Raw genomic sequence first — 49,110 nt, 5'->3', positions numbered from 1 at the left:
ATCAGGTTGATAGGTCTGAGGTGGAAGCGTGGTGACACGTGGAGCTGACAGATACTAATAGATCGAGGACTTAACCTATATTCTAATGTGAAGCATGAACATTGTTATCTAGTTTTGAGAGAACATTCTCTCCATCAGGTTTGGTGGCGATAGCGAAGAGGTCACACCCGTTCCCATACCGAACACGGAAGTTAAGCTCTTCAGCGCCGATGGTAGTTGGGGGTCTCCCCCTGTGAGAGTAGGACGCCGCCAAGCTTTTTGTTTATATCCTTCCAATGGAAGAAGTTACTTTATCATTCCGCAGTAGCTCAGTGGTAGAGCTATCGGCTGTTAACCGATCGGTCGTAGGTTCGAGTCCTACCTGCGGAGCCATGCTTCCATAGCTCAGTAGGTAGAGCACTTCCATGGTAAGGAAGAGGTCAGCGGTTCGAGCCCGCTTGGAAGCTTTCCTCTAAATTATAATGATTAATGTGTAAGGTTTCTCGATGATGAGAAGGCTTTTTTTGTTTGTTTTCATATATATTAAATTCGTTCATGTTTAACTACAAACAAGATTGCTATACGAATGGAGCAATTTGCTTGGAAGCTTTGCATTAGGTTTCTACATATGCCTTTTTTCGTTCTTGATACTTCAGTGCCTTTTTATGCTTACTAAAGTGATGATATCCTCTCTAACAAAAGACTCTGTACGTTCCTCTTTCCCCCGAAAGTGAAGCATTGTTTATTTTTCCTTTCTTCATCTCCAGGTTTGGTTGATCTTCTTTTCTTGTTCGGTATGTATATAAAAAGGAGTAGATGGTTTGAAAGATTTATTTGTAAAGCAAGAATGGTTTGGGCATGTGCGTCAGGATGTGCTTGCGGGTATTTTAGTGGCTCTGGCCTTAATTCCAGAGGCGATTGCGTTTTCGATTATTGCGGGCGTTGATCCGAAGATCGGGTTGTATGCTTCGTTTTGTATTGCAATTGTGATTTCGTTTGTTGGTGGACGGCCAGGTATGATTTCGGCCGCTACAGGAGCTATGGCTCTGGTCATGGTTAATTTGGTTGCCGATCATGGATTGCAATATTTGTTTGCAGCTACGATTTTAACAGGTCTGATTCAAATAGTGTTTGGACTCTGCCGAGTGTCTCGTCTAATGAAATTTATTCCGAGGTCCGTGATGGTTGGTTTTGTGAATGCGTTGGCTATTATGATCTTCATGGCTCAGCTTCCACATTTCGTCGGAGAATCAATGGCCATGTATATCATGACAGGTGGCGCCTTGTTGATTATTTATTTATTGCCGATGGTGATAAAGGTGATACCTTCCCCACTCATTGCGATTATTGTCATGACGATCATTGCTGTATTTGGACATATTGATGTTAGAACGGTTGGAGATATGGGAGAGCTTCCTAGTTCTTTGCCTGCTTTTCTGATTCCTCAAGTACCGTTTAGCTGGGAGACACTTACTATCATTTTTCCTTATTCTTTAGCACTTGCGATGGTTGGTTTACTTGAGTCTCTTTTAACTGCACAGATTGTCGATGATATGACGGAGACGTCTAGTCGTAAGAACAAGGAAGCGAGAGGTCAAGGGATTGCTAATGTGGTTGCAGGATTCTTTGGTGGTATGGCTGGCTGTGCGATGATTGGTCAATCAGTGATTAATACGAAGGCAGGCGGGCGTGGCCGTCTTTCTACCTTTGTAGCGGGCGCATTTCTAATGGTGCTGATTTTTGTACTCGGAGATGTGGTGGTTCAAATTCCGATGGCTGCTCTTGTGGCTGTGATGATTATGGTCTCCGTTGGGACATTTGATTGGAGTTCCTTTCAGCAGCTAAAAAAGAATCCGAAAACAGATTCTATTGTCATGATTGTCACGGTCGTGACTGTGGTGTTGACTCATGATTTATCAAAAGGTGTGTTTGCAGGTGTGCTGCTTAGTGCGATATTCTTTGTAGCAAAAATATCAAAGCTTCATATTACCTCTACAGAAAGCCAAGCGGGTATTTGGGTGTATCGAATTAAAGGGCAAATTTTCTTTGCTTCTGTCACTGATTTCATCCAAGCGTTCCATCATGAGAAAGATCTCCAAGCCGTTGTGATTGATTTGTCTGAAGCGCGTATATGGGATGAATCAGGCGTGGCAGCGATAGAACGTGTAAAGGAAAAGTATCAAGCAGCTGGTGTACAGGTAGACGTAGTTGGAATGGATACCTCGAGTCGAAAGCTTGTGAAACAGGTGAATGGTTCTTAAAAAGATCTTTCTGTTTGTTACAATAGAAAAGGTAAGAAAGTGAAGGATGGAGGTGGCCGGCATGCTTGTGCGTTTGAACCAAGTGCTCGGCCGGATGATGCCGCTTATTACGCCCATTAGTGTGTTACTCGGTGTATTATTGTCGGCCTATTTAAAGGATTTTACGTTTATGGTGCCCTGGGTATTTGCCATGATGACATTTTCAGGGAGCTTGTCATCTACTTTTTCAGCTTTAAAGCATACGGTGATGCACCCATTGCCTTTGATTTTATCGTTTATGATTTTACATGTGCTGATGCCCCTTTATGCCTGGTCAGCGGGGCATTTGATATTTGCGGGTGATTCCATGACGATCACCGGTTTGACGCTTGCGATGGTGATTCCAACAGGTGTTTCTAGTTTAATATGGGCGGCGATGTATAAAGGGAATGTCGGGTTAACGTTATCTATCATTTTAATTGATACATTGCTTTCGCCATTGATTGTGCCAGTAAGCTTGTCACTCTTCGTCGGTACACAGGTCCATATGGACATGGTTGCGATCATGAAAGGGCTGTTTGGTATGGTGGTACTGCCCTCTATTTTAGGGATGCTCGTTCGCCAGTATGCAAAGCCATCGGTGACGAAAACAATTAGTCAGACCCTGTCTCCTTTTTCAAAATTAGGCTTGTTTGTTGTCGTATCGATTAACAGTTCTGTTGTCGCCCCATATTTGCGTGAACTGGATGTTGCATTTTTTAGCAAAGCAGCGACTGTCTTTTTCATTGCGATGAGTGGATATGCTTTTGCATGGTTGATTGGAAAGGTGATGAAATGTACTCAAGGGGAGATTGTGGCCATTGTGTATACGGGCGGCATGAGAAATATTAGTGCCGGAGCTGTGCTTGCTATTAGCTTTTTCCCGCCTGCTGTTGCTGTCCCTGTTGTGATTGGCATGCTATTTCAGCAAGTGCTTGCTGCCTTGTTTGGTTTCTTACTCAATCGTTTTGAGCTGAAGGCGCCTGCTGTGACTAAATCTTTATCATGAAAAGACCTCCATCTTATGAGATGGAGGTCTTTTTGCGAATTAATAGATGAGATATTTCTTCCGTTTCTTTTCGAACGATTTGAGGTCATGATGATAGCGCTTCATGATGTGTTTGACGGAAGTACCTTGATTGATTTCTTCTTTGATCCAACCATTTCCGATGAGTTTATCAAAGCTGCCTGTTTGAAGGAACTGAAAGTCTTTTGGATATAAATCATGTATTGCTTTGATGATGGATAACCCTGTTTTTACCGCTTCGAATGAAGAGCTGTCTGTGACGTATAGCTGCACACCGTGTGATAGCTTACCTGCATGTTTAGAAAAAGTGGGGGTGAATGATACTGGTCTAAATTGTACACCCTTTAGTTTTAACTGATTTAAATGATCTGCTAGTTCGCTGCTATTGATATATGGAGCGCCAATGAGCTCGAACGGTTTTGTTGTTCCTCTGCCTTCAGAGACATTTGTTCCTTCAATTAATCCTGTGGCGGGATATACAAAGGTACTATCCACTGTCGGCATGTTAGGTGAAGGAAGGACGAACGGCAGCTTCGTGTCATCAAACGTCATGGAACGCTTCCAATTTTTCATTTTGATGACTGTGACATCAGCATTGATATGAAACTCTTTGTTAAAGAATTTTGCTAGTTCACCAGTGGTCATTCCATGTCTTAATGGTATTGGATAGAGCCCTACAAATGAAGCGTGCTCAGGTTCTAAGACAGGGCCTTCTACTTTTAGTCCGCCAATGGGGTTTGGACGGTCTAGGACAACAAAGGGAATGTTGTTTTCTTTAGCGGCCTCCATCGCATAAGCCATCGTGTAAATATAGGTGTAATAACGAGCACCAACATCTTGGATATCAAACAGCAAGACATCTACATTTTTGAGCATGTCAGGCGTGGGTTTTCTTGTTTTTCCATAGAGAGAGTAAACAGGGAGACCTGTTTTTTCATCAGTATAGGATTCGACGCCTTCTCCTGCTTGTGCATCGCCGCGCACACCATGTTCTGGTCCATATAGAGCAGTAAGCTTGATACTTGGATGCTCAAATAGGAGATCGACACTGCTTTTCATATTTGCATCAATACCAGTTGGGTTCGTAATGAGGCCGACCCTTTTCCCTTTTAACCATGCAAGGTTGCCTGAGAGTAGTGTTTCGATCCCTGTTTTGACCGCTGCTTTTTTTCCTTTTGTATCTGTTCGTTCTTGGTTTGCGGGGGAGGCGGCGGTCAATGTGCTCATAATGAGAATGCTTGCGAGTATCAAGCTTGCTGTTTTTTTCAAGAGAATCCCTCCTATTTGATCTGTTTCCCTTTCAAGTTGAGTCCATAGCCGAATGGATACAGGGTTTGATTTGGATGAGTGACAGATGGGATATCCACAGGCAATTTGCCCTTAGGTGATGCAGCGCCAAATATCACTTCTAATCCAGCAGGAATATTTGGCTGATTGAATTGCCCGTTTGAGTAGCCTTTAAAACCGTAAACGGCTAGTAAGGCATCAGCCTCCTCAAAATTTGCCGCATCGTAAGGATTTCTTAGACTCATGATGACCATTTTTTTGTTTTGTGCTGCTGCTTCTTTCATAACAGCACGAGGGAAGGCAGTAGCCCATTTTTTCGGGTCCTGTACATTGTCATCAATCACACCATCATTCACAGCTGGGTCATTTTGGACAACGTAAGAGCCGGTAATCACATAGTCAGCATCTTGTATTAGTTTGGCTGTTTCTTTAGTGAAGGTCTTATCCGCAAACGCATATGATTGGATACGTACAGGCTTGATCTTTTTTTGTTTGATCAGAGAGTCAATTGTGACAGACATGGCTTTTGTCTGATCTTCGTAAGGTGCCATGACCAAGATCTTGTTATTCTTTTTAGGCTTGAATGGTAAGGTCTTTTCGTTGTTTTTAAGCAGGGTGATCCCTTCACGTGCCATTTTTTGTTCTGCTTTCCGGTGCGACTTTTTCCCAACGACTTGAGTGGCTTTTTTGATTTTTTTCTCAAGGGTGATGGGTTTCTTGGAAGAAATGATGCCGCGTTTGATTTTCAATTGAAGAATTTTTTCGACAGATTGGTTGATTTGAGACATCGGAACTTCTTTCTTTACAACCGCCTGTTTTACAGCATTGAACACATTCTCTAGGTTTTTTTCTGTTTTTAGAGAGGTGACTGGTGCTGGCATAAGGGCGATGTCGACACCTGCCTTAATAGCCATCACCACGGCTTCTTCCTGCCCAAAGTTATCTGCAATCGCTTTCATATTTAGGGCGTCTGTTACCACAACACCTTGAAAGCCCATCTCTTCTTTTAATAAGTGTGTGATGACTTTTTTCGATAAGGTTGCTGGAACCATAATGTCCTCGCCATCTTTTTTGCTTTTGTACGTTGTGTGGTCAATGGCAGGGAATTGAACATGAGCGGTCATGACCATATCCGCACCAGCGTTGATGGCTTGTTGAAACGGATACAGCTCCACTTTTTTAAGACGATCTAGGTCATGTTCTACGAGCGGCAAGCCATAGTGACTATCGACGGCTGTATCACCATGTCCCGGGAAATGCTTTAGTGTGGAAATGGTCTTTTCCTTTTGAAGTCCTTTCATGGTTTGAAGGCCAAGCCTAGTGACAAGAGCAGGATCAGAGCTAAAGGAACGGACACCAATGACGGGGTTGTTTGGATTATTATTCACATCAAGCACAGGAGAGAAGTTTGTATTGATCCCTAGTGCGTTTAGTTCTTTGCCGATGATTTTACCTGTGTCGTATGCATTTTTCTTACTTCTAGAGGCACCAATCGACATATTTCCTGGGAAATGTGTTCCCTTTTGTAATCTTGTGACGATTCCACCTTCTTGATCAATTGAAATGAGTAATGGAATCTTTGGTGATGCTTTTTGAAATTCATGGGTGAGTTTGACGGTTTGTTTCGTATCAACGACATTCTCCACAAATAAGATGACACCGCCTAGATGATATTTTTCAACAAGATGGGACACTTCTTTATTCATCTTTGTTAAGCCTGTAGGTGCAGATTCATCTTTTGTTTGCCAATTGCGAAAGTCTGGCATGAGCATTTGACCTATCTTTTCATCCAGGGACATGTCTTGCACCATTTGTTTTGCGGTTGGAAGAGGGGCAGAGCTAACCTTTTCCGTTGGAATGGAAGAGGTTAGCAGGGCCAAAACCAGAGTAGCGGGGAAAAGAGCTTTTAACATCGAATTCCTCCTTTTACTTAAAAGATTCGTAGATTGCGGTCATGATGCTTCCATAAGTACCAGTTGGGAAAAGGTCACCTTCAAATTGATTTGGGTTGGTTTCAGGTGAAACGACAGGCAAATGTTTCTTATTTGTCAGCAAGACGATACCTAGATTATGTTTTGGATCAATCAATGTCATGGTTCCGGTCCAGCCAGTATGTCCATAGGCTTCGTTACTTGCATATTTTCCAAACATCCATTCCATGTCAGTATGACCGTTTTTACGCCAGCCTAGCCCGTAAGTTGGGTTTGTATCAGAAGAGGCTGTAAAGAGATCGATAGAAGCTTGATCAAAGATGGTTTTTTTTCCATAGCCTCCTTTGTTCAGCATGAGCTGGAGCAGCACGCCCATATCTGACATGTTAGAGAAAAGTCCGGCATGACCAGAGATACCTGCCATTGAGTAATATGCTTTCTCATCGTGGACTTCGCCTAGCAGGGTGTACCTGCGAATGTTTTCAAAATCAATGACACCATCTCGCGAATTACCTAAACGTTCGGTTGCTGCAAAATGCTTCGGTTTAAATCCTTTTTGCAGTGGATTGAACATTGTATGTTTGAGACCTAGCGGCCGATAGATCGTCGACTCTACATATTGATCAAGAGGCATACCTGTTTTTTTCTCAATGATCATGCCTAACAGCATGTAATCAATGTCACTATAAATGTGCTGGGTGCCTGGTTTGTATTGCAGCGGCACCTTCGGCAGCCATTTCATCGTTGTCTTTCTATCTTGAGAGAAAAAGGTGCCGGCTGCTTCTTTGCTATAAAATAAGACACTGGAAGGGAGTCCGGCAGAATGGGTCAGAAGATCATTTACACGGAGCTGTTCTTTGCCGGTTACCTTTGCATCTGGTTCATCTTTAAAATCTGGCAGGATGGATTGTATTTTTTCGTTCACATCCAGTTTTTTCTCGTAGACGAGCTTTTGCAGGGCATAGTTGGTCGCATACATTTTGGTGTTGGATGCTAAGTCGAACAGTGTATTCTTTTTCATTTTCTTATATGATTTGAGTTCGGTTGTGCCTTCGTATTTTTGCCTGTAGCCATAGGCTTTTTGATGGACGATTTTTCCGTCTTTGATAATGATGAGTGCGGCTCCTGGAAATCCTGCTTTGATGTCGTTTTGAATCATGTGATCAACCTTCCTAAGCTGCCTGGAAGAAAAACCTGCTTGTTCCGGTCGTTTTGCCTTTTTTAAGACGGGATATTCTTCAGGTGCTGTTTTAGACAAAGACGATACAGGATGGGAGCTAGTTGCAAATGTTTGTACGGGTAATCCAAGGAGCATGAGCAGACTTGTTATTAAGAGAAAGTATTTCTTCAAGAGTTAGACCTCCTATTGCTTATTTTTCCTCAAATTCAACAGCCATATCATCATGAAAACCAAATAAGTATGTGAAAATAAATCCAGCGACATATGCAATAAAGAGTCCGATTAAGTAAAGAAGCATTTGATGTGTGTGAACAATAAAGGTTAATGGGAGACCTGATACACCAATCGCCTTCGTTGCAATTTGGAAGTAGGCTTGAAATGCGCCGCCGATTCCAGCGCCAAGACAAGCAGTGAGAAATGGCCGTCCCAGAGGGAGTGTGACACCGAAAATGAGTGGTTCACCAATGCCGAGCATCCCTGAAGGAAGTCCACCTGCGATGGCTCTTTTGAGTTTTTTCTTTTTTGTTTTCATATAAATGGCGAATGCCGCACCGACCTGTCCTGCACCGCCCATAGCGAGGATTGGCAAAAGCGGGTCATCTCCAATGGAATTAATGAGTTCCATATGAATTGGTGTCAGTCCTTGGTGAAGTCCTGTCACAACAAGTGGAAGGAAGGTCGCACCAAGAACAAATCCAGCGAAGATTCCGCCCATATTTAATAGATAAGTTAATCCTGAGGTGATGGCATCCGATATAAATCCGCCGACTGGCATGAAGACAACGTACGTAAAAATGCCTGTAATGAGTAGTGTGATGGTTGGTGTGACGATGATATCAAGTGATTGCGGGACGAAGCGTCTAATTCGGGTTTCCACAAGTGCCATAAAGATGGCGGCTAGAAGAACACCGATGAGCCCGCCTCTGCCTGGTAGAATATTTGTGCCAAATAACATAATGTCTGCGGAGGCTGGGTTAATAATGAGGATACCAGCTAATGCGCCTAATGCAGGAGAGCCTCCAAACTCCTTTGCGGCATTTGATCCGACTAAAATACCGAGATATGCGAACAAGCCTGAACCAATAACGGTTAAAATGATCGCTGCTTGAGACTTTTCATCGAGCCAGCCTGCTTGCACGATTGCTTTCGTAATCCCTGTAATAAGACCTGATGCAACGAGTGCCGGAATGATAGGAATAAAGATGCTGGCAATCCGTCGTAAGAACAGCTTGAACGGTGTGCGGTTCTTTTGTGAAATGGCTTGCTTGTTTTTTTGTGCTTCATTGTTTAAATCATAAGAGCCAGAGGCATTTAGCAGCTGTTCAAACGCACTTGATACTTGGTTGACAACACCTGTACCTAAAATGATTTGAAGCGTTTCTGCCTCAACGACACCAATGACGCCATCGAGTTCTTTAATTGCTGTGATGTGAACTTGTTCATTGTCAATCGGTGTAATTCGGAGACGCGTCATACAATGTGTATGGGAAGAGATGTTTTCAGAACCACCACAGAGAGAAAGAATGTCTTTCGCCAACTGCTGATATTTCGTTTGATGACTCATGTTGAATCCCCCTTTGATTTTCGTTTCATGGAGCGGATGGCATGTCTTGTCTTGTCAATATATTGCGCTGTCTCTTCATATTGACGGGAAGCTAAGCTGAGGAACAAGACATCAATTAAGTAGAGCTGTGCCATTCTAGAGGAAGTGGCTGCACTGCGAAAAGGTGCTTCATTGGAACCGGACGTCGATAGGTGAACATCACTTAAGGCAGAAACGCTTGTTTGACCAGGATGCGTTAAGGCAATGGTTTTCACTTGATTGTCTTTTGCGAGCTGAAGGGCTTGAATGATGTCTAACGTTTCTCCTGAAAAGGATATACCGAACACGATGTCATTCTTTCCTGCATTTGCGATGACCGTTGATGCGATGTGCATGTCAGTGAAGGCAGTCGCTGCATAATTGATTCTGAGAAATTTCTGCTGGGCATCCGCTGCGACGATGCCAGATGCACCGACGCCGATAAAATGGATTTGGTTTGCATGCAGCAGTAATTGAACAGCTTTTTCTAATGCTTCTGCATTTAAAATAGAAGCGGTGTCCTTAATCGATTGAATCGAGTTTCCTGCTGTTTTTTGAATAATGGATTGAAGCGGTTCATCTTGTTCGATATCACGATAGCCTTGTTTATCGTCGTGCATCAAGTCTCCAGCGATTCGCATTTTTAAATCGTGATAGCCATCTAGCCCGAGAGATTTACAAAGGCGGATGACAGCAGAGCTGCTTGCTCCGGCTGCCTGACTGATCTCGTGTACTGTGCTTTTAATGACTTTGTCAGGATGGGCAAGGATATAGTCTGCAATGATTTTTTCAGATTGGGGGAGCTTTGCTTTCATTGTGTGTAGTAGGGTGAGTCCACCTGCTGACATGAGCTCTGCCTCCTTTAGGATTGATGATGAGAGATGGCTTTGTCGATATGGCCATTCGCTTTGTTGAGTAAATCCTTGGCTGTTTTTTTGTCTGTGTTTGTTTGGAGCATGACGATGGCGGTTTTGACTTCTAAGTCTGCTGCTTCAAGAGTCTTCACGGCTTGTTCATAGGAAGCGTTTGTCACATGTTGAATGATGGTGATGGCGCGTTCTTTTAATTTATGATTGCTGACTTTTACATCAACCATCAGGTTTTCATATACTTTACCTTGTCTGATCATGACAGAGGTGGAAAGCATATTTAAAATCATTTTATGAGCGGATGCGGCTTTCATTCGTGTTGACCCAGTGATGGCTTCTGGTCCTACAATGACTTCAATGGCGCAGTCTGCCAGCTCGCTAATTTCTGCTTGTTCATTGCAGCTGAGGGCTACTGTTTTTGCGCCGATGGATTTAGCGTAGTTTAAAGCGCCGATGATGTAGGGTGTCCTGCCGCTGGCGGCGATACCGACGACCGTATCTTTTGATGTCAGGTGAATGTGTACTAAATCCTGTTTGCCGGCTTCTTCACTGTCTTCCACATCTTCGGCAGCATGTGAAAAAGCAGAGTCGCCGCCTGCCATGATACCGACAATCACATCAGGTGAGACGCTATAGGTAGGGGGACATTCAACAGCATCCATCACGCCAAGTCTGCCGCTTGTCCCGGCTCCTAAATAAACGAGTCTACCCCCATTTGAAATGGATTCATAGGCGAAGTCACTTGCTGTTTTGACATGTGGTAGGACACGGTTCACTGCTTGAGCGACCTTCATATCTTCTTCATTGATCAGCTGGAGTATTTCGAGCGGATCTGCTTGTGATATTCCCATTGTGTTAGGGTTTCTTGATTCTGTTGTCAAAGAACGCAATTGAGATGGCTGCATGCGACATTCCTCCTTATTTCTTCATTTTCAGTATATTCAGTGTGATATGAAATTTCAACATTATATTTAAATATTGAAATTATATTTCACTCGAAACGTTGTGCTAACTGGAGGTAAATAATTAGAAAATAAAAAAAATAAAAATCCCCTTTACAAAAGGGGGACAACCTGTATATAATAACTTTTGTCAGCTTCACGGAAACAGCAAACTTGACAAACTGGCCCGTTGGTCAAGCGGTTAAGACACCGCCCTTTCACGGCGGTAACACGGGTTCGAATCCCGTACGGGTCACCATGATGTGGAGGATTAGCTCAGCTGGGAGAGCATCTGCCTTACAAGCAGAGGGTCGGCGGTTCGAGCCCGTCATCCTCCACCATATGCCGGTGTAGCTCAACTGGTAGAGCAACTGACTTGTAATCAGTAGGTTGGGGGTTCAAGTCCTCTTGCCGGCACTGTTTTTTCTTTATCAATTCCATATGTGGAGGGGTAGCGAAGTGGCTAAACGCGGCGGACTGTAAATCCGCTCCCTCCGGGTTCGGCGGTTCGAATCCGCCCCCCTCCACCATTTTTGGGCTATAGCCAAGCGGTAAGGCAACGGACTTTGACTCCGTCATGCGTTGGTTCGAATCCAGCTAGCCCAGTTAAGACACCTTTTTCAAAAAGGTGTCTTTTTTTATGTTGGCAGACGGAATGTATAACTATTCAAAATATTGTTGAGTTGAGTCAGAAGGCATCGAGAAAGTAAAATATAAGCATGAACGGAAAGGGGATGTACATATGGGAGATCAAAAGAAGGTCACGATTGTCGGAGTTCCGATGGATTTGGGTCAAATGAGAAGGGGCGTCGATATGGGACCGAGTGCGATTCGGTGTGCAGGCGTAAAAGAAAAATTGGAATCGCTTTCATTTGATGTGGAGGATCTCGGCGATATTTTGGTTGAACAAAGAGATGATGAGAAAGGTTTATATACAAGTGAAAAGCTAAAAAATTTAACGGAGAATGCTAGTGCGAATCAGCTGCTAGCTGAGAAGGTTGACAGTATTGTGCAATCAGGCTCATTCCCGCTCATTTTAGGCGGTGATCACAGCATTGCGATAGGAACACTTGCGGGGGTAGCCAAGCATTATGAAAACTTAGGTGCCATTTGGTATGATGCACACGGTGATTTAAATACAGAGGAAACCTCTCCTTCTGGAAATATACATGGTATGCCGCTTGCAGTCAGTCTCGGCCTTGGGCATGCTGATTTAACGAACATTGGTGGTTATTCCCCTAAATTGAAGCCTGAGAATGTTGTTATAATTGGTGCTCGATCCTTAGATGAGGGAGAGCGGGCATTGATTAGAGAGAAAGGCATTAAAGTGTATACGATGCATGAAATAGATCGTTTAGGGATGACAAGGGTGATGGAGGAAGCCATTTCATATTTAAAGGAAAGAACAGATGGTGTCCACCTGTCGCTTGATTTAGACGGACTAGATCCAGCGGAGTGCCCTGGTGTAGGAACTCCTGTGGCGGGTGGCATTAGTTACCGGGAGAGTCATCTTGCCATGGAGCTTTTAGAGGAAGCGGGTATTTTGACTTCAGCTGAATTTGTTGAGGTGAATCCGGTATTAGATGAAAAAAATAAAACAGCCGAGGCAGCTGTTGCGTTGATTGGTTCGTTAATGGGCGAAAAGCTATTGTAGAGCGGGACTTGTTCCCGTTCTTTTTTGTTTTGGAGAAATTTAAGGATATATTAAGGTTTTTACCGGTGGATATGCGTAACACGCTGTCAAAAATTTGTTACACTATTTTTTAGAGGAGAATGAAACCTTTTGGAAAGAGATTCGTATACATAAAGACCGGTGAAGGCAGAGGTTGAATATACTATGGACACAATGATTAAAAAGAGAATTAAGCAATTGAAAAAAGGCGACCAGAACGCATTTGCAGACATCGTAGACCTGTATAAAGACAAAATTTATCAGCTGTGCTACCGTATGCTTGGGAATGCACACGAAGCAGAGGATATTGCACAGGAGGCGTTTATTCGTGCCTATGTGAATATTGAAAGCTTTGATGTGAATCGTAAGTTTTCTACGTGGCTGTACCGCATTGCAACCAACCTGACCATCGACCGTATTCGCAAAAAAAAGCCGGATTATTATTTAGATGCAGAGGTGGCAGGAACAGAAGGACTGAATATGTATTCTCAAATTGCTGCTGATGGCATTTTGCCAGAGGAAGAGGTGGTGTCTCTTGAATTATCGAGTACCATTCAGCAAAAAATTCTAAGATTACCCGATAAATATCGTTCGGTCATCGTATTAAAGTATATTGATGAACTCTCGTTAAAAGAAATTAGTGAGATCCTAAATATACCCGTTGGTACGGTGAAAACGAGAATACACAGGGGTAGAGAGGCTCTCCGGAAACAGTTGAGAGACCTTTGAGTGAGGTGATTTTGATGAGCTGTCAGGAAAAAATCGTCCTGCTTATGCATCAGTATTTAGACGGGGACATTGAGCCCCAAGACGAAAAAGAATTAAAAAGCCATCTGCAATCGTGTGAGGAGTGCCGTACTCATTTTCAACAAATTGAGAAATCCATCGCGCTTGTGCAGAGTACATCTCATATAGAAGCACCAACTGATTTCACTGCAAAGGTGATGGCAGGTCTTCCAAAGGAAAAAAAGCGTGTGTCGATTCAAAGATGGATCAAAGCTCATCCGCTGATGGTGGCCGCTGCCCTCTTTCTCATTTTGATGGGAGGCAGTCTGTTTACAAGCTGGAATACCGATCATAATTTCAGTGTGTCAAAACAGTCGAATCTCGTCGTTGTAAATGATACAGTGACCGTACCTAAAGGGGAAACCGTAAAAGGTGATGTCACTGTCAAAAATGGCAAGCTGATTGTAGAAGGCAAGGTTGATGGAAATGTCACCGTCGTCAATGGGGAACAGCTGACTGCTTCTGCCGGACAAGTCACTGGTCAAATTAATGAAATTAATGAAGTGTTTGATTGGATTTGGTACAAAATGAAATCCACAGCACAAAATGTGATGCGGGTCATTGGACCAGAGGAGCAAAAGTAATCATACGGGTCGAGAGCAGTCTCTTTATGGGGCTGCTCTTTTTCTATATTATAGGTCAGAATGTATGCGAACTAGCACGCCAGCCATATATGGCAACTGTTTTCCTTGCTGAAACAAAATGTGGTATAATAGCCACGCTATGTATTTACACATAGTCTCTTTTTTTATTAAAAATGCATCAAACGAAGAATAACTGAAAATTCTGGAGGACGAGGAAATGGCTTTAGGGGATATTCCTTTTTTGCAGTACCTCGGTAATGCTGTTGATGTTCTCGTTGTTTGGTATGTGATATATAAATTAATGATGGTCATCCGCGGAACAAAAGCGGTTCAGCTTTTAAAGGGAATTGTGGTCATTGTTCTTGTCAGGATGGGAAGTGCGTATCTCGGTCTTAACACACTTCAATGGCTGATGGATCAAGCGATTACGTGGGGATTCCTTGCGATCATTATTATTTTTCAGCCAGAGCTAAGGAGAGCGCTTGAGCAGCTTGGGCGCGGCCGTTTCTTCTCAAGAAGCGGGACACCTGTAGAGGAACAGCAGCAGAAAACGATCGAGGCAATTACAAAAGCAATTAAATATATGGCAAAACGCAGAATCGGCGCGCTGCTGACAATTGAGCGTGATACTGGGATGAATGATTACATAGAGACTGGAATTCCTTTGAATGCAAAGGTGAGTTCAGAGCTGCTCATTAATATTTTCATTCCAAATACACCGCTTCATGATGGTGCTGTCATTATGAAGCGTGATGAGATTGCAGCTGCGGCTTGTTATTTACCGCTGTCAGAAAGTCCTTTTATCTCTAAGGAATTAGGGACGCGACACAGGGCGGCAGTCGGAATTAGCGAAGTGACAGACAGCTTGACCGTCATCGTTTCTGAGGAGACAGGCGGCATTTCTGTCGCAAGAAATGGTGATCTCCACCGAGAATTGACAGAAGAAGCGCTTGAAGAAATGCTGATTGCTGAATTTAGTAAGAACAGCAAAGATGCTTCCTCGACCAAATGGTATTGGAGGGGCAAGAAAAATGGATAAGATTTTGAATAATCGCTGGGCCGTAAAGCTTCTTGCATTGGTCTTCGCTTTATTGCTGTATGGTGCAGTCAATTCAGCGCAAGCGCCCACGCCGAAAAAAATCGGTGAATCCTTTTTCCCAACATCGACGACAGATGAAGCAACTTTAACCGACATTCCTGTTAAAGCGTATTATGACGACGAGAAGTACGTCGTCACTGGTGTGCCGCAGACAGTCAATGTGACGATTAAAGGGTCAACAAGTGCTGTGAAAACAGCAAGACAAACAAAGAATTTTGAAATATACGCAGATATGCAGAATTTATCGACAGGTACACATAAAGTGGAGCTGAAGGCAAGAGATGTATCAAAAGGGCTCACACTATCGATCAACCCATCTGTGACGACGGTGACGATACAAGAAAAAACAACAGCAGAATTTCCTGTTGAAACTGAATTTTATAATCAAAATAAAATCAAAGATGGCTATTCACCTGAACAGCCTATTGTGAATCCGAAAAAAGTCACAGTCACTGGTTCAAAGGACGTAATCGACAAAATTTCTGTCATTAAAGCATTTGTGAACCTAGAGGATGTCGATCAGCAAATTGAAAAGGAAGCGAAGCTCACTGTGTATGATAGCAGCGGGAATGAGCTGCCAGTCGAATTGAGTCCGTCTGTGGTGAATATTACAGTTCCCATCTCAAGTCCAAGCAAAAAGGTTCCGTTTAAAATAGAGCGGACTGGCAGTTTGCCGGATGGGATCAGTATCTCAAGTATTGAGACAAGCCCGAGTGAGGTCACAGTGTACGGCTCTCAAAAAGTGCTGGATTCGCTTGATTTTATTGATGGCGTTAAGCTGGACCTAAGCAAGATCAAAGATGATACCGAGATTGATGCCGACATTCCCCTGCCAGATGGTGTGAAAAAGGTATCGCCCGAAACGGTTAAAATCAAGGTGAAGGTTGCAACAGCGCAAGAAAAAAAGATCGATAATGTACCGATTTCTGTCGTGGGTCTGAGCAAGGATCTCACCTCTGATTTTGTGAGCCCATCTTCTGGACGTCTCACGTTAACAGCAAAGGGATCAAAGAGTGCGATTGATAAACTAAAGGCTTCAGATGTTGAAGCCTATATCAATGTTGGGGACTTGAACGAAGGAACACATGAGGTCACAATTCAAGTGAACGGTCCTCAAAATGTGACGTGGACATTATCGAGATCAAAGGTCAAAGTGAAACTGACTTCTACTGAGACAGAAGATCAGCCAGCGTCTACGAATGATCGCAAGGATCCATCTTCTGATGACGATGATCAGGATGAGAAGAGTAAAGAAGAATCCACGCAAGATAAAGCAAAGAAAGAATCAAGTCAAAGACAGCGGATCAAAGAAGATAAAAAAGAGGACGAAGCGTCCTCTTGAATGGTAAAAAAGGAGCGATTGAAACATGGGCAAGTACTTTGGAACTGATGGTGTAAGGGGTGTGGCGAATAGCGAATTAACGCCAGAGCTCGCATTTAAAATTGGGAGATTTGGCGGCTATGTGCTCACGAAGGATAAAGAACGTCCAAAGGTACTCGTTGGACGAGACACACGTGTATCCGGTCATATGCTAGAAGGAGCGCTCGTTGCAGGCTTACTTTCAATTGGCGCTGAAGTGGTGCGTCTAGGTGTGATCTCAACACCTGGTGTGTCTTATTTAACGAAGGCAATGGACGCAGAAGCGGGTGTCATGATTTCTGCTTCTCACAACCCAGTTCAAGACAACGGAATTAAATTCTTCGGCGGTGACGGCTTTAAGCTGTCTGATGAACAGGAGAATGAAATTGAGCAGCTGATGGATCAGCCGGTCGATCAATTGCCACGCCCAGTTGGAGCGGATCTTGGAACGATGAATGACTACTTTGAAGGTGGTCAGAAATACTTGCAATTCTTGAAGCAGACAGCGGACGAGGATTTCACAGGTATTCACGTGGCGCTTGACTGTGCTCACGGTGCAACCTCTTCTCTAGCGACACATTTATTTGCGGATTTAGATGCTGATGTGTCCACAATGGGAACATCACCAAACGGATTGAATATCAATGATGGTGTCGGCTCAACTCATCCAGAGGCACTTTCTGCTTTTGTGAAGGAGAAGGGTGCAGATATTGGTCTTGCGTTTGATGGTGACGGAGACCGTTTAATTGCTGTCGATGAAAAAGGTGATATTGTAGACGGCGATCAAATTATGTACATATGTGCACGTTATTTGAAGGGTGAAGGCCGATTAAAGGATGACACTGTCGTATCCACGGTCATGAGTAACCTAGGTTTTTATAAAGCACTGGAGAAACAAGGCATTAAGAGCATCCAAACCGCTGTTGGTGACCGCTATGTGGTTGAAGCGATGAAAAAGGATGGGTATAATGTCGGCGGTGAGCAATCAGGCCATTTGATTTTCCTTGATTACAATACGACAGGTGATGGCATGCTTTCTGCGATCATGCTTGTCAATACACTCAAAGCAACAGGAAAAACATTGTCAGAGCTTGCAGCTGAAATGGAAAAATTCCCGCAGCTTCTAGTGAATGTGAAAGTGTCCGATAAATATAAAGTGGAAGAAAATGAAAAAGTAAAAGCAGTGATTCAAGAGGTCGAAAAAGAGATGAACGGTGATGGCCGTATTCTTGTTCGTCCATCTGGAACAGAGCCGCTTGTACGCGTGATGGCAGAGGCGAAAACAAAAGAGCTGTGTGATGAATATGTGACTAGAATTACCGCTGTTGTGAAAGAGGAAATGGGTATCGAGTAATAGATGAAAGCAAATCGCCAGCGGCGGTTTGCTTTTTTTTCGAATAAACGTCATAAATGGATGGATTTGTACGAATCTTATAAGCGAGGGCAATTTGCTGCCTTCATACATAGGAGAGCACATCAAAGGTAGAACATGACAAGCCTCATCGCATATAGTGTATGGAGGTCTCACTTTCTTGAGCGGGATCACCCGCTAAATTGTGATTGACGGAGGTCAGACCTTATAGTACAATCATCCTTGTGTTATTGGATTTTTATTCTATCAGGAAAGGCAGGGTAGATGTTCAGCAACTCTCTTATAATTATAGCGCCCGAACTAAGCGATCGGACGAAAGATGCTTAGTTGACGAGGATGGAGGTTATCGAATTTTCGGCGGATGCCTCCCGGCTGATCAAAAAAGAGATCACAGCCGTAAGTGTTTCTTTAAAGCAAAGAGGTGACTCTTTGTACAAAGGGAATACACATGATCTCCCAAATTAAACATGTAGAGAGGGACGAAGAAATGTCCCTTCTATTTTAGTAGGCTTTCTTTGTCCCTTTCACATGATCGGGAGGAAGAATATTTATGTGTGGAATCGTAGGTTATATTGGTCAGAATGATGCGAAGGAAATCTTATTAAAGGGTTTAGAGAAGCTAGAGTACCGCGGGTATGACTCAGCAGGTATCGCTGTGGCAAACGAAGAAGGCGTGCATGTGTTCAAAGAAAAAGGACGTATCGCTGAGCTTCGTGAAGTTGTTGATGCAAATGTAGCATCTTCAGCTGGAATCGGACATACACGCTGGGCAACACACGGTGTACCAAGCCATCTAAATGCGCATCCGCATCAAAGTGCTTCTGGCCGTTTTACGCTTGTTCATAACGGTGTCATCGAGAACTATGTACAATTGACACGTGAATATTTACAAGACGTCACACTAAAAAGCGACACAGATACAGAGGTTGTTGTTCAAGTTATCGAACAATTTGTGGACAGAGGTCTTGATACAGAGGAAGCTTTCCGTCAAACGCTTCTTCAACTAAAAGGCTCTTACGCAATTGCCCTTTTCGATAACGAAAACAAAGAAACAATCTATGTGGCGAAAAACAAAAGCCCATTATTGGTTGGTTTCGGAGAAGATTTCAACGTTGTAGCTTCTGACGCAATGGCGATGCTTCAAGTAACAAACGAATATGCGGAATTAATGGATAAAGAAATGGTCATTGTCACTAAAGACGAGGTGATCATCAAAAACCTTGACGGTGATATCATGACACGTCCTTCTTATATCGCTGAGCTAGATGCAAGCGACATCGAGAAAGGCACATATCCTCACTACATGTTAAAAGAAACGGATGAGCAGCCGCTTGTCATGCGCAAAATCATCCAAGAATATCAAGACGAAAACGGCAAGCTGTCAGTCGCTGGCGATATCGCAAGCGCAGTAGCAGAAGCAGACCGCATTTACATCGTGGCTTGTGGAACGAGCTACCATGCAGGGCTTGTTGGTAAACAATATATTGAAGACTGGGCGAAAGTACCTGTAGAAGTCCATGTAGCAAGTGAATTCTCTTACAACATGCCGCTTCTATCGAAAAAACCGTTGTTCATCTTCCTTTCTCAATCTGGGGAGACTGCGGACAGCCGTGCTGTACTTGTTCAAGTCAAAGAGCTTGGTCATAAAGCATTAACGATCACAAACGTACCAGGGTCTACGCTTTCTCGTGAAGCAGACTTCACATTGCTTCTTCATGCAGGACCAGAAATTGCAGTGGCTTCAACAAAAGCTTACACAGCACAAATCGCTGTTCTTGCGATCCTTGCATCCGTTGCAGCCGAATTAAATGGTCAATCTCTTGACTTTGATCTTGTGAAAGAGCTTGGGATTGTAGCAAACGCAATGGAAGCCCTTGTCGATCAAAAGGATGAAATGGAACAAATCGCTCGTGACTTCTTCACAGTGACACGTAACGCATTCTTTATCGGAAGAGGACTTGACTACTATGTGTGCCTTGAAGGTTCACTGAAACTAAAAGAGATCTCTTACATCCAAGCAGAAGGATTTGCCGGTGGAGAACTCAAACACGGCACGATTGCTTTAATTGAAGAAGGCACACCGGTCATTGCCCTTGCAACGCAAGAGCACGTGAACCTCAGCATTCGCGGTAACGTCAAAGAAGTCGTTGCACGCGGTGCAAACCCATGTGTCATCTCACTAAAAGGCCTAGAAGACGAAGGCGACCGTTTCGTCCTTCCAGCTGTACACCCAGCACTTGCACCACTTGCATCTGTTGTACCATTACAGCTCATCGCTTACTACGCAGCACTTCACCGCGGGTGTGATGTGGATAAACCACGTAACCTTGCGAAGAGTGTGACGGTGGAGTAGGGTTTAAATTAATTCAGACTTTTGATACCCCTTTAGATATAATTATCTAAAGGGGTATTTTGTGTCTAAAGAGCTAAATAAAATGAAAGATAGATTCGATAAGATCGTACATGTTCAAGGGAGCGGAATCATTATGAGTGAATATTTAAAAAAGGAAAAATGGGGAATTACTTTTTTCTTAATCATTTATATCGCATTATTTATTAGCTCTTATTTGTTGATTGGTGGTCCTGCTACCGTCGAAGGACCGATTTGTGTATTTCTAGGATTCTGTTTCGTTCAATTTCTTAAATATAGATCTTTCAAAAAAGATGCAGGTAATAAAAAGGAAATAGGCATACTAAGAGAGCGGCATCTAGAGAAGGCCATACAGCTTGAATATTTAAAAAAGAAAGAGAGAAAATCACATGACCAAACCTAAAATCTATACAATGAGCTTCGCAAAAGTCTATCCTCTCTATATCGCAAAAGCAGAGAGAAAAGGACGAACAAAGGCTGAAGTCGATACGATTATTTGTTGGTTAACAGGGTACAGTCCGGAAGAGTTACAGGAACAGTTGAACAAACAGATAGACGTTGAAACCTTTTTTTCTGAGGCTCCTGAGCTTCATCCTTCCCGCAGCTTAATCAAAGGGGTCATCTGTGGTGTTCGAGTGGAGGATATTGAGGAAGAAACCATGAAAAACATTCGTTATCTGGATAAGCTAATTGATGAATTAGCGAAAGGAAAGAAGATGGAAAAGATTTTGCGAGGTTCATCATAAACATCTATAACACGTAAGCCCAGTAAAGGTGCCTTCACTGGGCTTTTTTATATCTTATAGACCACTCGATCGATAAAAATAAAATCCATTTGAACGAATTCACTCTTCATGTCGTCAAAAGAAGTGATATCAAAACAAATTGGTTATGAAAAAGGAGTGGCGTGGATGGATATGAAGATGATTTTACCTCTCGTTTTGCTGCAAGCCATTTTAATGGTGATTGGTTTGTTTGATTTGCTGAAAAGAGATCCATCGAGGGTCAGAGGAGAAGTGAAGTGGGTTTGGGCTTTGGTGATTGTGTTTGTGGCGAGTGCCGGCCCTATTGCGTATTTCATTTTTGGTCGTAAACAATCTTAGTAGGGGGGATTTGCTTGAATATGCTGGAGTGTCAAGGGCTGACGAAATCGTATGGTCGGCATGAAATTTTAAAAAACGTTTCGTTTTCTGTTGGGGAAGTTGGTTGTGTCGGTTTTTTAGGAGCCAATGGAGCGGGGAAGACAACGACGATTCGGATTTTGACGGGGCTTGCTCGTCCTACGTCTGGCGTCGTGAAGGTGGCGGGTATGGATGTGACAAAGGACATGGATGACATCAGTCATGTGATTGGATATTGTCCGCAGCAGCCTGCATTTTATCAGGACATGACGGGGCAGGAGTGGATGCATTGGGTTGGCGGGTTATTTCAATTAGAGAAAAACATCATTCGCTCCAAAACTGAGGAGCTGTTGAAGCTTTGCCGTGTGTATGAGGCGAAGGATCGTGCCATTGGCAGCTATAGTGGAGGAATGAAGCAGAGGCTCGCCATTGCACAGGCGCTCATCAACAGCCCGAAGGTTCTTATTCTAGATGAACCTGTGTCCGCACTTGATCCGATGGGGAGAAAAGACGTCCTGACTTTGATTGAGCGTTTAAAGCATGAGATGTTGATCTTTATGTCGACCCATATTTTAGATGACATTGAAAGGGTGGCGGATCATATTATCATGATCAACAGCGGAAAAATTGAAATGTCCTCTTCCATGAAACAGATCAAAGAAGACTATATTCAGCCAGTGATTGAATTTCAATTAGAACAAAAGAATACGAAATTAGTGGCTTTGTTAAAAGAGCAGGATTGGATGGAGGAATGCATTGAGGCAGGGGACGGTTATCAGGTGCGAGTGAACGATCAACAAATGGCGTTGAAGGAGCTGCCTGGTCTCATCACTGAAACTGGCGGTGTTCTCCTCCATTATCGACTATCTAAGCTGACGCTTGAAGATATTTTCATGAAGGTTGTGAATGCATGATGATGCTGAAAAAGGAATTTAGGGAGTTATTCACTAGTTATAAAATTTTATTTGTGCCGATCATTTTTACGATTTTAATGATCACACAGCCTATTACGCTCAAAATGCTGCCGGATCTTTTATCGAAATCAGCTAATTTACCTGAAGGGTCCACATTTTATATACCAGAGCCTAGCGCTGGTGAGGCTTTAGCGAGTGCATTGAGTAAGTTCGATTCGCTTGGTGTTTTTATTCTCATTATGATTGTGATGGGGACGATCGCTGGAGAGCGTGCCTCTGGGGTGACTGCGATGATTATGGTGAAGCCGATCAGTCGAATGAGTTATTATGTCTCAAAAATATGTGCCTATGCTGGTTTGACCTTGTTTAGTTTGGTGGTGGCGGTGCTTGCCTCCGTTTATTATGTGGACATTCAATTTGGGCATCTGGATTGGGTCAATGTGGTAAAAGGAACACTTCTTTATTATCCAAATTTATTGCTGATTGTGGTATCGACCATTTGTGCTTCGGCGTTCTTTACGCGTTCCGTCACAGCCGGCGGTGTATCGCTTGTGATCAACCTTATTCTATTTACCGTTCCTTCATTTTATGAGGATACATTAGGGAAGTTTGCGCCTAAAGGCGTGACAAGTGCGGCCGAGGAGATGATTCATAGAGGGACTTATTCGGATCAGGCGCTTACAAGCTTTCTAGGTGTATCGGTATTGATTGGTTTCTTTTTTCTCATCGGATGGTTTCTTTTTAGGAAACAAGAATTGTAGGTTGATGTACCCTTTGGAGCAGCTCGAATTAGCGTTAGAGAATGTGAAACGGAATGTAGAAGCGGCAGATATGGCCGTGGAAGATATAACGAAACTAGTATTTTATCTCGTGGGAGAGTTCGATGCTGCGAGCAGAAAACGAATCATGGGTCAGTTTTTAGGGGATCATCTGCCTTGACGATGGTTTATGTGGTGGCCCTGGCTTCTCCTGCTTTGAAGGTAGAGGTGGATGCTTGGGCGGGTCAGGAGATGGGTTTGGGTGATGGGGCGGTTTGAGGGAATAACTGTTTAATAGATAAAGGATTAGGATACTGTCGCCTAATCTTTTTTTATTTTGTACATGATATATTTTCTTAATCCGTTGTACATAGAATAGATTACCTCATTCCTATTACCTTGTTATTCTCTATATGGTAATATTAGGGTAAGTGGTTAGTGGGTCTAATGACATTCGCTTTTCATCTTATAACACACCATAGAAAGCAAAATCACTCTAATACAAGGGAGAGATTCGATGCCATTCATGGAGGTTCAGAATATAAGCAAACGATACAGTAATGGTGATGGGATAGAGGGCCTGTCATTTTCCATAGAAGCAGGAGAAGTTGTGGCGCTGCTTGGGCCGAATGGCGCCGGGAAGACGACAACGATTCGGTGTTTAACGGGTCTATATAAACCAGATGGAGGGGAAATTCTCATTGAGGGTTTCCCGCCTGGTCATTCCCATGTCCAAAAACAAGTAGCTCTTATTCCTGATCAGCCGTATTTGTATCCAGACTTAACGGCTGCTGAACATGTTCAATTCCGTGCGCGAGGATATCATAAAGGTTTAAAACAGATCAAGGAAAAGGTATATGGAGCGTTGAAAGAAGTACATATGGAAAAAAAGATGAACGAACTGTGCGGAAGGCTGTCAAGAGGTCAAAAGCAGCGTGTCGTCTTAGCAGGGGCCATTGTTCAAGATGCCTCCCTTTTTATATTAGATGAACCGACTGTCGGGTTAGATATTCCGTCAAAACAGTGGCTGTCGGATTGGCTGAGACAAAAAAGCAGTCAAGGTGGGTCGGTCTTTGTGTCGACTCATAGTCTGGAGTTCGTTCTTGATACGGCCAGCAGGGTGGTATTGATTCGAGACGGTGCCATCATGAAGAATATGGATGTTCCTCAATTAAAGGAAGAACAGATTGAGTGGAGTGCAGAAGTCATTCAACTTCTGGGGGAGTGGTCAAGTGAATAACACACTCTCCCTTTTATGGATGAAATCTCAAAGGCGCTTGATCAGTAAAAATCAAGAAAAGAAAATGCCTTTTGTGATCTTACTTCTTTTCATTGCGGCAATTGGTTTTCAGCTAAGCGCAGTTTCAAGTATGGGTGATTGGAATACGGTTGCAGCTGGATGGATCATTGTCTGCTTGTTTGTTCTCTATACGGGGTTTGGCTTGTTTACAAATCGGCTCCCTAGTCAAATGAACGATATCATTTGGTTATATGGAAATGGCGCTTCTCTATGGACAGTTGTCATCAGTGTATGGTTGTATCACATTTTTTGGCGAGGGGCTCTTCTCATTGTCTCTGCTGTGGCTGCGGATCTTCTTCTGTTTTTTATGACGCAGCAGTACCCGTTTCTGCTTGGAAAATCACTCATCCTGACAGGGCTGTTATGTTTGATCGAAACTTGGATGATTGCGATGTCTTGTGCTAGAACCATTCGAGTATACAAGTGCCTGCTCTTACTCGGTTTTGTATTGATGTTTGGCTTCTTTGCACTGCTTGTTTTGAATCAATTCATGATGAAACAGCCCTTCTTGATGAACATTGCTGATTCTTTGATGTTTCAAGCTGGACGTATGATCGAAGAGTTCTCTATTCTTTCTTTCTTCATCTTTATTGGAGTAATGTTCCTATCTTTCATGATGATGTACAAGGCTAGTCATCGTTTAGAGATGAAGGAGTCTTTAGTCAAGGAGGCAGTATTTTGGGAGGAATTTGAGGGGAATCATATTCAATCAAGTCCAATCGTTCAAAAAAAGGGCAAGACGTGGTGGGGGCTTCCGTCATTAACGGGCAGCTGGGCTTTTCTTTGGATTGAATTATTGCTAATAAAAAAGTATGCGACCTTCCATTTGTTATCTACCATGCTGTTAATTGGTACTTACTATGTCATCCTTACTTATTTTTCGGATTGGCTGAATCTATTCTTGATCGTCATCGCCGCATCAGTTCTTTTTAGTTCATATTATGCAGGGATTGTAAGACACGCACAAACAGGAGTGCTCTATCTTTTTCCAGGCGCTTTATATCAAAAAATCATTCTGTTAGAAGTGTTTCAAACCTTTTGGCTGTATGCGTTCTACTTGATTTCACTTTATTTGGTTGAGATTCAGGATGTATTGTATTGGACCTTATTTGGTGGAGGAGTTTATATATGGTTTTTGGCCATACGGCTCTTTGCCTTTATGCAGCCTCTGAGACGAGAAAGAAGTTTTGCTTTGGCCGCCTATTATCGATCATTGCTATTTGCGTCTGTGATCAGTGCTGTGGTCATTATTAGCATTCATCTGTTCACTGATGGCTTGTTGACAGCAATTGTATCCCTAGTGGCTGGAGCAGGATTTTATGTGCTTTGTTATCGATACCGTGCGGTTCATTAAAAAGAGGAGTTGATTGTCAATGAAACCAGAAAATAAGCTGTCTCAATCAGTTCAACAATTGGCAAATACAAATGAAGTAACGATCGTTCAAGCAATAGGGGAATTGAGAAAGTTCGGAAAAGATGCAGTGCCCGTCCTTGTTGAGGCTTTAAAAGAAAAAGGGTCTTTGCGGAACATTGCAGCAGCTGTACTTGGTGAATTTGGAGCAGATGCGGGAGAAGCAGCTGAGCCGCTAGCAAAGCTATTAGAAAGTGACGAAGAGGATACAAGAATGGCCGCTGCCATGTCACTCATGAGGATTGGACAGCCCAGCTTGCCATTCCTTCTGGCACTGGCTAAACGTTATGAGGGACCTACTTGTTTCTGGGCATCATGGTGTATCTCTTGGATTGATCCATCAAAAATTGAAAAAAACATGTACGAGTGCTTAAAACAAGAACAAGAAAATCCAACAGGCAGCGTCACTCCTTTTGCTGCAGAGGAAGCATTAGGGAAAATTATCGCTTTTCAGCTAAAGGAAAAGGAGGATGAATAGTGGAAAAGCAAAAACTCAATTGGCCTGAGCACCTTCCGTGGATTCATCCTTCAGATCAAAGGAAAAGTTAGAAAAACATTCAATTGGTTAGTAAGTGTAAGGGAGGAGAGAGTGTTGTTTCTATCAAACAAAGAATTAAAAAGAAACGCGGTTTTTTTCGCAGGGGTTGGAGCGGTTTTGTTGATTTTAATGATATTGAAATGGTTTTCGATTTCTGCAGACTGGGAGTTGGCGTTGATTTTTTTCGGATTGGGGATTTTGTTTTATTTGAAACGTGTGGTGCGGAAAGAAGAAGGAAATCATCATTCATAATTCATCAGTAAGATACCTAGAATGTATATTCTAGGTTTTTTTATTAAATTTACCTTAAAACACATGTTTTTACACGGGTGTAGAGACCAATTTTTTGAAAGTGTGGTAGGATAAATATGCTTTTATATTTTCCGAAGGAGCTGTCGTGTTGAAGGGATCTAGGGTTGAGTTCATTGATAGTTTGCGTGGTTTTAGTTTATTAGGTATTTTGATCGTGAATATGCTTAATTTTCAATATGATTATGATTTTGAGAAAATGTTTGATTCGAGTTTTTGGGGGCAGGAATTTGGTGTTTATGTAACGGAAATTTTGTTCCAGGGGTCATTTTATCCGATTTTCTCCTTTTTGTTTGGGTATTCTTTTATCAAGCTGATTGAATCGACGAAGGCCAAGGGGCTGAATACGAATGCCATTGTCGTCCGCCGTGGTTTTGGTCTGATTGTGCTTGGAATGCTGCATTTAATCTTCATTTGGAATGGCGACATTCTTCTCTATTATGGAGCTTGTACGTTTTTCCTAATGATGTTTATAAACAGCCGAATCAAAACAGTGTTTATATGGTCGGGTATTTTAGGTGCCTTATCTTTAGTGATTTATCCATCTCTAATGAATTTTATTTACGGAAATCCTGATTTATTAACGAATGTATATGGGACTGGTACATATGGCGATATTGTATTGAGCCGGATTACAATTGAAGATGATATGGTAATCGTCTCCATCATTATGGCAATTGTGACACTTACTATGACACCAATTTTAAGTCTTCTCTATGCTCCTATCATGATCGGTCCATTTGCACTGCTTGGCATGGCAATCGGGAAAAAAGGTCATTTGACAGAAGAAGATCGAGGCATGGCTTATCGTAAAGGCTGGGTTTGGATGATTATCATCGGGCTTGCTTTAAAATGTGCGACGTTTATCGATGCTCCTTGGAGTGAAATGGTGTTGACGTTAGGAGCCTATGTCCTGACGATCGGTTATATTCAAGCCTTTATTGTTTTTTACTATTCAAAGGCTGCTCAAGGGTTGAAACGTCTGCTTGCAGGGCTTGGCCGTTTGTCTCTATCAAACTATTTGGCACAGTCGATTATTTGTACAACGATTTTCTATTCTTATGGACTTGGTCTATTTGGACAATTGGGGTCAATGTTTGGGCTGCTGCTAGCTATCGGGCTGTACACAGCACAGCTGTTCATCAGCTATCTCTATTTGAAAAAATGGAGAAGAGGTCCTGTGGAGTGGCTTATGGGAAAATGGGTATATTGGAAATAAAGCATTTTGTTAAAGAACCGCATGGCTTAAGGGCTGTGCGGTTTTTTAATTGCATTTTACTTTAAAAAATGAGGAGAACATTTTTTAAAATAGTTGAATATTCTTTTAGTGTGTATATAATGTATATATAGTATATATACATTATTTTGTTCCAACTATCTGAAAAAAGAGGTTTTTATATGCAGATTACGATTTCAAACCACTCTAAGGAGCCCATTTATGAGCAAATTACGAATCAAATCAAATCGATGATTTTAACGGGGGAGCTGGCGGAAGGCTCGGCACTGCCGTCTATTCGAAAGCTGGCGAAGGATTTGCAAATTAGCGTCATCACAACAAAGCGAGCATATGAAGAGTTAGAGAAGGCAGGATTTATTTATTCGATTGTAGGCAAGGGATCATTTGTTGCGGAACAAAACCTAGAGGTCATGAGAGAGAAAAAATTGAAGGTGATTGAGGATCAGCTTGGAGCGGTTGTCATAAACGGCAAGGAATTAGGCTTATCTTTTGATGAATTGCAGCAGTTATTAAAGTTCTTGTATGAGGAGTGAGAAGAGTGGAGCATGTGATTGAATTCAAAGGAGTATCAAAACGATTCAAGGACTTTTCAGTTAAGAGTCTCGATTTGCAGGTCAAGAAAGGCTTTGTTACAGGGTTTATTGGAGAAAATGGAGCTGGTAAGTCGACCACCATTAAAATGATCATGAATTTGTTAAAACCAGATTCAGGTGAGGTCAAGATTTTCGGATTAGATTATCACACCCATGAAAAAGAGATTAAGGAACGAATCGGCTTTGTTTACGATGCCAACGTTTTTTTCCCAGGTTTGAATTTAAAAGACATTAAAAGGATTGTGGCACCAGCTTATAAACGCTGGGATGACCGTCTTTTTCATCAATATATTGAACAGTTTGGCCTGCCCCTGCATAAAGCAATCAAAACATTCTCAAAAGGGATGCAGATGAAGGCGTCACTTGCGATTGCGCTATCACATCATGCAGAGCTGATTATTATGGATGAGCCAACAGCCGGTTTAGACCCAGTTTTTAGAAGAGAGCTGTTAGGAACGTTACAAGAGTTAATGATTGATGAGAACCGGACCATATTTTTCTCAACACATATGACAACAGATTTAGACCGGATTGCGGATTATATTGCGTTTATACAAAATGGACAATTGGTCTTTCAACAGTCGGTTCATGATGTAGCGGAGAATTATGCGCTGGTGAAGGGAAGCCTGGATTTGTTGGATCGAGACACAGAAAAGGCTTTTGTCCATATTCAGCGTACAGCAGCAGGGTTTGAAGCATTAACAGATCGGATCGGTGAAGTGAATCATATTTTTGGAGACGCTGTTGTGATCGAACCGGCGTCGCTTGAGGATATCATGTTTTATTTGAAAGGCGGGGTGGCGCATGTTTCATTTAATGAAGCGTGATGTGATTTTGCAGAAAAAGCAGCTGATTATTTTTCTTCCGTTTATCTTATTTTTTATTCTCATGGATGCGCATCCGGCATTGATTTTTCTAGTCGCTAGTTTCTTCATACCTTTTAACACATATGCGTACGATGAGAAGGCAGAAACGAATATTCTATTAAACTCTTTGCCTTATACACGTAAAGAAATTATCGCATCACGTTATCTTGGTGCCGTTTTCTATATGATTATCGCAATCGGGCTGACAAGTGCTGCTTTATTTGTTTTTGGGAAGCTGTTTTCGCTGACGGATATTGCGATTGGCAGCGGGCTGTTTTTATTGTTTGCGGCGTGTACGTTTCCATTGTTTTATATCTTAAAACCTGGCTATATCACAACCGCAGTGATCATTGGCTTTATCCTATTATCTGCTATGGGACCGCCTGTTGTTGCCTATTTAGCAAAGCAATTCAGTGCAATCACTGATTTTATCATGAATTTATCGATACCTATTTTATATACTGGGTCAGCTGTGCTGATTATGCTTATCTACCTGCTGTCTTGGGGGCTTTCTACTGCTATTTATCAAAGGAAAGCGTTCTAGGAAAAATAGCTGAATCTATTCAAAGTAGATCATGACCGCAATTATGATCAAGTAGAGGTGAGCGAGATGATGTATAGTCTGTCACGTAAGAGACGATTTCCTATTTTGAGTCGCATTTGATGGATGAGCTGTATTAAGGCAGGTGCCTGAAATAGTGGGATATTCTCATTTTCATTTCAATATGCGATTGTTTTAGATATCCCTTCTCACAGTGAATCCATTCATTTTGGTGTCTTGCTCAGCGGCAAGGGAACGGTATGGGCAGATGGGTTTCGATTTGAGGAAGTGAATGAGAAGACACCTACAACCAATATGGTGGAGGATTCTGCATTGCCAGATGTTCCAGTGAATTTACAGTTTGAGCTTGAGGAGACCGTGTGAGCGGTCTTTTTTATTTTATATAAAGAACCTATATTGACAGTTTATCATGAAGTAGATTAAAATACATACCAACGGTCGGTATGTAAAAGGAGGCGTTTCATTTGGCCAGAAATAAATATCCAGAAAAGACAATCCAGCAAATTTTAGATGTGTCGACGAAGCTGTTTCAGGAAAAAGGATTTGAAAAGACGAGTTTGCAGGATATCATCCATGAATTGAACATGTCTAAGGGTGCTATTTATCATCATTTCAAATCGAAGGAAGAAATATTACGTGCCGTGATGGATCGGCAATTTCGTCATGCGACAGAGAAGCTTGAAGATCTGATTGAGCATACAGAGGCAGTTCATGCAAAAGAGAAGCTGCAGCTTATTTTAGAGAAGCTTGTGGCAGATCCACAGTCTCACTCAATTGATGGAATCTTAGTTGATCAGATCAAAAACCCGCAGTTTGTGGTGGAAGGGATGAAGGCAGGAGTAAATCAGGATGCGCTTAAAATTAAAAGGCTCATTCTAGAAGGAATTGATGATGGTTCGATGAAGACTGCTTTTCCTGGTGAAGTGGCAGAAGTGTTTATGCTTCTCGTGAATATATGGCTGAATCCAACACTATTTGCTCGTGATGAGCAGGAAACTAGTCAGCGTTTGCTGTTTTTACAACAGATGATGAAAGGGCTTGGAGTGGATGTAGTGAGTGATCTATTTATTCAAAAGGTCACAGCGCATTATGCTGGAATTGGTGGATATGATCAGCCTGGAACCTAAATGGTCAGATAAGAGACAAAAAGAAAAATTCATTTCATAGGAGGATGCCTTATGCTTCACTTCATAAAACTTGAGCTAAGAAAAAGCCATATGAAACATTATATTCAAGCTAGTATGATTGCAAGCATTGTACTGCTGGTGTTTATTTATTTTGTCGCGTTTGTTGCACAGGTTGAACAGGAAATAGGTTTTCAGCAATATCCGAATATCTATTTGTTGACCAGTATAGTATGGATGATCTTTTTTTCGATCGTCACAGCCTTGATGTATTGTCGAGTGATGGTGACTGCATTGAAAGAGCATGAACCTCATTCATCAAGTCTGAAAGCATCACTCCTTTCGAGAATGGTCTGGATGCTGTGCTTTTCTACGTTTGCAATGCTGTGTAGCATCATTCCCTCATTTGTTGTGTTTAGTGTCACTGAAACGTTCTTCCCCCTTGTTCAGGATGCGCTGACAGCTGATGTGATGTTCACTGTGATCAAAACGTACCTAGTGTTTACTTGTTGTATCAACGGTATTGGCATGATTGCGATGAGAGTGGGGTTAATGAAGAAATCTACCTCCATGACCATTCTGACTGCGATTGTTCTATGTGCTGTTTTAGGAAACCTATTAATTGCTTTTTATGGAAATGATCAAATGAATTTCATTCTGTCAGGAGTCATGATCGCAGCCGTTCTCATTGTGATCTTGGAATTATGGGGCAGTATCATCCGGCTTCAAGAGAGATGAGCCGCGTTGAAAAAAGGAGGGAGACATTGTGGAGCATACGGTTCGAATTGAAGAATCGGTCGTAGAATTATCGCTGGATTGGCTATTGGGAGAGGTGCGTATTCATCATCATGATCATCCTTATCTATTCATTCGTCAAACGACCAATCAAGCTTTTCCCCAACGTTATTTGCTGCATCATCAGGTAAGAGATGGACGGCTGGTCATTCAAGATAGACGAAAAAAAATACTCAGCTTAGGGCTTCACCTTTATAAAACCGATGTAGCTATTTATCTTCCTAAACAACAATTACAGTCCATATCTCTTCGTTGTAAAGGAACAAATCTTCAGGCAGAGAGGCTGAAGGTGGAAAATGTCTCTTGTCATTTAACTTCTGGAAAGACGATGCTATCAGGTGAAATCAAACATCTCCATTTAGAGACAGTAGGTGGACTTATTTCTAGTCGGCAGCTGGTCGCGCAGAGATTATTACTGCACGCCACATCGTCAAAAGTTGAGTTGACGGGTGCTTTTTTGGACGTTGATCTGCATGTAACAGGTAGAAGGATACAGATTCATTCTACAAACATGCTAAATTCACTTAAGTCTACTTCAACTGGAGCATATGTCAAAGTGGAGATACCGGAAAATGATGGGTTTACTTGTTATGTAAAGAAAAGATCCGGTGCTTTTCGGAATGACTTTTCTTGTCATCTAGAGAAGGGCAAAATGGTGCATAAAAATGGACTACGATCCTTTGAGATTGATATAAGAGGCGGTCAGTTTCTAATAAGTCATAAGCATTGAAGTGACTTTCACTCGTTGATTCAATATATCAATATAAAACAATTTGAATCTCTTTTATCGTCGGAATATTTCGATAATAGTGTTTTCCTCAAAAAAACAATTGTTTTTTAAGGGTAGATTTATTATGATAATATACATCGAAAGATTGATGTTTCTCAATCAGAATGAATATTCTGATTTTCATTTTTTATGTTGTTTGTTGATGAGGGGGAAGAAAAGTGGCTCAAAAGGAATTAAAAAGAGGGTTAAGTGCCCGCCATATTCAAATGATCGCACTCGGCGGCACGATTGGTGTTGGCTTATTTATGGGGTCAGCCAAGGCCATTCAATGGACAGGTCCATCGGTTCTTCTAGCGTACGCAGTATGTGGTATCTTTATTTTTTTTATTATGCGTGCGATGGGAGAAATGTTATACGTTGAACCGAGTACGGGTTCATTTGCTACATTTGGTCATCAATATATTCATCCGCTTGCGGGGTATATGACAGCTTGGAGTAACTGGTTCCAGTGGGTCATTGTCGGGATGTCGGAAATTATTGCCGTAGGCGCTTATATGAAATATTGGTTCCCAGAGCTGCCAGCTTGGATTCCAGGATTAATTGCGATGATTATTTTGGGAGCGGCCAATTTGATTTCGGTTAAATCGTTCGGTGAGTTCGAATTTTGGTTTGCAATGATCAAGATTGTGACGATTATTTTGATGATCATTGCAGGTCTAGGCATTATTTTCTTTGGATTTGGAAATGGCGGGACGCCTATTGGCTTGTCTAATCTGTGGGCGCACGGCGGGTTCTTTACAGGTGGATTTACCGGATTCTTGTTTGCGTTGTCGCTCGTCATTGCTGCCTATCAGGGGGTAGAGCTGATTGGGATTACAGCAGGTGAAGCACAAAATCCAGAAAAGACGCTGACCAATGCCATCAAAAGTATCATCTGGCGTATTTTGATTTTCTATATCGGTGCGATCTTTGTCATTGTGACAGTGTATCCTTGGGATCAGCTGAATACCCTTGGCAGTCCATTTGTGGCGACGTTTGCGAAAATTGGGATTACAGCAGCCGCTGGTATTATTAACTTTGTTGTCATTACAGCAGCGATGTCCGGCTGTAATAGTGGGATTTTCAGTGCGGGACGTATGCTTTATACATTAGGTGTGAATGGGCAGGCGCCTGCTTTCTTCACCAAGATTTCGAAGAATGGTGTACCGTATTTTGGGACATTCGCTGTGCTGATTGGCTTAGCGATAGGAGTTGTCCTCAATTATGTTGCGCCACCAAACATTTTCGTCTATGTGTATAGTGCGAGTGTACTTCCTGGTATGGTGCCTTGGTTTGTGATTTTGATTAGTCATATCGGCTTTAGAAAAGCGAAGGGATCTGCTCTTGATCAACATCCATTCAAGATGCCGCTAGCGCCGTTTTCTAATTATTTAACAATCGGTTTCTTACTGATGGTGCTTGTATTTATGCTCATTAATCAGGATACGCGTATTTCTCTGATTGTGGCAATTGGGTTCTTAATTGTAGTAGCGCTTAGCTTCTATGTTTTTGGGATCGGGAAACGGAAGCCGATCGAAACAGCTTCTTCTGATCAAACGGTAAAATAATCAAAGGCCTTGCGGGATGGACCGCAAGGCTTTTTTTATTTAGAGTGAAGCTTTCACACGTTGAAAGACATCTGGAAAGTTGGTGAAAAGACCGGTGACGCCGTATTGCAGTAGACGGGTCATATCTGCTTCGTTGTTGACCGTATATGGGTGGAGGAGGAGTCCGTGGCTTCTGACCTGCTGTACGTTTTCAAGTGTCAGTGCTCTAAAATTCGGTCCGACACCCACTGCATAAGTTTTGATGAAAACGAGCTGATCCTCTGTGATGGACGTCATTTGGTTTCTGTCTAATAGCTGTACTTTTGGAAGGCGTGGAGCTAGTTTCTGTAGTTTTAGCAGGCTGTCTTGACTAAAGGATTGGATGATGACCTGCCCTTTTTTAGTATGTTTTCCGAGAAGATGATGTTTCTTTAAGACGGCCAATAGCTTTTCTTCCATTTGCGGATAAAGGTCCGGTTTTTTTGTTTCAATATAATAATTCTCTCGTTTACCGAAATAGCGCAGCACCTCATCTAATGTGAGGACTCGCTGTCCGATATAGTTGGCATTTTGTCTGTCGGGATTGGCTTCGTTAAACCATGTACCGGCATCAAGCTGTTTGATTTCGGCAAGTGTGAGGTCTTTGACCCAGCCCGTTCCGTTTGTGGTCCGGTCAACGGTTTCATCGTGCATAACGATGAGGTGTCCATCCTTTGTCATTTGAAGGTCGAGTTCGAGGTAATCCGCATTCATCTTTGTGGCGAGTTTGTAGGAAGCCAGGGTATGCTCTGGTGCATACCCTGATGCTCCGCGGTGTGCGACGGTTAGAATACGATCTGGAGATAAAAGATGTTCATGTGCCGATATGGTGGTCGGCACCCACGCAAAAGACAGTAAAGAAAAAGAGAGCAACACGAAAGCAAGTAATCTACTTTTCTTCATATTTTATCCTCCTTTTACGGTAACTGCCTCCATCATAAGAAATAGATGTAAAGGGCATGTTGGGCGGATATGAATCTTTTATGTGATTTTCATTAAGCTTGCTCTACACGCTTCCCAGTATTCCATGTCATCGCCAGGAAGACAATCGCAAGCACACAAGAACCAACCAGTAAAATGAAGCCTCCTGTCCAGTCGTAATGATCCACGACGACGCCCATCATTGCATTGGCAAAGGCAGAGCCGCCAATATAGCCAAAGAAGCCAGTGAGTCCGGCCGCAGTGCCAGCCGCTTTTTTAGGAGCAAGGTCAATGGCTTGAAGTCCAATGAGCATGACAGGTCCGTAAATCAAAAAGCCGATGCTGATAAGGGCGATGTTATCGACCATTGGATTGCCAGCAGGGTTTAACCAGTAAACGAGCACCGCAATTAATACCCCAGCCATAAATAGGACGCCCGCTGGTGCACGGCGGCTTCTAAAGAATCGGTCGCTGATCCAGCCGCACAACAATGTCCCCGGAATGCCTGCATATTCATAAAGAAAATAAGACCAGCGTGAATGCTCTGGTGAAAAGCCCTTTGCTTCTGTTAAGTAGGTCGGCGCCCAGTCAACGACACCGTAACGGACGAAGTATACAAAGACGTTGGCAATGGCGATATACCAAAGGAATTTATTGTTGAGTACATACTTAAATAAAATCTCTTTCACTGTTAATTCTTTTTCTTGATCTTCATACTGCTGTGCCGGATAGTCATTGCGATATTCCTCGATTGGCGGAAGACCAGCGGATTGCGGGGTATCCCGGACGAGTAGAATGATCACGATGGAGACGATAATGGCAATGATGGCAGGGAAGAAAAAGATACTTTTCCATGTTGCAAACAGCACGATCCCTAAGGTGATGAGCGGTGCAAGAATTCCCCCGCCGATATTGTGAGCGACGTTCCAAATAGACATTTTCGTTCCACGTTCACTAACCGAAAACCAATGCGCCATCGTCCGTCCGCATGGCGGCCACCCCATGCCTTGGAACCAGCCGTTTAAAAACATGAATAAGAACATGATCCATACACTTGACGTCACCCATGGAAATGAGACAAATAGGATATTGATAAGGGCTGATAGAAAGAGTCCGGTGGCTAAAAAGTATCTTGGGTTACAGCGGTCTGAAATCATCCCCATGATGAATTTACTAAAGCCATAGGCGATGGAGACAGCTGCGAGTACAAAGCCTAATTCACTTTTCGTGAACCCTTCTTCCTGTAGATAAGGAATAGCAAAAGCGAAATTTTTGCGCAGCAAATAGTAGCCCGCATACCCGATAAAGATGCCTAAAAAGACTTGCAGCCGCAGCCGCTTATAGGTCTCGTCTGTCTTGGCATCATCAAGTCTGTCGATATGCGGAGCGGGTTTAAACCATTTAAACATAAAGATCCTCCTCCTGTAGTTGTCCGATTGACTGAAGCAAAAGTACGAGATCGGCGTTTGATCTTGTACTTTTTAAGAGACAAAAGAATTGATAGCGCTTTCTTTTATACTCCCATCATATCGGATGGAAGAGATGTTTATGATGAGGCTTTTGTCATTATTTTGGAAAAACAGTTCGTCAAGTAACGAAAAAAATCCGCACAATGGCGGATTTTTTTCTTAGCTGTTACAGAGACACATTAATTTTCGCAGATTTCTTTAGTTTTTCAATTTCTTTTTGTACTTCTTTCTGCTTTTCTTGAGATTCTAGCTGTTTTTTAATTTGTGATTTAACCTCTTTGTATTCAGGTGCTTTTTGCTTTTGTTTTTTCATTTCATCTGCGTATTGGTCATAGTACGCTTTGACGTCCTTTTCAGAGACGGAGGCTGATTTGATTTCTTTGTCGACATATTGGCTATATTTGATGCTGTCGGCAATGTCACTTTTCAGCTGATCCATGGTGAGTCCGCTTTTCTTAAGGGCTTCTTCAAATTGATCGTTGTCCTTGAATTGTTTCTTTTCTTCTTTTAGCTGTTTATCTACCTGCTTGTCAGAGGCTTTGATGCCCTTCTTCTCAGCATCTTGCAGGATGAGCTCTTGACCTACGAGCGCATCAATGGTTTGTTTCTTGACTGCTTTTGCGCCTTCTTTAGATGTTGGGTCTTGCCCGGATTGCTGAAGCTGTCCTTGAATGGTCGATAAAGCGCTATTATATTCATTACCTGTGATTTTGTCTTGGTTGACGGTCGCCACGACCTTTTGATCATCGATTTTTTGTGCGTCTAATTTCTTTTGCATCTCTTCCATTTGCTTTTGCTGTTCTTTTTGGTCAGCCTGTGTTGTTTCCTTGCTTTTGGCTGAATCGTTTTGCTTATCTTGTTTGGTATCGTTTGACGAGCAGGCTGCAAGCCCAACAGATAACAGACAAGCGATGAGTGTGTATGATACCTTTTTCATCATTTTCTCTCCCTTCGGTATGAGAACATCTAGTGCGCATTCTAACCGTTTTTTAGGAAAAATAAAACCGTACAGACAATTTGTTAGCGGATTGACATGTTTTTTATCTGTTTGTCCTCATTTTGTCTTCTCATAGTCATCTTATGACAAACTCAATCGTGGAATAATTGTTCCATCGCCTCGTCGATATTGGTAATGGGCTGGCGGCAACTGTAGTTTTCACAAATATACACAGTGGTTCTGCCATCGATTGTTTTGTAATCTTTTGTAAAGGGCGCGAGCTGCGCTAATTCCTGCCCTGTTTCGGCAGTCAATATGATATCAAATGGCATGAAGCGTTTTTGAAGCGCCTGTAAAAGCTGTTCTTTTTGAGGGTCTCCGTTTTTTCCGAGAATGATGATTTCTCTTTTCGATGCATATTGAGCGAGGAGCCCTTGCAGAAAAGCTGTGTGCCCGCTTGGATAGGAAGAGACATCGACATAAAAGGCTTGGAACATCTGCTCTAATGTGTCCAGCCAATCCTGACGTCCGGTCAGTCTGCTTAGCGTGAGAAGGTGCTTGAGTGCGGTGCTGTTACCAGAAGGCATGGCGCCGTCGTACACTTCTTTTTCTCGAACGATGAGCGCTTCCGCATCTGATCCTGAGAAGAAAAAGCCCCCTTTTTCCTTGTCCCAAAACAGCTCAAACATGTTCTCGGCAATGGCTGTCGCTTTTTCCAACCATTCTAATTCAAAGGTCGCTTCGTATAAAGACATATACGCTTTTAGCATATGCGAATAATCCTCGATAAAGCCAAGATGCTTTACGTCTCCTTCTCTATATCGGACCATGAGCCGCTCATGTTGGACGAGGTGTGTTTCTAGAAAAGATATCGCCTGTTTCGCCCTATCGATCGCTTCCTCTGCATCAAATACTCTTCCAGCTTTGGCGAGAGATGAGATCATGAGCGCATTCCAGGATGTGAGCACCTTGTCATCGATAAGCGGTGCAGGTCGCTGATGTCTGACAGATTGTAAAATGTGCCGGGCTTCATGCAGCTTAGACTGAAGCGTATGGTCATCAATTGAAAAAGAGGCTTTGATGTCATCAAAAGAGGTGGAAATGGTATGAGGGATGTTCGCCCCTTCAAAGTTCCCCTCATCTGTGATGTGATAGACAGCGCAGAATAATGCGCCGAGATCCTCGCCTAAATGAGTCATGATCTCATCTTTTGACCAGACGTAATATTGCCCTTCTTTCCCCTCAGAATCCGCATCGATCGCTGAATAAAAGGAGCCATCCGGATTCATCATATCTCGCTTGATAAAGTGAATCAGGCGGTGGACAAGCTTTTCATATGTAGGTTGTTGAGTGAGCTGATACGCTTCTGTGTAAGCCTCCATCAGCAAGGCGTTATCATACAGCATCTTTTCAAAATGAGGCACAAGCCATTTTTCGTCTGTTGAATAACGAGAAAAACCTGAACCGACATGGTCGTATATACCGCCATTTGCGATTCCATCTAATGTTTTCGTGACTGCATATAGCGCATTTTCCTGCCCAGTCCATTCGTAATAGCGCATCAAGAATGAAAGCATATGAGGTGCAGGAAATTTCGGTGCGGAGCCGAACCCGCCGTGCAGCGTATCAAAGCTGCTCATGAGCTGGTAATAGGCTTTGTGGATCGCCTCTTGAGACAAGGTATTTTCTGTCTGTCCTGCTGCTTTGATCCGCAAATTATTTGTCGCCTTCTCTGCCAACGATTCGATATGATCGCGGTCGTTGTGGTACGCATCCAGCAGTTGCGTCAGTGCTTCAATGAAACCAGGACGTCCGTAAGCACTTCTCTTTGGAAAATAAGTCCCCGCATAAAAAGGCTTTTGATCAGGCGTGACAAATACATTCAACGGCCAGCCGCCTTGCCCCGTCATCATCTGACAAACAGACATATACATAGAATCGATGTCTGGACGCTCCTCACGATCGACTTTAATCGAAATGAAATGCTCATTTAAGATGTCAGCGACTTGCTGATCTTCGAAGCTTTCGTGTGCCATGACGTGGCACCAATGACATGTGCGTGTAGCTACCCGAGCTAGCTATACCCAATAGATACGAGAACAGGTTTGTTTTCGCGTTTCGCTTTTTCAAATGCTTCTTCTCCCCAAGGGAACCAATTAACGGGGTTGTGAGCATGTTGAAGTAAATATAGAGACTTCTCAGCGATTAATCTATTGGGCTTATTGTTAGTGGGCATGGGATCACCTTCTTTCGATACAGTTTCTTATCAGTATGGTCTTTCCAATATCTAATATACCAAATATCAAAAAAGAAGAGGTCTTTTAGGGTTAGCCTCTTCTTTTCTTTTTATAAGGTGATTCCAGACCTCAATTGGATAAAAGGCGACGTTCAACAATAGGCATAAAAAAGTGAAGGATCATGCCTCCTAAACACACAGTTAAAATGGTTCCGATACCGACAGGGCCTTTACATATATAAGCCAACAATAAGAAAAAAGCATACAATACTGTTCTTGAAAATAGGATGGTTCTTTTTGAAATATCTCGAATAATGAGTGTTAAATGGTCGATAGGAGTTGATGCAAATTTTGTTTGAAGATAGATGGCTGTTCCAAGACCAATGAATACCAAACCAACTCCGAAACACGTCAGTTTGCTAAACCACATGCTTGTGTAGATGACATGTTTTATGAGGAACAACCACAGATCAATGCCTATTCCAGTCACGAATGCTGTTATCAAACCTAAAAAAACAGGTTTTTTTCTTGTTAATATAGAGTTACAGATTAAGGTGATGACAGAAATAAGGACCTCCCAGCTTCCTACGGTAAGACCGAATTCTTTGGAAAGGCCAACCAAAAGGGCATCGAATGGGGAAGTACCTAGTCCTGATTGTATTGTTAAAGAAATGCCTAAACTTAATACGAGTATACCTAGTCCGTAATAAACATACTTCTTTTTATTAGACATGATTTGTATTTCAAGATATTTCTTTTGTCATCAAGACGTGTGGAATTCCGTCTTCCATAAATTCATCTGAAGCAGTTTGATAGCCCAGTTTTTTATAAAAGCCTTCTGCATGTGTTTGCCCATGCAGCTTAATCTTAGTAATGCCTTTTTCTTGCATGATTTTTTCCAGCTCTCCAATGATGATTTTGCCCAAACCGTACTTACGATAAGGTTTTAGGATACAAATTCTTTCCAGTTTACCTGTATGATCAACGATGCGCACACGGCCTGTGCCGACAGGCTGATTCTCATGATATACCAAGACATGCTGGCATTGTTCATTGAGTGTATCGAATTGATCGAACTCATCGGATTCAGGTACTTGCTGTTCTTCAATGAATACCGATTTTCTAATATCTTGAGCAACATGTAAATCATTTTCAGTTGTTATTCTTTTTATATTCATTATTTATCAATCCTTTTCTGATATTAGTCTGGACTGTACAGCATGCGTGTGGTCTTATAAAAGTAAGGTTAAATTATTTTTGTTGTAATTGCAACGAAAATAGATGTAATTACAACAAAAAATATGTGAGGAGTTTTGGGTATGAACGACATTTTACGAGAGATCGGCATGATATCCAGAGGTTTAGATTCCATAAGCAATATTGAATTTAAAGATTTGGACTTAACGAGAGGGCAGTATCTCTATCTTGTACGTATATACGAAAACCCCGGTGTTATTCAAGATAAATTGGCTGAAATGATAAAAGTTGACCGAACAACGGCTGCACGGGCAATTAAGAAATTGGAAATACAAGGATTGATTGAAAAACAGCCGGACAGACAGAATAAAAAAATAAAAAAGCTGTTCACGACTGAGAAAGGGAAAAAAGTTTATCCTTTTTTAAAAAAAGAAGAAGAACATTCTATGAAAGTGGCCTGGTCTGATTTTTCACCTGAGGAAAAGGAAACCATTTTTAAACTTCTTCACAGAGTCAGGAAAAATGTAGAACGGGATTGGGAAAATGTGAAGAAGGGAAACAAAAGGGACTACTAAAGTACAAATTTCAACTTTAAAAGTTTTAGAGCACATTATGTGGTATAGTCCCTTCAATAAAAATATGTGTAATGGCATCAATGGCTAGTTTAACAGCCTATAAATAAAGGGAGTCCCATAAACAGGGACTCCCTTTATTTGTAAATTGTAGAAGCATCCTTAGAATTAATGCCTCATATGAATCTTTTTGTATGAGAATGGTGTCATATTCATAGCTTGTTGAAATTTACTTATGAAATAACTGGTACTGTTAAATCCAACTTGATAAGACACTTCTGTCACAGTGGTTTCCGGGTGTTGCAGTAATAGTAAGCTTTTTTGGATTCTATAATCCAGTACATAACGTAACGGCGTCTTATTCAGCATTCGTTTAAAATAACGGCAGCACTCAGAACGGCTTAATTGGCCAGCTTTTGCAATGTCTTCTAATGTCATTTTCTCAGCATAATGGAGATGTATCCAGTTTAACATTTGTTTCATTCGATGACTTTTTATCATTTCAGATTGATCGTACTTTAATTGAAAACCATTAATGACTAAGTTTTTCCATATTAAAGTTAATTGCATGGTAATGTCAATTTCATAGAGCGATGTCTTTTGTTGAACCAATTGATTTATTTTTTTTACAGCTTGTAGAATGTTATTTGCCCAATGTTGATTTCCACCCAAAAATAAATGGGATAAATTAGTTGAAAGAATATAGGGCTGAACATAGCTTGAATACAGCTCTTGAGCTAAAACGAAATGGGGTGAAACATTTAAACAAATGTAAGTACAACCCGAGTGATCCTTTTCCTCTGCCATGTGCAAGCAGCCACTATTAATAAATAATCCATCACCTTCTTGAACCTCTATTTTTTCTTCATTTATTTGAAAGACAGCTATCCCTTTTAGTATCAAAACAAATTGAATTTCGTCATGCCAATGAAGCGGTATATAGCCATTTATATTTTGATTGATCCTTGTCTCGTAACATGCAACTGGTAATGCAACCGTTCGGTGTTCTGTTAATTCCTTTAAGTTTTGATCAACCATAAAATTTTTTACTTGCACCCTTTCCACCTCAATATATTTATATTTTTTTGTTCGATTTAAGTATTTTTTATGAGATTTTGAATTTATGATAACACTATTATTATATTTATTAGCGAGGGATCTTGCATGAATAATTCAAATAGAAGAATGGGATTGTTCTATGTTATAACAGGGGCGACATGTTGGGGAATTGGGGGTACAGTAGCCAAAAAACTTTTTCAAGGTGATCAAATTGATGTCAATTGGCTTGTAACGATACGCTTACTTACGGCTGGCATTTTACTCTTGATGCTTCAATTGTTCAGAAAGAATCGGATTCAGATTATCGAGATTTGGAAAAATAAAGCCACAGCTTGTCAGCTTCTTATTTTTGGCTTATTCGGAATGCTAGCTGTGCAGTACACATATATGGCATCCATTCAACATGGGAATGCAGCGGTTGCTACGTTATTACAATATTTATCCCCAGTAATCGTTATTATCTACTCGCTTTTGCGAAAACGAACGGTTCTTACCAAACAAGATATCATAACAGTATCACTTGCTCTGGCGGGGTGCTTTTTTCTACTAACAAATGGTTCACTTTCTCAACTTTCAGTACCGGTAGCTGCGGTCGTATGGGGAGTTTTATCAGGATTCGCGGCAGCTTTCTATACTTTATATGCCGTTGGCTTATTAAATAAATTTAATTCTCTTGTTGTTGTAGGCTGGGCTATGATTATTGGCAGTTTTGCATTAAGTTTTATTCATCCGCCATGGCAAATGGATTTTAAAAGTTTAACTGCTGAGGTGTATGTATATATTATATTTGTAATAGTGTTTGGCACAATGATTGCGTTCTGGTTCTTCATAAAAAGTCTGCAAAGCCTCTCACCTAAAGAAACAAGCTTGTTAGGAAGCTTAGAGCCTCTATCTGCAGTTGTCACAACTGTTGTTTGGTTAAAGGAACCATTTGGGTATTTTCAGTGGATTGGTGCTGTATGTATTATAGGAAACACTCTGATATTGGCTTTGCATAAAGGGCCTTCTAAGCGGAGTGAGAAATCTAATTTGAAGATTGGGGAATCTTGCAAACACTAAAAGTTAAAAGGAAAAAAGAACCTGTAGAATTAACTATTTTGCCGCCCTTAAAAGGGCTTTTTTTTGTAAAACTTTAAGGTCACTTTAGCAGACATGGCACCAGTGACAAGTTGAATAGCCGATGCTGACCAGAACCGGCTTGTTTTCACGTTTTGCTTTTTCGAAGGCTTCTTCTCCCCAAGGGTACCAGTCTACGGGGTTGTGGGCGTGTTGAAGTAAGTATGGTGATTTTTCATTGATTAATCTATTGGGTTTACTTTTGTTTGGCATGGGATCACCTTCTTTCTGAATTTAACTAAAGATAACATACCACATTTTCTTTATTTAACTCTCCTTTTCAAATACCGCCTAAAATCATGAATAAAAAGCGTTATAAAACCAATATAAATATCGTGATTAAAATATGAAAAGGAGACTCAAGATGGAACTTATTCTTCATTATGGGTTTATTGCTGGTTCGCTGGCATGGGAGTATTTTTAACTAGAGAAAACGAAGATATGTGTATTACAACCAGGCCCTTTTCAAAAGTTTTACACCCTGTGTTATTTCATCAAAGTCGAGATGAGCGAAACCTAACTTTATGATTGGTCTATTAGGATTTCTATTAACGAAATAAATGTTAGTAGGATATACTTTTACTCCATATTTTAAAGCACGTTGGATTAATCTTTCTTCTGAATAGTTCAGATGAACTTTCAATAATATATATAATCCAGACTGCTCACCAATAATCGTTAAATGATCTCCGAACTGCTTCTTTAAATTTGAAGTAAAGTGCTGCATTTTGCTTCTATAAGTGGTGCGCATGCGTTTAATATGGCGGGCCCATTCACCTTCTTTCATAAATTCGGCCATGGTTAGTTGGTTAAGCAAAGAAGCAGTGCTTTCGAAATGAAGAAAACGGTTTTTGTATCGATGTAATATAGGCTGGGGCAAAACCATATAGCTTAGGCGAATGCCTGGAAGAAAGGATTTTGAGAAATTTCCTAAATAGATGACTCTTTCTGAATGAATGGAGGCAAGGGCAGGAAATGGCTGCTGCGTATAACGGAATTCACTATCATAATCATCTTCAAGAATATATCCCTCTTTTTTATTAATCCAATTGATAAGTGTTTGACGTTGCTGAATGGGCATGCTTACTCCGTAAGGGCTATGATGAGAAGGTGTCACATAAATTAGTTTTTCTTTCATTGAATGTAACTTCGAAAAATCAGCCCCACTTTCAAAGACAGGTAATGTTTCTAGAGAAAACCCATGAAATTGAAATGTTTCTCTAGCACCGTCAAAACCAGGATCCTCAACTATGATCCCGGAAAATTCATCTTTCAGAATATGACCAAGATAAACCAACATTTGTTGGGTGCTGCTGCCAATGATAATGGAATTTGCATCAGTTTTCACCCCGCGGGATTCTAACAGATAAGCAGCTACTTGTTCACGTAGCTGTATTTCTCCGAATGCTTCACCGTATAGGTAGCTTTTCTCTAATGTCAAAACTTGATTGTACAATTTTCTCCATGTTTTCAGAGGGAAGAGCTTTTGATCTACGGCACCTGCACGAAAATCAATCAGAACCCGTTCTAATGACATTTCTGTTTGCTTACTCCGAAAAGAGTTATTTTTTCTTTGGAACAAAAGGGTTTCTACTTTATTGACAAAATATCCTTTTCTTTTTTCGCCCCGAATGTACCCCTCCGCTAATAGTAGATCATACGCCATTAGCGTTGTATTGCGGCTTACCTGCAGGGAATTTGCTAATTCACGAATAGATGGTAATTGTTCATTTGCTTGGATATTTCCTTGCTCGATTAATATTTTGAATTGTTCATAAATTTGTTTGTATTTAGGAGTATTACTTTTAAAAGCAAAAATAATGTTTTTCATCGTCTTCTCCCCTGACATGTATATTTATTTGGAATTGTACCTTTTTAAATGTCAGTTAGTATCATATTATACTCTAAAAGCGCTTTATCAATCCATTTTGAGAGAGGAGAGTTTTTATGTATATCCCTGCCTCATTTCAGCTTAGTGAAGACGAAGCTTGCGATGTTATAAAAGAGTATGGTTTTGCAACATTGTTTTCAATGCACGATGGTATGCCATATGCAACCCATTTGCCCTTGATGATGAGCAACGATAAAAATTACTTATACGGTCATTTTGCTCTACCGAATCCTCAGTGGGAAGATATTGAAAGCCAATTCGTTTTAGCAGTTTTTCAAGGGCCTCATTGTTATATTTCGCCCAAGTGGTATGAGACAAATCAGGCTGTACCTACATGGAATTACGTATCTGCTCATGTTTACGGGAAAGTTGAACTTTTGGATGAGGAAGAAACAATAAATTCAATGAGTGATCTGGTATTGAAATACGAAAGCCCTGACAGTCCATACAAATTAGGGGATGTCGATTCTAAATTGTTAGCGGGCATGAACAAAGGGGTAAAAGGTTTTAAAATCAAAATCAACAAAATAGAGGGGAAAGCGAAGCTAAGTCAAAATCATTCGATATTACGGCAAGAATTAGTCGTTAACCAACTCAGTCTAATACCACATACACACGAACAAATAATCTCTAGTTTAATGAAAGAAAATATAAACAAAAAAATGCAATAAGTTTATAAGTTGGAGGTTGCTTTATAATGAAAAATTTTAACGTTGCTATTCCTACTCCTTTTTATGAAGATGAGAGTTTATTTTTAGAAGGCTTTGACCCTATTGTTGAATATTTACAAAACAACGGAATCGATTCCTTGCTTATATGCGGCACTACTGGTGAACAACATTCACTCAGCATTAATGAACGTATACAAATCATTGAACATTTCAATCAGCAAAAATTTGAGGATATTGAACTGATGTTTGGTGTGTCATCTATAAGAACAAGTGATGCTAGAAAGCTTATTGAAAAAATCGAAAAAACCAATATAGATGTTATATTACTTGGCTTTCCACCTTATATAAAACCAACACAACAGCAAGCTATTTATTATGTTGATGAACTGCTTAGCCATACGTCTAAAGAGGTTGTACATTATAATAATCCTGCTCGAACTGGCTTTGATTTGAGCGAGAAAGCACTTAAAGACTTGGTTAGCCGGCATCCTAATATTATTGGACTGAAAGAAGGAGGGGACGTTCATCGTCATCAACAAACAAATCTTCCTAAAGACTTTATTATGTTTGCAGCAGGAGATGTAAACTTCCTAGAGTTAATCAATAATGGATGTAACGGTTTGTCGAGTATGGTAGGGAATGTTTATCCTCGAGAAGTCAAAGAAGCTTTCAATAACTTGTTAGAGAATAAACCGGTTAATCTAAATAAATTAAACGACCTAATAAATGAGGTTACAAATAATCAACCTATTGTCAATATAAAGACCCACTATAACAAGATCGGTATAAAAGTAGGGAATTGTCGGTCACCAATCATATCACTTTAAAGAAGGTTTGACATTAAACTAGTTGCTACCCAGTGAGTAACTAGTTTTTTATATCAAGCTAGTCTGCCTTTTACTGACTTGTTGAAATTAAAGAAAGTACATATGGATATTTCCAAATGATGTCAACACGAGTAGCAAAGATGTCAACACCGAAAACCATAAATGTCAGCACTCAAAACCATCCAAGTCAACACCGATATTTTGGCAAAGCAAAAACAGCTTTTCTCAATCTTTTTACATATAAAGACTATTTCCTGATTTGTTCCTAATAGAGATCAAATCAGGTTTTTATTTTCTCTTGGTCTTTTTGGTGTCCAAAAATTAGCAAGCTAGGAACAGCCAAATGATTTTCTAATCCTTATAATAGAGGCAGAGGTGGTAGTATGCAGTACAAGCAAATTATTGATCAAAGTATCACTTATATTAAAGACCACATTAACGAGCAGCTTACCGCTGAAAAAATAGCAAATCATGTTGGATACTCTACCTTTCATTTTTGTAGAATTTTTTCTCTGGTAAAAGGGGTTCCGGTCATGGAGTATGTGAGAAAATACCGCCTATCGACAGCAAGAATTGAACTTTCTGATAACCAGAAAATCTTAGATGTTGCCTTGCAGTATGGCTTTGAATCGGCAAGCGGATTTTCAAAATCATTTAGGCAAGAATTTGGATATACCCCGACATCATATAAAATTAGAATGGCGGATAGTGATAATACTCTCGTAAAAAATATACGAGATGTCCTAGATCCACCGAAATTCGTTGATAAAGAGCCCTTTAGGGTAGCAGGTTATGGCTTACACGCAAATATTGCAGATAATTATAGCCATCAAATAGCTGCTTACTGGGATTCAAGTAACGAATCCAATTTAGAGGAAAAGCTTTATGAACAATTAAAACCACCCAAACATGGTGAAGTTGGGCTGTGGCTTCCTTATCAGAATGAAGGTAATGCAATCTATTTATTTGGGGTTATTGTCGATGACTTTAGTCTGGCAACCTCAGATATGATCGTTGCAGAAATACCAAGTGCAACGTACGCTGTCTTCACTACTCCACCTATCAACAATCTATCAACCGCCACAACATACGACAAAGATCCTTTATCAATAGCTGTTAAGGAAACCTGGCGGTACATTTTTTCGGAGTGGTTTGATCAAAGTTCATATGAATTGGATGAAGATCGCCTTGCTTATGAATATTATGATGAACGCTGTCATGCCTCCGAAAATTCTATTATGGAAATCTATATACCGATTAAGAAATCATAGAAAGAAGTTGAAAATATGTTTACAGAATATGGTGAATTAAGCACCATGCTATACCAGTTGACCAAACCAGCCGGATACTCTATTGATGGTGATTTGGAATACTATTATGAACATTTGAAAAGTACTAAAGGTAAAATCTTAGAAGCAGGCGTCGGCACTGGTAGAATGATGATTCCTTTTCTGCAAAAGGGACTTGATGTAGAAGGTGTTGACGTATCTGAAGATATGTTAAAACAATGTAGAGCTAACATGGAGGCCGCAAAAGTGAAGGGAACTCTCTACCAAGGAGATCTTACTGACCTTCATCTACCTGAAAAATACGAGGCGATTATCATGCCTACCGGGAGTTTCTGTCTATTACCCCGGAATCAAGTTAAGGATATTCTGCGTTCTTTTTACCAACATCTTGAAGTAGGCGGTAAAATTATTATTGATTTGGAATTGCCAACTGGATTCATACCAGACAAAGTTTCAACAGGTCAATTTTCAATCGACAATGAAACTGGCATTCTATTTACGTCAACAACCCAAGGAATAGATTGGCTTCAACAGAAAACCAGCTTTATTCACCGATACGATTTGCTCAAAATTGGTAAGATTCAAGAAACAGAAATATCAAATTTTGTTCTCTATTGGTATGGAATCCAGGAGTTTCAGCTTTTACTGGAACATGAAGGATATTCTTCGATTGAGTATAAACTTGGGTATGAGAGAGATACGTCTTCTTCCCTCATCACCTTT

At 41.4% G+C, this 49,110-nt stretch carries 47 protein-coding genes, 7 tRNA genes, 1 rRNA gene and 3 pseudogenes (1 of these 58 cut by a window edge); 42 read left to right on the top strand and 16 right to left on the bottom strand.

Features of this window, described 5'->3' with window-relative positions; translation table 11 throughout:
- The first annotated feature begins 139 nt into the window (after positions 1-139).
- The 5 genes from rrf (at position 140) to C6Y03_RS12560 (ending at position 3,267) form a co-directional block, all read left to right on the top strand.
- Positions 140-255: ribosomal RNA gene (gene rrf / locus C6Y03_RS12580) — 5S ribosomal RNA — on the top strand.
- A gap of 42 nt (positions 256-297) precedes the next feature.
- Positions 298-372: transfer RNA gene (locus C6Y03_RS12575), tRNA-Asn, on the top strand.
- Position 373: 1 nt separating this feature from the next.
- Positions 374-446 (top strand) — tRNA-Thr (locus C6Y03_RS12570).
- A 354-nt stretch (positions 447-800) separates the two neighbouring features.
- Complete coding sequence (locus tag C6Y03_RS12565) at positions 801-2,240, top strand: SulP family inorganic anion transporter (protein ID WP_106039411.1); 1,440 nt, start codon at positions 801-803, stop codon at positions 2,238-2,240.
- Positions 2,241-2,286: 46 nt separating this feature from the next.
- A complete protein-coding gene (locus tag C6Y03_RS12560; protein WP_081311457.1) occupies positions 2,287-3,267 on the top strand; it encodes a bile acid:sodium symporter family protein in 981 nt (326 codons plus the stop codon).
- 39 nt (positions 3,268-3,306) lie between these two features.
- On the opposite strand, the gene C6Y03_RS12555 is transcribed toward C6Y03_RS12560, so the two are convergent.
- The 6 genes from C6Y03_RS12555 to murQ are packed head-to-tail and all read right to left on the bottom strand — an operon-like array spanning position 3,307 to position 11,039.
- Positions 3,307-4,554, bottom strand: a complete 1,248-nt coding sequence (locus C6Y03_RS12555) for an exo-beta-N-acetylmuramidase NamZ family protein (protein ID WP_106039410.1) — start codon at positions 4,552-4,554, stop codon at positions 3,307-3,309.
- Positions 4,555-4,565: 11 nt separating this feature from the next.
- On the bottom strand, positions 4,566-6,485 hold the full coding sequence (locus tag C6Y03_RS12550; protein WP_106039409.1) for a glycoside hydrolase family 3 protein: 1,920 nt from the start codon (positions 6,483-6,485) through the stop codon (positions 4,566-4,568).
- A gap of 13 nt (positions 6,486-6,498) precedes the next feature.
- The gene (gene pbp4b, locus C6Y03_RS12545; RefSeq protein ID WP_106039408.1) at positions 6,499-7,854 is read right to left on the bottom strand and encodes a penicillin binding protein PBP4B; all 1,356 of its coding nucleotides are present in this window, start codon (positions 7,852-7,854) and stop codon (positions 6,499-6,501) included.
- A gap of 19 nt (positions 7,855-7,873) precedes the next feature.
- Positions 7,874-9,247 carry a PTS transporter subunit EIIC gene (locus tag C6Y03_RS12540; protein WP_106039407.1) on the bottom strand — a complete coding sequence of 458 codons (1,374 nt, stop codon included), beginning with the start codon at positions 9,245-9,247 and terminating at the stop codon, positions 7,874-7,876.
- The gene (locus C6Y03_RS12535) at positions 9,244-10,113 is read right to left on the bottom strand and encodes a MurR/RpiR family transcriptional regulator (protein ID WP_060595393.1); all 870 of its coding nucleotides are present in this window, start codon (positions 10,111-10,113) and stop codon (positions 9,244-9,246) included. The genes C6Y03_RS12540 and C6Y03_RS12535 overlap by 4 nt, the downstream gene beginning before the upstream one ends.
- Positions 10,114-10,127: 14 nt before the next feature.
- A complete protein-coding gene (gene murQ, locus C6Y03_RS12530; protein ID WP_106039406.1) occupies positions 10,128-11,039 on the bottom strand; it encodes an N-acetylmuramic acid 6-phosphate etherase in 912 nt (303 codons plus the stop codon).
- A 220-nt stretch (positions 11,040-11,259) separates the two neighbouring features.
- Between murQ and C6Y03_RS12525 the strand changes: the two genes are divergently transcribed.
- The 31 genes and pseudogenes from C6Y03_RS12525 to C6Y03_RS12375 all read left to right on the top strand — a co-directional run bounded on the left by C6Y03_RS12525 (position 11,260) and on the right by C6Y03_RS12375 (position 34,184).
- Positions 11,260-11,334, top strand: a tRNA-Glu gene (locus C6Y03_RS12525).
- A gap of 6 nt (positions 11,335-11,340) precedes the next feature.
- Positions 11,341-11,416, top strand: a tRNA-Val gene (locus C6Y03_RS12520).
- A gap of 3 nt (positions 11,417-11,419) precedes the next feature.
- Positions 11,420-11,492, top strand: a tRNA-Thr gene (locus C6Y03_RS12515).
- 28 nt (positions 11,493-11,520) lie between these two features.
- Positions 11,521-11,605: transfer RNA gene (locus C6Y03_RS12510), tRNA-Tyr, on the top strand.
- 4 nt (positions 11,606-11,609) lie between these two features.
- Positions 11,610-11,681: transfer RNA gene (locus C6Y03_RS12505), tRNA-Gln, on the top strand.
- Between the two features lie 136 nt (positions 11,682-11,817).
- Positions 11,818-12,729: an arginase gene (rocF, locus tag C6Y03_RS12500; protein ID WP_060595395.1), complete on the top strand. Its 912-nt coding sequence runs from the start codon at positions 11,818-11,820 to the stop codon at positions 12,727-12,729.
- A 183-nt stretch (positions 12,730-12,912) separates the two neighbouring features.
- Positions 12,913-13,476 (top strand): RNA polymerase sigma factor SigW, encoded by a 564-nt coding sequence (gene sigW, locus C6Y03_RS12495; RefSeq protein ID WP_003217112.1) that lies wholly within the window; start codon positions 12,913-12,915, stop codon positions 13,474-13,476.
- A 14-nt stretch (positions 13,477-13,490) separates the two neighbouring features.
- Complete coding sequence (gene rsiW / locus C6Y03_RS12490) at positions 13,491-14,117, top strand: anti-sigma-W factor RsiW (protein WP_106031854.1); 627 nt, start codon at positions 13,491-13,493, stop codon at positions 14,115-14,117.
- Positions 14,118-14,334: 217 nt separating this feature from the next.
- Positions 14,335-15,156, top strand: coding sequence for a diadenylate cyclase CdaA (cdaA, locus tag C6Y03_RS12485; RefSeq protein ID WP_106039405.1), 822 nt, complete (start codon positions 14,335-14,337; stop codon positions 15,154-15,156).
- A complete protein-coding gene (locus C6Y03_RS12480; protein ID WP_060595398.1) occupies positions 15,149-16,558 on the top strand; it encodes a CdaR family protein in 1,410 nt (469 codons plus the stop codon). The genes cdaA and C6Y03_RS12480 overlap by 8 nt, the downstream gene beginning before the upstream one ends.
- Before the next feature lie 25 nt (positions 16,559-16,583).
- On the top strand, positions 16,584-17,930 hold the full coding sequence (gene glmM, locus C6Y03_RS12475) for a phosphoglucosamine mutase (protein ID WP_106039404.1): 1,347 nt from the start codon (positions 16,584-16,586) through the stop codon (positions 17,928-17,930).
- A 568-nt stretch (positions 17,931-18,498) separates the two neighbouring features.
- Positions 18,499-20,301 carry a glutamine--fructose-6-phosphate transaminase (isomerizing) gene (gene glmS / locus C6Y03_RS12470; RefSeq protein ID WP_060595399.1) on the top strand — a complete coding sequence of 601 codons (1,803 nt, stop codon included), beginning with the start codon at positions 18,499-18,501 and terminating at the stop codon, positions 20,299-20,301.
- A 61-nt stretch (positions 20,302-20,362) separates the two neighbouring features.
- A complete protein-coding gene (locus C6Y03_RS12465; RefSeq protein WP_106039403.1) occupies positions 20,363-20,722 on the top strand; it encodes a hypothetical protein in 360 nt (119 codons plus the stop codon).
- Positions 20,709-21,065, top strand: a complete 357-nt coding sequence (locus tag C6Y03_RS12460; RefSeq protein ID WP_106039402.1) for a DUF2200 domain-containing protein — start codon at positions 20,709-20,711, stop codon at positions 21,063-21,065. Before C6Y03_RS12465 ends, C6Y03_RS12460 begins: the two co-directional genes overlap by 14 nt.
- A 165-nt stretch (positions 21,066-21,230) precedes the next feature.
- The gene (locus C6Y03_RS12455) at positions 21,231-21,422 is read left to right on the top strand and encodes a PLD nuclease N-terminal domain-containing protein (RefSeq protein ID WP_034664414.1); all 192 of its coding nucleotides are present in this window, start codon (positions 21,231-21,233) and stop codon (positions 21,420-21,422) included.
- A 14-nt stretch (positions 21,423-21,436) separates the two neighbouring features.
- Positions 21,437-22,354, top strand: a complete 918-nt coding sequence (locus C6Y03_RS12450; RefSeq protein WP_106038464.1) for an ABC transporter ATP-binding protein — start codon at positions 21,437-21,439, stop codon at positions 22,352-22,354.
- On the top strand, positions 22,351-23,115 hold the full coding sequence (locus tag C6Y03_RS12445) for an ABC transporter permease (RefSeq protein ID WP_106039401.1): 765 nt from the start codon (positions 22,351-22,353) through the stop codon (positions 23,113-23,115). The genes C6Y03_RS12450 and C6Y03_RS12445 overlap by 4 nt, the downstream gene beginning before the upstream one ends.
- A gap of 10 nt (positions 23,116-23,125) precedes the next feature.
- Positions 23,126-23,391, top strand: a pseudogene (locus C6Y03_RS12440) (RidA family protein); the annotation flags it as partial.
- Between the two features lie 238 nt (positions 23,392-23,629).
- On the top strand, positions 23,630-24,352 hold the full coding sequence (locus C6Y03_RS12435) for an ABC transporter ATP-binding protein (protein ID WP_106031868.1): 723 nt from the start codon (positions 23,630-23,632) through the stop codon (positions 24,350-24,352).
- On the top strand, positions 24,345-25,766 hold the full coding sequence (gene skfF, locus C6Y03_RS12430) for a sporulation killing factor system integral membrane protein (protein ID WP_106039400.1): 1,422 nt from the start codon (positions 24,345-24,347) through the stop codon (positions 25,764-25,766). The genes C6Y03_RS12435 and skfF overlap by 8 nt, the downstream gene beginning before the upstream one ends.
- Positions 25,767-25,785: 19 nt before the next feature.
- Entirely contained in the window at positions 25,786-26,301 is a 516-nt protein-coding gene (locus C6Y03_RS12425) for a HEAT repeat domain-containing protein (RefSeq protein WP_060595408.1), read from the top strand.
- A gap of 114 nt (positions 26,302-26,415) precedes the next feature.
- Positions 26,416-26,613, top strand: a complete 198-nt coding sequence (locus C6Y03_RS12420) for a hypothetical protein (RefSeq protein WP_106031871.1) — start codon at positions 26,416-26,418, stop codon at positions 26,611-26,613.
- 148 nt (positions 26,614-26,761) lie between these two features.
- Positions 26,762-27,889, top strand: coding sequence for a DUF418 domain-containing protein (locus C6Y03_RS12415; protein ID WP_106031872.1), 1,128 nt, complete (start codon positions 26,762-26,764; stop codon positions 27,887-27,889).
- A 179-nt stretch (positions 27,890-28,068) separates the two neighbouring features.
- Entirely contained in the window at positions 28,069-28,440 is a 372-nt protein-coding gene (locus C6Y03_RS12410) for a GntR family transcriptional regulator (protein ID WP_106031873.1), read from the top strand.
- 5 nt (positions 28,441-28,445) lie between these two features.
- Positions 28,446-29,327 (top strand): ABC transporter ATP-binding protein, encoded by an 882-nt coding sequence (locus tag C6Y03_RS12405; protein WP_106031874.1) that lies wholly within the window; start codon positions 28,446-28,448, stop codon positions 29,325-29,327.
- Positions 29,305-29,910 carry an ABC-2 transporter permease gene (locus C6Y03_RS12400; protein WP_106039399.1) on the top strand — a complete coding sequence of 202 codons (606 nt, stop codon included), beginning with the start codon at positions 29,305-29,307 and terminating at the stop codon, positions 29,908-29,910. The genes C6Y03_RS12405 and C6Y03_RS12400 overlap by 23 nt, the downstream gene beginning before the upstream one ends.
- Positions 29,911-30,087: 177 nt before the next feature.
- Positions 30,088-30,291: pseudogene (locus C6Y03_RS12395) on the top strand (AraC family transcriptional regulator); the annotation flags it as partial.
- Between the two features lie 131 nt (positions 30,292-30,422).
- Positions 30,423-31,055, top strand: coding sequence for a TetR/AcrR family transcriptional regulator (locus C6Y03_RS12390; protein WP_106031892.1), 633 nt, complete (start codon positions 30,423-30,425; stop codon positions 31,053-31,055).
- A gap of 51 nt (positions 31,056-31,106) precedes the next feature.
- The gene (locus tag C6Y03_RS12385; protein ID WP_106039398.1) at positions 31,107-31,790 is read left to right on the top strand and encodes a bacitracin ABC transporter permease; all 684 of its coding nucleotides are present in this window, start codon (positions 31,107-31,109) and stop codon (positions 31,788-31,790) included.
- Between the two features lie 28 nt (positions 31,791-31,818).
- Entirely contained in the window at positions 31,819-32,577 is a 759-nt protein-coding gene (locus C6Y03_RS12380; RefSeq protein ID WP_106039397.1) for a DUF4097 family beta strand repeat-containing protein, read from the top strand.
- Between the two features lie 218 nt (positions 32,578-32,795).
- Positions 32,796-34,184: an amino acid permease gene (locus C6Y03_RS12375; RefSeq protein ID WP_066031404.1), complete on the top strand. Its 1,389-nt coding sequence runs from the start codon at positions 32,796-32,798 to the stop codon at positions 34,182-34,184.
- Positions 34,185-34,223: 39 nt separating this feature from the next.
- On the opposite strand, the gene C6Y03_RS12370 is transcribed toward C6Y03_RS12375, so the two are convergent.
- From C6Y03_RS12370 to C6Y03_RS12340, 7 genes are all read right to left on the bottom strand, one after another.
- Positions 34,224-35,105, bottom strand: coding sequence for a glycerophosphodiester phosphodiesterase (locus C6Y03_RS12370; RefSeq protein ID WP_106039396.1), 882 nt, complete (start codon positions 35,103-35,105; stop codon positions 34,224-34,226).
- A 92-nt stretch (positions 35,106-35,197) separates the two neighbouring features.
- A complete protein-coding gene (gene glpT / locus C6Y03_RS12365; protein WP_034664381.1) occupies positions 35,198-36,532 on the bottom strand; it encodes a glycerol-3-phosphate transporter in 1,335 nt (444 codons plus the stop codon).
- Between the two features lie 226 nt (positions 36,533-36,758).
- Positions 36,759-37,529 (bottom strand): SurA N-terminal domain-containing protein, encoded by a 771-nt coding sequence (locus C6Y03_RS12360; RefSeq protein ID WP_106039395.1) that lies wholly within the window; start codon positions 37,527-37,529, stop codon positions 36,759-36,761.
- 152 nt (positions 37,530-37,681) lie between these two features.
- On the bottom strand, positions 37,682-39,565 hold the full coding sequence (locus C6Y03_RS19505; protein ID WP_106039394.1) for a thioredoxin domain-containing protein: 1,884 nt from the start codon (positions 39,563-39,565) through the stop codon (positions 37,682-37,684).
- Between the two features lie 38 nt (positions 39,566-39,603).
- Positions 39,604-39,765, bottom strand: a complete 162-nt coding sequence (locus C6Y03_RS19500; RefSeq protein ID WP_106039393.1) for a DUF255 domain-containing protein — start codon at positions 39,763-39,765, stop codon at positions 39,604-39,606.
- 130 nt (positions 39,766-39,895) lie between these two features.
- Positions 39,896-40,498 carry a YczE/YyaS/YitT family protein gene (locus tag C6Y03_RS12345; RefSeq protein ID WP_106039392.1) on the bottom strand — a complete coding sequence of 201 codons (603 nt, stop codon included), beginning with the start codon at positions 40,496-40,498 and terminating at the stop codon, positions 39,896-39,898.
- 10 nt (positions 40,499-40,508) lie between these two features.
- Entirely contained in the window at positions 40,509-40,943 is a 435-nt protein-coding gene (locus C6Y03_RS12340; RefSeq protein ID WP_106039391.1) for a GNAT family N-acetyltransferase, read from the bottom strand.
- 141 nt (positions 40,944-41,084) lie between these two features.
- On the opposite strand from C6Y03_RS12340, the gene C6Y03_RS12335 reads away from it, so the two are divergent.
- Positions 41,085-41,537 carry a MarR family winged helix-turn-helix transcriptional regulator gene (locus tag C6Y03_RS12335; RefSeq protein ID WP_106039390.1) on the top strand — a complete coding sequence of 151 codons (453 nt, stop codon included), beginning with the start codon at positions 41,085-41,087 and terminating at the stop codon, positions 41,535-41,537.
- Positions 41,538-41,702: 165 nt separating this feature from the next.
- Here the strand turns inward: C6Y03_RS12335 and C6Y03_RS12330 are convergent, their stop codons facing one another.
- Positions 41,703-42,572: an AraC family transcriptional regulator gene (locus tag C6Y03_RS12330; protein WP_106039413.1), complete on the bottom strand. Its 870-nt coding sequence runs from the start codon at positions 42,570-42,572 to the stop codon at positions 41,703-41,705.
- 126 nt (positions 42,573-42,698) lie between these two features.
- Between C6Y03_RS12330 and C6Y03_RS12325 the strand changes: the two genes are divergently transcribed.
- On the top strand, positions 42,699-43,652 hold the full coding sequence (locus C6Y03_RS12325; RefSeq protein WP_106039389.1) for a DMT family transporter: 954 nt from the start codon (positions 42,699-42,701) through the stop codon (positions 43,650-43,652).
- Between the two features lie 90 nt (positions 43,653-43,742).
- On the opposite strand, the pseudogene C6Y03_RS12320 reads toward C6Y03_RS12325, so the two are convergent.
- Positions 43,743-43,922: pseudogene (locus tag C6Y03_RS12320) on the bottom strand (DUF255 domain-containing protein); the annotation flags it as partial.
- A 235-nt stretch (positions 43,923-44,157) separates the two neighbouring features.
- Entirely contained in the window at positions 44,158-45,540 is a 1,383-nt protein-coding gene (pdxR, locus tag C6Y03_RS12315; RefSeq protein ID WP_106039387.1) for a MocR-like pyridoxine biosynthesis transcription factor PdxR, read from the bottom strand.
- A 116-nt stretch (positions 45,541-45,656) separates the two neighbouring features.
- Here pdxR and C6Y03_RS12310 point away from each other — a divergent pair, with 116 nt between their 5' ends.
- The 4 genes from C6Y03_RS12310 to C6Y03_RS12295 form a co-directional block, all read left to right on the top strand.
- On the top strand, positions 45,657-46,271 hold the full coding sequence (locus C6Y03_RS12310) for an FMN-binding negative transcriptional regulator (protein ID WP_106039386.1): 615 nt from the start codon (positions 45,657-45,659) through the stop codon (positions 46,269-46,271).
- Between the two features lie 26 nt (positions 46,272-46,297).
- Positions 46,298-47,098 carry a dihydrodipicolinate synthase family protein gene (locus C6Y03_RS12305; RefSeq protein ID WP_106039385.1) on the top strand — a complete coding sequence of 267 codons (801 nt, stop codon included), beginning with the start codon at positions 46,298-46,300 and terminating at the stop codon, positions 47,096-47,098.
- A gap of 383 nt (positions 47,099-47,481) precedes the next feature.
- Entirely contained in the window at positions 47,482-48,369 is an 888-nt protein-coding gene (locus C6Y03_RS12300; RefSeq protein WP_106039384.1) for an AraC family transcriptional regulator, read from the top strand.
- A gap of 15 nt (positions 48,370-48,384) precedes the next feature.
- Positions 48,385-49,110, top strand: the 5' portion of a protein-coding gene (locus C6Y03_RS12295) for a class I SAM-dependent methyltransferase (RefSeq protein WP_106039383.1). 18 nt of this gene lie beyond the right edge of the window; the window shows 726 of its 744 coding nt (coding positions 1-726); the start codon lies at positions 48,385-48,387; the stop codon falls past the right edge of the window.

Origin of the sequence: Bacillus sp. LNXM65 (genome assembly GCF_002998575.1) — a bacterium.
Classification (GTDB): domain Bacteria; phylum Bacillota; class Bacilli; order Bacillales; family Bacillaceae; genus Bacillus.
The sequence above is the reverse complement of the archived record's forward strand: the minus strand, read 5'-3'. Positions and strand labels throughout refer to the sequence as shown.

Bases quoted from the DNA above. Each gene is read 5' to 3' on its own strand.
- C6Y03_RS12560 (WP_081311457.1), top strand. From the start codon at position 2,287: ATGGAGGTGGCCGGCATGCTTGTGCGTTTGAACCAAGTGCTCGGCCGG.
- C6Y03_RS12550 (WP_106039409.1), bottom strand. From the start codon at position 6,485: ATGTTAAAAGCTCTTTTCCCCGCTACTCTGGTTTTGGCCCTGCTAACC.
- C6Y03_RS12540 (WP_106039407.1), bottom strand. From the start codon at position 9,247: ATGAGTCATCAAACGAAATATCAGCAGTTGGCGAAAGACATTCTTTCT.
- C6Y03_RS12535 (WP_060595393.1), bottom strand. From the start codon at position 10,113: ATGTCAGCAGGTGGACTCACCCTACTACACACAATGAAAGCAAAGCTC.
- murQ (WP_106039406.1), bottom strand. From the start codon at position 11,039: ATGCAGCCATCTCAATTGCGTTCTTTGACAACAGAATCAAGAAACCCT.
- rocF (WP_060595395.1), top strand. From the start codon at position 11,818: ATGGGAGATCAAAAGAAGGTCACGATTGTCGGAGTTCCGATGGATTTG.
- sigW (WP_003217112.1), top strand. From the start codon at position 12,913: ATGGACACAATGATTAAAAAGAGAATTAAGCAATTGAAAAAAGGCGAC.
- rsiW (WP_106031854.1), top strand. From the start codon at position 13,491: ATGAGCTGTCAGGAAAAAATCGTCCTGCTTATGCATCAGTATTTAGAC.
- cdaA (WP_106039405.1), top strand. From the start codon at position 14,335: ATGGCTTTAGGGGATATTCCTTTTTTGCAGTACCTCGGTAATGCTGTT.
- C6Y03_RS12480 (WP_060595398.1), top strand. From the start codon at position 15,149: ATGGATAAGATTTTGAATAATCGCTGGGCCGTAAAGCTTCTTGCATTG.
- glmM (WP_106039404.1), top strand. From the start codon at position 16,584: ATGGGCAAGTACTTTGGAACTGATGGTGTAAGGGGTGTGGCGAATAGC.
- glmS (WP_060595399.1), top strand. From the start codon at position 18,499: ATGTGTGGAATCGTAGGTTATATTGGTCAGAATGATGCGAAGGAAATC.
- C6Y03_RS12460 (WP_106039402.1), top strand. From the start codon at position 20,709: ATGACCAAACCTAAAATCTATACAATGAGCTTCGCAAAAGTCTATCCT.
- C6Y03_RS12455 (WP_034664414.1), top strand. From the start codon at position 21,231: ATGGATATGAAGATGATTTTACCTCTCGTTTTGCTGCAAGCCATTTTA.
- C6Y03_RS12445 (WP_106039401.1), top strand. From the start codon at position 22,351: ATGATGATGCTGAAAAAGGAATTTAGGGAGTTATTCACTAGTTATAAA.
- C6Y03_RS12435 (WP_106031868.1), top strand. From the start codon at position 23,630: ATGCCATTCATGGAGGTTCAGAATATAAGCAAACGATACAGTAATGGT.
- C6Y03_RS12425 (WP_060595408.1), top strand. From the start codon at position 25,786: ATGAAACCAGAAAATAAGCTGTCTCAATCAGTTCAACAATTGGCAAAT.
- C6Y03_RS12410 (WP_106031873.1), top strand. From the start codon at position 28,069: ATGCAGATTACGATTTCAAACCACTCTAAGGAGCCCATTTATGAGCAA.
- C6Y03_RS12400 (WP_106039399.1), top strand. From the start codon at position 29,305: ATGTTTCATTTAATGAAGCGTGATGTGATTTTGCAGAAAAAGCAGCTG.
- C6Y03_RS12385 (WP_106039398.1), top strand. From the start codon at position 31,107: ATGCTTCACTTCATAAAACTTGAGCTAAGAAAAAGCCATATGAAACAT.
- C6Y03_RS12370 (WP_106039396.1), bottom strand. From the start codon at position 35,105: ATGAAGAAAAGTAGATTACTTGCTTTCGTGTTGCTCTCTTTTTCTTTA.
- glpT (WP_034664381.1), bottom strand. From the start codon at position 36,532: ATGTTTAAATGGTTTAAACCCGCTCCGCATATCGACAGACTTGATGAT.
- C6Y03_RS12360 (WP_106039395.1), bottom strand. From the start codon at position 37,529: ATGAAAAAGGTATCATACACACTCATCGCTTGTCTGTTATCTGTTGGG.
- C6Y03_RS19505 (WP_106039394.1), bottom strand. From the start codon at position 39,565: ATGGCACACGAAAGCTTCGAAGATCAGCAAGTCGCTGACATCTTAAAT.
- C6Y03_RS19500 (WP_106039393.1), bottom strand. From the start codon at position 39,765: ATGCCCACTAACAATAAGCCCAATAGATTAATCGCTGAGAAGTCTCTA.
- C6Y03_RS12345 (WP_106039392.1), bottom strand. From the start codon at position 40,498: ATGTCTAATAAAAAGAAGTATGTTTATTACGGACTAGGTATACTCGTA.
- C6Y03_RS12340 (WP_106039391.1), bottom strand. From the start codon at position 40,943: ATGAATATAAAAAGAATAACAACTGAAAATGATTTACATGTTGCTCAA.
- C6Y03_RS12335 (WP_106039390.1), top strand. From the start codon at position 41,085: ATGAACGACATTTTACGAGAGATCGGCATGATATCCAGAGGTTTAGAT.
- C6Y03_RS12330 (WP_106039413.1), bottom strand. From the start codon at position 42,572: ATGGTTGATCAAAACTTAAAGGAATTAACAGAACACCGAACGGTTGCA.
- C6Y03_RS12325 (WP_106039389.1), top strand. From the start codon at position 42,699: ATGAATAATTCAAATAGAAGAATGGGATTGTTCTATGTTATAACAGGG.
- pdxR (WP_106039387.1), bottom strand. From the start codon at position 45,540: ATGAAAAACATTATTTTTGCTTTTAAAAGTAATACTCCTAAATACAAA.
- C6Y03_RS12310 (WP_106039386.1), top strand. From the start codon at position 45,657: ATGTATATCCCTGCCTCATTTCAGCTTAGTGAAGACGAAGCTTGCGAT.
- C6Y03_RS12305 (WP_106039385.1), top strand. From the start codon at position 46,298: ATGAAAAATTTTAACGTTGCTATTCCTACTCCTTTTTATGAAGATGAG.
- C6Y03_RS12300 (WP_106039384.1), top strand. From the start codon at position 47,482: ATGCAGTACAAGCAAATTATTGATCAAAGTATCACTTATATTAAAGAC.